The 54,887-nt window shown below is 73.0% G+C and carries 53 protein-coding genes (2 of these 53 cut by a window edge); 30 read left to right on the top strand and 23 right to left on the bottom strand.

The window, feature by feature from the left end; all coding sequences use genetic code 11:
* Window positions 1-1,536: the 3' portion of a phosphocholine-specific phospholipase C gene (locus ACE4Q9_RS30370; RefSeq protein ID WP_397987717.1), read on the top strand. Its footprint begins 489 nt before the window's first position; the window shows 1,536 of its 2,025 coding nt (coding positions 490-2,025); its start codon lies off the left edge, out of view; it ends in the stop codon at window positions 1,534-1,536.
* 118 nt (window positions 1,537-1,654) lie between these two features.
* On the opposite strand, the gene ACE4Q9_RS30375 is transcribed toward ACE4Q9_RS30370, so the two are convergent.
* Window positions 1,655-2,749: a chemotaxis protein gene (locus tag ACE4Q9_RS30375; RefSeq protein WP_397987718.1), complete on the bottom strand. Its 1,095-nt coding sequence runs from the start codon at window positions 2,747-2,749 to the stop codon at window positions 1,655-1,657.
* 414 nt (window positions 2,750-3,163) lie between these two features.
* Between ACE4Q9_RS30375 and asnB the strand changes: the two genes are divergently transcribed.
* Window positions 3,164-5,005 (top strand): asparagine synthase (glutamine-hydrolyzing), encoded by a 1,842-nt coding sequence (gene asnB / locus ACE4Q9_RS30380; protein WP_397987719.1) that lies wholly within the window; start codon window positions 3,164-3,166, stop codon window positions 5,003-5,005.
* 49 nt (window positions 5,006-5,054) lie between these two features.
* On the opposite strand, the gene ACE4Q9_RS30385 is transcribed toward asnB, so the two are convergent.
* Together ACE4Q9_RS30385 and ACE4Q9_RS30390 are read right to left on the bottom strand one after the other, a co-directional pair.
* Window positions 5,055-5,759 carry a DUF4232 domain-containing protein gene (locus tag ACE4Q9_RS30385; RefSeq protein WP_397987720.1) on the bottom strand — a complete coding sequence of 235 codons (705 nt, stop codon included), beginning with the start codon at window positions 5,757-5,759 and terminating at the stop codon, window positions 5,055-5,057.
* A gap of 51 nt (window positions 5,760-5,810) precedes the next feature.
* Window positions 5,811-7,433 (bottom strand): alpha/beta hydrolase, encoded by a 1,623-nt coding sequence (locus ACE4Q9_RS30390; protein WP_397987721.1) that lies wholly within the window; start codon window positions 7,431-7,433, stop codon window positions 5,811-5,813.
* A gap of 297 nt (window positions 7,434-7,730) precedes the next feature.
* Between ACE4Q9_RS30390 and ACE4Q9_RS30395 the strand changes: the two genes are divergently transcribed.
* The 3 genes from ACE4Q9_RS30395 to ACE4Q9_RS30405 all read left to right on the top strand — a co-directional run bounded on the left by ACE4Q9_RS30395 (window position 7,731) and on the right by ACE4Q9_RS30405 (window position 10,298).
* Entirely contained in the window at window positions 7,731-8,378 is a 648-nt protein-coding gene (locus ACE4Q9_RS30395) for a chaplin (protein ID WP_397987722.1), read from the top strand.
* Between the two features lie 223 nt (window positions 8,379-8,601).
* Window positions 8,602-9,456, top strand: a complete 855-nt coding sequence (locus tag ACE4Q9_RS30400) for a GNAT family N-acetyltransferase (RefSeq protein WP_397987723.1) — start codon at window positions 8,602-8,604, stop codon at window positions 9,454-9,456.
* Window positions 9,457-9,506: 50 nt separating this feature from the next.
* A complete protein-coding gene (locus tag ACE4Q9_RS30405; protein ID WP_397987724.1) occupies window positions 9,507-10,298 on the top strand; it encodes a GNAT family N-acetyltransferase in 792 nt (263 codons plus the stop codon).
* Between the two features lie 7 nt (window positions 10,299-10,305).
* On the opposite strand, the gene ACE4Q9_RS30410 is transcribed toward ACE4Q9_RS30405, so the two are convergent.
* Entirely contained in the window at window positions 10,306-10,569 is a 264-nt protein-coding gene (locus ACE4Q9_RS30410) for a GlsB/YeaQ/YmgE family stress response membrane protein (RefSeq protein ID WP_397987725.1), read from the bottom strand.
* A 222-nt stretch (window positions 10,570-10,791) separates the two neighbouring features.
* Between ACE4Q9_RS30410 and ACE4Q9_RS30415 the strand changes: the two genes are divergently transcribed.
* Window positions 10,792-12,261 carry a hydrolase gene (locus ACE4Q9_RS30415; protein WP_397987726.1) on the top strand — a complete coding sequence of 490 codons (1,470 nt, stop codon included), beginning with the start codon at window positions 10,792-10,794 and terminating at the stop codon, window positions 12,259-12,261.
* Between the two features lie 51 nt (window positions 12,262-12,312).
* On the opposite strand, the gene ACE4Q9_RS30420 is transcribed toward ACE4Q9_RS30415, so the two are convergent.
* A complete protein-coding gene (locus ACE4Q9_RS30420) occupies window positions 12,313-15,054 on the bottom strand; it encodes a glycosyl hydrolase 2 galactose-binding domain-containing protein (RefSeq protein ID WP_397987727.1) in 2,742 nt (913 codons plus the stop codon).
* Between the two features lie 176 nt (window positions 15,055-15,230).
* On the opposite strand from ACE4Q9_RS30420, the gene ACE4Q9_RS30425 reads away from it, so the two are divergent.
* On the top strand, window positions 15,231-16,673 hold the full coding sequence (locus tag ACE4Q9_RS30425; protein ID WP_397987728.1) for an APC family permease: 1,443 nt from the start codon (window positions 15,231-15,233) through the stop codon (window positions 16,671-16,673).
* A 78-nt stretch (window positions 16,674-16,751) separates the two neighbouring features.
* Window positions 16,752-17,300: a GNAT family N-acetyltransferase gene (locus tag ACE4Q9_RS30430; protein WP_397987729.1), complete on the top strand. Its 549-nt coding sequence runs from the start codon at window positions 16,752-16,754 to the stop codon at window positions 17,298-17,300.
* 162 nt (window positions 17,301-17,462) lie between these two features.
* Here the strand turns inward: ACE4Q9_RS30430 and ACE4Q9_RS30435 are convergent, their stop codons facing one another.
* Complete coding sequence (locus ACE4Q9_RS30435; RefSeq protein ID WP_397987730.1) at window positions 17,463-17,909, bottom strand: SPW repeat protein; 447 nt, start codon at window positions 17,907-17,909, stop codon at window positions 17,463-17,465.
* A gap of 271 nt (window positions 17,910-18,180) precedes the next feature.
* On the opposite strand from ACE4Q9_RS30435, the gene ACE4Q9_RS30440 reads away from it, so the two are divergent.
* From ACE4Q9_RS30440 to ACE4Q9_RS30450, 3 genes are all read left to right on the top strand, one after another.
* Complete coding sequence (locus ACE4Q9_RS30440) at window positions 18,181-18,558, top strand: BlaI/MecI/CopY family transcriptional regulator (protein ID WP_397987731.1); 378 nt, start codon at window positions 18,181-18,183, stop codon at window positions 18,556-18,558.
* Between the two features lie 16 nt (window positions 18,559-18,574).
* Complete coding sequence (locus ACE4Q9_RS30445; protein ID WP_397987732.1) at window positions 18,575-19,501, top strand: M48 family metalloprotease; 927 nt, start codon at window positions 18,575-18,577, stop codon at window positions 19,499-19,501.
* Between the two features lie 598 nt (window positions 19,502-20,099).
* Complete coding sequence (locus tag ACE4Q9_RS30450) at window positions 20,100-21,170, top strand: adenosine deaminase (protein ID WP_397987733.1); 1,071 nt, start codon at window positions 20,100-20,102, stop codon at window positions 21,168-21,170.
* Here the strand turns inward: ACE4Q9_RS30450 and ACE4Q9_RS30455 are convergent.
* Complete coding sequence (locus ACE4Q9_RS30455) at window positions 21,152-21,667, bottom strand: DinB family protein (RefSeq protein WP_397987734.1); 516 nt, start codon at window positions 21,665-21,667, stop codon at window positions 21,152-21,154. The genes ACE4Q9_RS30450 and ACE4Q9_RS30455 overlap by 19 nt on opposite strands.
* A gap of 55 nt (window positions 21,668-21,722) precedes the next feature.
* Window positions 21,723-22,604: a LysR family transcriptional regulator gene (locus ACE4Q9_RS30460; RefSeq protein ID WP_397987735.1), complete on the bottom strand. Its 882-nt coding sequence runs from the start codon at window positions 22,602-22,604 to the stop codon at window positions 21,723-21,725.
* A gap of 109 nt (window positions 22,605-22,713) precedes the next feature.
* On the opposite strand from ACE4Q9_RS30460, the gene mgrA reads away from it, so the two are divergent.
* Complete coding sequence (gene mgrA / locus ACE4Q9_RS30465) at window positions 22,714-23,706, top strand: L-glyceraldehyde 3-phosphate reductase (RefSeq protein ID WP_397988267.1); 993 nt, start codon at window positions 22,714-22,716, stop codon at window positions 23,704-23,706.
* A 105-nt stretch (window positions 23,707-23,811) separates the two neighbouring features.
* Here the strand turns inward: mgrA and ACE4Q9_RS30470 are convergent, their stop codons facing one another.
* Window positions 23,812-24,195, bottom strand: coding sequence for a nuclear transport factor 2 family protein (locus tag ACE4Q9_RS30470; RefSeq protein ID WP_397987736.1), 384 nt, complete (start codon window positions 24,193-24,195; stop codon window positions 23,812-23,814).
* Between the two features lie 318 nt (window positions 24,196-24,513).
* Between ACE4Q9_RS30470 and ACE4Q9_RS30475 the strand changes: the two genes are divergently transcribed.
* The gene (locus tag ACE4Q9_RS30475) at window positions 24,514-24,924 is read left to right on the top strand and encodes a hypothetical protein (RefSeq protein ID WP_397987737.1); all 411 of its coding nucleotides are present in this window, start codon (window positions 24,514-24,516) and stop codon (window positions 24,922-24,924) included.
* Here the strand turns inward: ACE4Q9_RS30475 and ACE4Q9_RS30480 are convergent.
* Complete coding sequence (locus ACE4Q9_RS30480; protein ID WP_397987738.1) at window positions 24,877-26,178, bottom strand: streptophobe family protein; 1,302 nt, start codon at window positions 26,176-26,178, stop codon at window positions 24,877-24,879. The two genes, ACE4Q9_RS30475 and ACE4Q9_RS30480, sit on opposite strands and share 48 nt — an antisense overlap.
* Window positions 26,179-26,370: 192 nt before the next feature.
* Here ACE4Q9_RS30480 and ACE4Q9_RS30485 point away from each other — a divergent pair, with 192 nt between their 5' ends.
* Window positions 26,371-26,823, top strand: coding sequence for an ATP-binding protein (locus tag ACE4Q9_RS30485; protein ID WP_397987739.1), 453 nt, complete (start codon window positions 26,371-26,373; stop codon window positions 26,821-26,823).
* Window positions 26,824-26,895: 72 nt separating this feature from the next.
* Here ACE4Q9_RS30485 and ACE4Q9_RS30490 read toward each other — a convergent pair whose 3' ends face one another.
* A complete protein-coding gene (locus ACE4Q9_RS30490; protein WP_397988268.1) occupies window positions 26,896-27,783 on the bottom strand; it encodes an RNA polymerase sigma factor SigF in 888 nt (295 codons plus the stop codon).
* 407 nt (window positions 27,784-28,190) lie between these two features.
* On the opposite strand from ACE4Q9_RS30490, the gene ACE4Q9_RS30495 reads away from it, so the two are divergent.
* Window positions 28,191-28,673 carry a VOC family protein gene (locus ACE4Q9_RS30495; RefSeq protein ID WP_397987740.1) on the top strand — a complete coding sequence of 161 codons (483 nt, stop codon included), beginning with the start codon at window positions 28,191-28,193 and terminating at the stop codon, window positions 28,671-28,673.
* A 30-nt stretch (window positions 28,674-28,703) separates the two neighbouring features.
* Here ACE4Q9_RS30495 and ACE4Q9_RS30500 read toward each other — a convergent pair whose 3' ends face one another.
* Together ACE4Q9_RS30500 and ACE4Q9_RS30505 are read right to left on the bottom strand one after the other, a co-directional pair.
* Window positions 28,704-29,603, bottom strand: a complete 900-nt coding sequence (locus ACE4Q9_RS30500; RefSeq protein ID WP_397987741.1) for an aminoglycoside phosphotransferase family protein — start codon at window positions 29,601-29,603, stop codon at window positions 28,704-28,706.
* 35 nt (window positions 29,604-29,638) lie between these two features.
* Window positions 29,639-30,649 carry a zinc-binding alcohol dehydrogenase family protein gene (locus tag ACE4Q9_RS30505; protein WP_397988270.1) on the bottom strand — a complete coding sequence of 337 codons (1,011 nt, stop codon included), beginning with the start codon at window positions 30,647-30,649 and terminating at the stop codon, window positions 29,639-29,641.
* Between the two features lie 141 nt (window positions 30,650-30,790).
* Between ACE4Q9_RS30505 and ACE4Q9_RS30510 the strand changes: the two genes are divergently transcribed.
* The 5 genes from ACE4Q9_RS30510 to ACE4Q9_RS30530 all read left to right on the top strand — a co-directional run bounded on the left by ACE4Q9_RS30510 (window position 30,791) and on the right by ACE4Q9_RS30530 (window position 34,450).
* Complete coding sequence (locus ACE4Q9_RS30510) at window positions 30,791-31,585, top strand: VOC family protein (protein WP_397987742.1); 795 nt, start codon at window positions 30,791-30,793, stop codon at window positions 31,583-31,585.
* 43 nt (window positions 31,586-31,628) lie between these two features.
* Window positions 31,629-32,327 carry a ribonuclease H gene (locus tag ACE4Q9_RS30515; protein ID WP_397987743.1) on the top strand — a complete coding sequence of 233 codons (699 nt, stop codon included), beginning with the start codon at window positions 31,629-31,631 and terminating at the stop codon, window positions 32,325-32,327.
* Window positions 32,328-32,391: 64 nt separating this feature from the next.
* Window positions 32,392-33,375: an aldo/keto reductase gene (locus tag ACE4Q9_RS30520; RefSeq protein ID WP_397987744.1), complete on the top strand. Its 984-nt coding sequence runs from the start codon at window positions 32,392-32,394 to the stop codon at window positions 33,373-33,375.
* Between the two features lie 52 nt (window positions 33,376-33,427).
* Window positions 33,428-33,925 (top strand): DUF6328 family protein, encoded by a 498-nt coding sequence (locus tag ACE4Q9_RS30525; RefSeq protein WP_397987745.1) that lies wholly within the window; start codon window positions 33,428-33,430, stop codon window positions 33,923-33,925.
* A gap of 33 nt (window positions 33,926-33,958) precedes the next feature.
* Complete coding sequence (locus tag ACE4Q9_RS30530) at window positions 33,959-34,450, top strand: GNAT family N-acetyltransferase (RefSeq protein WP_397987746.1); 492 nt, start codon at window positions 33,959-33,961, stop codon at window positions 34,448-34,450.
* A gap of 14 nt (window positions 34,451-34,464) precedes the next feature.
* On the opposite strand, the gene ACE4Q9_RS30535 is transcribed toward ACE4Q9_RS30530, so the two are convergent.
* The 5 genes from ACE4Q9_RS30535 to ACE4Q9_RS30555 all read right to left on the bottom strand — a co-directional run bounded on the left by ACE4Q9_RS30535 (window position 34,465) and on the right by ACE4Q9_RS30555 (window position 38,960).
* A complete protein-coding gene (locus ACE4Q9_RS30535; RefSeq protein WP_397987747.1) occupies window positions 34,465-34,890 on the bottom strand; it encodes an SsgA family sporulation/cell division regulator in 426 nt (141 codons plus the stop codon).
* 69 nt (window positions 34,891-34,959) lie between these two features.
* Window positions 34,960-35,931 (bottom strand): LLM class F420-dependent oxidoreductase, encoded by a 972-nt coding sequence (locus ACE4Q9_RS30540; protein WP_397987748.1) that lies wholly within the window; start codon window positions 35,929-35,931, stop codon window positions 34,960-34,962.
* Between the two features lie 148 nt (window positions 35,932-36,079).
* The gene (locus ACE4Q9_RS30545) at window positions 36,080-37,042 is read right to left on the bottom strand and encodes a pyridoxal-phosphate dependent enzyme (protein WP_397987749.1); all 963 of its coding nucleotides are present in this window, start codon (window positions 37,040-37,042) and stop codon (window positions 36,080-36,082) included.
* Window positions 37,043-37,061: 19 nt separating this feature from the next.
* A complete protein-coding gene (locus tag ACE4Q9_RS30550) occupies window positions 37,062-37,739 on the bottom strand; it encodes an AIM24 family protein (protein WP_397987750.1) in 678 nt (225 codons plus the stop codon).
* A gap of 54 nt (window positions 37,740-37,793) precedes the next feature.
* Complete coding sequence (locus tag ACE4Q9_RS30555; RefSeq protein ID WP_397987751.1) at window positions 37,794-38,960, bottom strand: serine hydrolase domain-containing protein; 1,167 nt, start codon at window positions 38,958-38,960, stop codon at window positions 37,794-37,796.
* 334 nt (window positions 38,961-39,294) lie between these two features.
* Here ACE4Q9_RS30555 and ACE4Q9_RS30560 point away from each other — a divergent pair, with 334 nt between their 5' ends.
* From ACE4Q9_RS30560 to ACE4Q9_RS30570, 3 genes are all read left to right on the top strand, one after another.
* Window positions 39,295-41,055 (top strand): M4 family metallopeptidase, encoded by a 1,761-nt coding sequence (locus ACE4Q9_RS30560; RefSeq protein WP_397987752.1) that lies wholly within the window; start codon window positions 39,295-39,297, stop codon window positions 41,053-41,055.
* 241 nt (window positions 41,056-41,296) lie between these two features.
* Window positions 41,297-42,532 (top strand): SGNH/GDSL hydrolase family protein, encoded by a 1,236-nt coding sequence (locus ACE4Q9_RS30565; RefSeq protein WP_397988271.1) that lies wholly within the window; start codon window positions 41,297-41,299, stop codon window positions 42,530-42,532.
* Window positions 42,533-42,635: 103 nt separating this feature from the next.
* A complete protein-coding gene (locus ACE4Q9_RS30570) occupies window positions 42,636-43,502 on the top strand; it encodes a universal stress protein (RefSeq protein ID WP_397987753.1) in 867 nt (288 codons plus the stop codon).
* Between the two features lie 6 nt (window positions 43,503-43,508).
* Here ACE4Q9_RS30570 and ACE4Q9_RS30575 read toward each other — a convergent pair whose 3' ends face one another.
* Entirely contained in the window at window positions 43,509-44,282 is a 774-nt protein-coding gene (locus ACE4Q9_RS30575; RefSeq protein WP_397987754.1) for an MBL fold metallo-hydrolase, read from the bottom strand.
* Between the two features lie 92 nt (window positions 44,283-44,374).
* The gene (locus ACE4Q9_RS30580) at window positions 44,375-45,004 is read right to left on the bottom strand and encodes an alpha-ketoglutarate-dependent dioxygenase AlkB (protein WP_397987755.1); all 630 of its coding nucleotides are present in this window, start codon (window positions 45,002-45,004) and stop codon (window positions 44,375-44,377) included.
* A 120-nt stretch (window positions 45,005-45,124) separates the two neighbouring features.
* Between ACE4Q9_RS30580 and ACE4Q9_RS30585 the strand changes: the two genes are divergently transcribed.
* Both ACE4Q9_RS30585 and ACE4Q9_RS30590 read left to right on the top strand, forming a co-directional pair.
* The gene (locus ACE4Q9_RS30585) at window positions 45,125-45,751 is read left to right on the top strand and encodes a TetR/AcrR family transcriptional regulator (protein ID WP_397987756.1); all 627 of its coding nucleotides are present in this window, start codon (window positions 45,125-45,127) and stop codon (window positions 45,749-45,751) included.
* A gap of 17 nt (window positions 45,752-45,768) precedes the next feature.
* Window positions 45,769-47,442 carry an FAD-binding dehydrogenase gene (locus tag ACE4Q9_RS30590; protein ID WP_397987757.1) on the top strand — a complete coding sequence of 558 codons (1,674 nt, stop codon included), beginning with the start codon at window positions 45,769-45,771 and terminating at the stop codon, window positions 47,440-47,442.
* Between the two features lie 2 nt (window positions 47,443-47,444).
* On the opposite strand, the gene ACE4Q9_RS30595 is transcribed toward ACE4Q9_RS30590, so the two are convergent.
* Window positions 47,445-47,792, bottom strand: a complete 348-nt coding sequence (locus tag ACE4Q9_RS30595) for a DUF488 domain-containing protein (protein WP_397987758.1) — start codon at window positions 47,790-47,792, stop codon at window positions 47,445-47,447.
* 195 nt (window positions 47,793-47,987) lie between these two features.
* Here ACE4Q9_RS30595 and ACE4Q9_RS30600 point away from each other — a divergent pair, with 195 nt between their 5' ends.
* The 4 genes from ACE4Q9_RS30600 to ACE4Q9_RS30615 are packed head-to-tail and all read left to right on the top strand — an operon-like array spanning window position 47,988 to window position 52,787.
* Complete coding sequence (locus ACE4Q9_RS30600; RefSeq protein ID WP_397987759.1) at window positions 47,988-49,409, top strand: M1 family metallopeptidase; 1,422 nt, start codon at window positions 47,988-47,990, stop codon at window positions 49,407-49,409.
* Between the two features lie 42 nt (window positions 49,410-49,451).
* Window positions 49,452-50,186, top strand: a complete 735-nt coding sequence (locus tag ACE4Q9_RS30605) for a L,D-transpeptidase family protein (RefSeq protein WP_397987760.1) — start codon at window positions 49,452-49,454, stop codon at window positions 50,184-50,186.
* Window positions 50,187-50,226: 40 nt separating this feature from the next.
* Window positions 50,227-50,931 (top strand): response regulator transcription factor, encoded by a 705-nt coding sequence (locus tag ACE4Q9_RS30610; protein ID WP_397987761.1) that lies wholly within the window; start codon window positions 50,227-50,229, stop codon window positions 50,929-50,931.
* Window positions 50,928-52,787: a sensor histidine kinase gene (locus ACE4Q9_RS30615; protein ID WP_397987762.1), complete on the top strand. Its 1,860-nt coding sequence runs from the start codon at window positions 50,928-50,930 to the stop codon at window positions 52,785-52,787. Before ACE4Q9_RS30610 ends, ACE4Q9_RS30615 begins: the two co-directional genes overlap by 4 nt.
* Before the next feature lie 128 nt (window positions 52,788-52,915).
* Here the strand turns inward: ACE4Q9_RS30615 and ACE4Q9_RS30620 are convergent, their stop codons facing one another.
* Both ACE4Q9_RS30620 and ACE4Q9_RS30625 read right to left on the bottom strand, forming a co-directional pair.
* A complete protein-coding gene (locus tag ACE4Q9_RS30620; RefSeq protein WP_397987763.1) occupies window positions 52,916-53,167 on the bottom strand; it encodes a WhiB family transcriptional regulator in 252 nt (83 codons plus the stop codon).
* 160 nt (window positions 53,168-53,327) lie between these two features.
* Entirely contained in the window at window positions 53,328-54,209 is an 882-nt protein-coding gene (locus tag ACE4Q9_RS30625) for a LysR family transcriptional regulator ArgP (RefSeq protein WP_397988272.1), read from the bottom strand.
* A gap of 69 nt (window positions 54,210-54,278) precedes the next feature.
* On the opposite strand from ACE4Q9_RS30625, the gene ACE4Q9_RS30630 reads away from it, so the two are divergent.
* Window positions 54,279-54,887: the 5' portion of a LysE/ArgO family amino acid transporter gene (locus tag ACE4Q9_RS30630; protein WP_397987764.1), read on the top strand. Its footprint extends 12 nt past the window's final position; only the first 609 of its 621 coding nucleotides appear in the window; it begins with the start codon at window positions 54,279-54,281; the stop codon falls past the right edge of the window.

The raw sequence follows: 54,887 nt of genomic DNA on the forward strand, positions 1-54,887 counted from the left end.
GACAACTACACCATCTGCGACGCCTACTTCTGCTCCACGCTCAGCGCCACCGGCCCCAACCGCACCTTCCTGTGGAGCGGCAAGGTCGACTCCTCCAGCAACGACGGCGGCGACGAGTCCGGCCTCACCTGGCAGACCTACGCCGAGGCGCTCCAGGCCGCCGGGGTGAGCTGGAAGGTCTACCAGAACGCCGCCGACAACTACGGCGACAACGCCTGCGCGTACTTCAGCAAGTTCACCAACGCCAAGGCGGGCGACCCGCTGTACGACCGCGGCATGGCCTCGGTGCCGAAGGTGACCGGCTCCACCCCGGACGACATCGCCGCCGCGATCAAGGCCGATGTGCAGGCGGGCACCCTCCCGCAGGTCTCCTGGGTGGTGGCCAACCAGGCGTTCTCCGAGCACCCCTACGCCCCGCCCGGCGACGGCGCCCACTTCGTCAACCTCGTCTACCAGGCCCTCGCCGCCGACGAGGACGTCTTCGACTCCACCGTCATGTTCCTCAACTACGACGAGAACGACGGCTACTTCGACCACGTGCCCCCGCCGTCCCCGCCCTCCGGCACCGCCGACGAGTTCCTGAACGGGGTGCCGATCGGCTTCGGCTTCCGCGTGCCGATGATCGTCATCTCGCCCTGGACGCGCGGCGGTTGGGTGTCCTCGGAGGTCTTCGAGCACACCTCGGTGCTGCGCTTCCTGGAGACCTGGACGGCCGCCCTCGGCACGCCCGCGAAGTGCCCCAACATCAGCGACTGGCGGCGCAAGGTGAGCGGCGACCTCACCGGCGTCTTCGACTTCGCCCACCCCGTCAAGGGCCCTGTCCCGCTGCCTGCGACCAGCGTCATCGGCATCGACAACTGCACCTCGCTGCCCAACCCGGTGCCGACCGACAACGCGCTGCCCGCCCAGGAGCCCGGCACCCGCCCGGCCCGCGCGCTGCCGTACCAGCCGGGCGGCTACCTGGACCGCCTGGAGTTCGACGCCGGCGGCAAGACGCTGGCCTGGTTCGTCATGACCAACCAGGGCGGCCCCGCCTCCCGCGCGGCCCACTTCTCCATCCACCCCAACGCCTACCGGGACACCACGCCCTGGCAGTACACGGTGGACGCGGGCGGCACCGCCACCGACTACTTCAACATCGGCTCGGGCTACGGCGACGGCAAGTACGACCTGTCGATGGTCGGTCCCAACCGCTTCCTGCGCCGCTTCCAGGGTGACGCCACCAAGGCGGGCAAGTCGGCGGAGGTGAGCACCCGTTACGCCGTGGAGCCGGGCAGCGGAAAGCTCGCCATCTACTTCAAGATGACCAACTCCGGCTCGGCTTCGGTGAAGTTCACCATCACCTCCAACCACTACCGCGGTGACGGACCCTGGACGTACACCGTCGCCGCCGGTGCCTCCACGGAGGACTTCTTCAACGCGGTCGCGTACAGCAACGGCTGGTACGACTTCACGATCACCGTGGACTCCGACGCGACCTGGTCGCGCCGGTTCACCGGCCACCTGGAGACGGGCGCCGCCAGCGTCAGCGGCTGACCGCGGCGTACAGGTCCGGGCGCGGCGCGAGTCCGACGGCCACCCGCCCGCCGCTCTCCAGCTCCCGGACCTCCCGCCCCATGTGCCCGGCCCCGCACTCAAGGCCCGCGGGGACGGGTCAGAACCGCAGCACCCCCGCGATCCCGTCCTCCTCGTCCAGCGTGCCGTCGGGTACGAAGCGGACGTCGGCGCCGGTCTCCAGGCACTGCTCCACGATCTCGTCCACGATGTCGTTGCGGGCGTCCAGGTCGCCGGGGTCGGCCGGTATCAGGTGGTCGCCGTCGTCGCGGACGATGGCCTGGAAGCCCTCCTCCACGGCGAGCAGCCGCACCCGGCCCTCGCGGGCGCTCTGCCACAGCTCGTCCAGGCCCGCCGCGAAGGTCTTGCGCCCGCGCGCGGCGGTCAGCTCCTCGATCACGGCGCTGGTGCCCTTCGAGGCCTCCGCCTCCAGCGCCGGCTTGATCGCCTGCCACACCGCCTCGGGTCCGGAGTTCGCGAGCCCGCCGTGCCCCACGTGCACCGCGCGCCGGGAGATGCTGCCGGCCTCGTCCATCAGGGAGAGCGCGGCCTGTTCGCCGGTGACGTACAGCGGGCGGGGGTGGTCGCGCAGGACCGCGGCCATCGCGGTGTCCGCCTCGCGCAGGAACTGGCGGGTGCCCTCGTCGCGGAAGGTGCTCGGCTGGTCGCCGACGCGCATCTGCCGCTCGGCGTCGAAGTTCTCCTTGCTGCGGATCAGCGGGAAGCCCCCGGCGTGCTCCTCCACCACCCGGTCCACCCCGCCGCTCCACAGGGTGACCCGGTCGGCCGAGACGGACAGCACCCAGAAGGGCCGCTCGGCGGCCTGCGCGGCCACCAGGTTGCGGGTGAGGAAGGTGTCCGCGAGCACCACGCGCTCGGGGACGCTACGGGCCAGCGACCAGACCTGGTGCTCGCCCGGCGCGGCGAAGATCACCAGGCCGTCCTCGGCATGGGTGAGGTCCACCTCGGCGAGCGCCCTCTCCAGCTGGGCGTCGACGTCCGCGCGCCGCTCACGGGTCACGGCCGGGTCGGTCTCCAGGCGCTTGCGGGCCTCGGCCAGCACATTGCGCAGCCGGACCGGATCCTGCTCGTTGCCCGCTCCGCGGCGGTGCGTCGGGGTCAGCACGGACACCGCCGGATAGGGCCGCGGACGCCGCAGTTCGGCAAGGGTTGCGGGACTCAGTGCGTGCTCCATGACAGAACCATAGGGCTGATTCACACGTACGGCATTCGGGGTATTCGGGACATGTGTCCGCGTGGCGGGATGTGTCCGCGCGCTCCGGTGGCCGGCCCGCCGGAGCGCTGGGCGCTTCCTCACCGCGGGCCCGGACGGCGCCCGCCGCTTGGGGAACTTTTTGCCCGTGGCCGATTCCCGGTACCTGCGGCGCTCCACTGCCGCGATTCGCGGACCTCGCGCAGGCAAAACGCGGCCGAAATCATCGGGTGGGAGGTTGCGTCCGTGTTACGTCCGCGTTGACCGGTACCGGACGCTGACGGACGCTCGTCATATAGGTGCTCGATACAACTGGTTCGCCGGTCGGCACCGCGGCCCCCGCGAAAGCACAGCTGGACGCGGTACCGGCGGTCGGCCGGAGGCAGGAGGCAGCGCATGTGCGGCATCACCGGATGGGTTTCCTTCGATCGTGACCTGAGCGCCGAGGCCACCACATTGCATGCGATGACCGAGACGATGGCCTGCCGCGGCCCGGACGACCGCGGCACCTGGACCGAGGGACCCGCCGCCCTGGGCCACCGCCGGCTCGCCATCATCGACCTGCCCGGCGGACGCCAGCCGATGACCCTGGAGACCCCCGAGGGCACCGTCGCGCTGGTCTACTCCGGGGAGACCTACAACTTCACCGAGCTGCGCCGCGAACTGACCGACCGCGGCCACCGGTTCACCACCGACTCGGACACCGAGGTGGTCCTGCACGCCTACGTCGAATGGGGCGACGCGCTCGCCGAACGCCTCAACGGGATGTACGCCTTCGCCGTCTGGGACGGCCGCCGCGACAAGCTCGTGATGATCCGAGACCGCATGGGCATCAAGCCCTTCTACTACTACCGCACGCCCGACGGCGTCCTGTTCGGCTCCGAGCCCAAGGCGATCCTCGCCAACCCGCTGGCCCGCCGCCGGGTCACCCTCGACGGCCTGCGCGAACTGCTCGTGATGATCAAGACCCCCGGACACGCCATCTGGGACGGCATGCGCGAGGTGGAGCCCGGCACCGTCGTCACCGTGGACCGCTCCGGCCTGTCCACCCGCGTCTACTGGCGCCTGGAGACCCGCCCGCACGAGGACGACCGCGACACCACCATCGCCACCGTGCGCACCCTGCTGGACGACATCGTGCGCCGCCAGCTCGTCGCCGACGTGCCCCGCTGCACCCTGCTCTCCGGCGGCCTCGACTCCTCCGCCATGACCGCGCTCGCCGCCCGGCAACTCGCCGAGCAGGGCGAGACGGTGCGCTCCTTCTCCGTCGACTTCGTCGGCCAGACCGAGAACTTCGTCGCCGACGAACTGCGCGGCACCCCCGACACCCCCTTCGTGCACGACGTCGCCCGGCTCGCCGGCACCGAGCACCAGGACATCGTGCTCGACGCCCAGTCCCTCGCGGACCCCGCCGTGCGCGAGCGGGTCATCCGGGCCCGCGACCTGCCGGCCGGCTTCGGCGACATGGACGCCTCGCTGCTGCTCCTCTTCCGCGCCATCCGGCAGAAGTCCACGGTGGCCCTGTCCGGCGAGTCCGCCGACGAGGTCTTCGGCGGCTACCTCCAGTTCTTCGACGAGGACGCCCGCCGCGCCGACACCTTCCCCTGGCTGGTGCGCTTCGGCCGCCACTTCGGCGACGACTCCGACGTGCTGCGCACCGACCTGGTCAAGAACCTCGACCTGGACAGGTACATAGCCGACGGCTACCGCACGGCCGTCGCGGACATCGAACGGCTCGCCGGGGAGAGCGACTTCGAGTTCCGCATGCGCCAGATCTGCCACCTGCACCTGACCCGGTTCGTGCGCATCCTGCTCGACCGCAAGGACCGGATGAGCATGGCCACCGGCCTGGAGGTGCGGGTGCCGTTCTGCGACCACCGCCTGGTCGAGTACGTGTTCAACGCCCCCTGGGCCCTGAAGTCCTTCGACGGCCGGGAAAAGAGCCTGCTGCGCGAGGCGGCCAAGGACGTCCTGCCGCAGAGCGTGTACGACAGGGTCAAGAGCCCCTACCCGTCCACCCAGGACCCGCGCTACGCCCGCGCCCTCCAGGAACAGGCCAAGGACCTGCTCGCCCGGCCCTCGCACCGTGTCTTCGACCTGGTGGACCGGGACCGCGTACGGCAGGCCGCCGAACGCGAGGACCCGGTGACCGACCAGGCGGCCCGGCGCGGCCTGGAACGCACCCTGGACCTCGCGCAGTGGCTGGACCTGTACACGCCGGAACTCGTCCTCGGCTGAGAGCGGCCTGGCGAGCCGTTGTCAGCCGTCACCCGTCAGCCATCGGGTGTCAGCCGGGGCTGGGGCTGGCGGGGCTCGCCGGCGCGGGGCTCGTCGGGCTCGGGCTCGTCGGGCTCGGACTCGGGCTCGTCGGCGCCGGGCTCGGCGTCGGCGTCGTCCTGGTCGGGGTCGGGCTGGGAGCCGGTGTCGTCTTCGCCGGGGCCGGCTTCGGGGTGGGCCGGGTCGCCGCGCCGAGCCCCAGGTCCCGGTCCGCGGCCCTCGACGAGGGCTGCCAGGCCGTCGTCACCGGCTCCCACACCGGCACCCGTGCGCCGGTGCCGAGCCGGGCGGGCGTGAAGACGCGGCCCCAGCGGCCCGCCCAGTCGCCGACGGTGACCGACGCGGCCCGGCGGGCCTGCGGATCCGCCGGGCGCACGATGGTGCGCACATCGGCGTGGACGGTCGCGCCCGGCGCGAGCCGCAGCCGGCCCGCGCCGTTCCCGGCCACCGGCAGCGCGGCCCCGTCCAGACCGCCGAAGGTCACCAGCGGCACCCGGTCGATGGCGCAGGCGCGTCCGCTGTGGTTGGTGACGCTGACCCGCACCACCGTGGGCCGGTGCGGCACGGTGGCCGCCCGCAGCGTCAGCTCCCCCTGGACGCAGGGTGCCACCCGCGGCGGGGCCTGGGTGGCGGCCGCTCCCGGCGGCGCGGTCAGCAGCAGGGCCGTCACGGCGGCAGAGGCGGCGGGTACGGCGATGGCGGCGCGCTTGCGCATGATGGTGTCCCTCCGGTCGCGGTCACGGACGCCGGTCGGCGGCCGGTGCCTTCAACGGTCGATGCGGTTCGGGAAGACGCTCCACTCCCTCCCGTCCGCCGGGCAGGAGCTGCCGTAGGCGGGCAGGGAACCGTGGAGCAGGAAGTCGTCCACCGTGCGGTGCACGCACACGGAGGAGCCGTAGCCGGTGTGCCCGTCGCCCTTGTTGTCGAGGACGACCGCGGCCGGACCGAGCCGCTGCGCGGTCCGGACCGCCCACGGGTACGGCGTCGCGGGATCCCCGCGGGTGCCGACCAGCAGCATCCGCGGGGTGTCGACGTCCTTCACGCGGGTGCGGATGAAATCGGTGCCCCTGGGGCGGCCGTAGCACATCAGCACCTGGGTGAGCCGGTAGCGGCCGAAGACGGGGGAGGCCTCGTCGTACGCGGCCCGCAGCCGCTTCAGGTCCGCGGTGATCCGGGCGGCGGAGGGCCGGTCGGGGTCGTCCGCGCAGTTGATCGCCAGCAGGGCGGCCTGGAGGTTGTCGGCCGGCACGTCCTGCGGGTCGACCAGCCCGGCGTGCCCGGTCGCCGGGCGGTCCAGGACCGGGCCGGCACCGCCGCCGGCGAAGCCCATGACGCCTCGGGGATCGCCGTCCCGCGTCAGCGAGCCCAGCGCCCGCTCCAGCGAGGGCCACAGGTCCCGGCTGTAGAGGGCCTGCACGATGGCGGCGACCAGGTCCTGCCCGGAGAACGGGTCCCCGCCGTCCGTCGTGACCGGCCGCCGGTCCAGCGAGCGCACCAGCGAGACCACCGCGTCGCCCGCCGCGCGCCGGTCCCGCCCGAACGGGCAGCCGGCGTCCCTCGTACACCAGTCCAGGAAGTCCTCCAGCGCGGTCTGCTGCCCGCGCGCGCCGTCGATGCCCTGCTCGGCGAGCGACTCGGTCAGGGTGTCCACGCCGTCCAGCGCCATCCGCCCCACGTGGTGCGGGAACTGCGCCGCGTACACCGCGCCGAGCCGCGTCCCGTAGGAGAACCCGAGGTAGTTGAGCTTCCGCTCGCCCAGGGCCTGGCGGATCACGTCCAGATCCCGGGCGGCGTCCACGGTCCCTATGTGCGCCAGTACGTCCCCGGAGTTGCGCGCGCACGCGTCGGCGCTCAGCCGCAACTGCCGCAGCAGCGCCAGCGGATGGCCGAGGTCGGCGTCCGCGCCGGTGACGGCCGCGGCCTGGCCGCTGTCGTCGCCGCAGCTGACGGGGGAGGAACGGCCCACCCCGCGCGGATCGAAGGTGACCACGTCATAGCCGCTGGTCAGTCCGAGGAACTGCGTGCCGTCGTACGCCAGTTCGTTCACGCCCGCGCCGCCGGGGCCGCCGAAGTTCAGCAGCACCGAGTGATGGGAGCCGCCGGTGGCGCGGTAGCGGGCCAGCGCGAGTTCGAGCGTCCCGGTGCCGGGCCGGGCGTAGTCGAGCGGGACCGTCACCTTCCCGCACTGCATCCGCCGCGGCATGCCCGGACCCGCGCAGGTGCCCCAGGTCACCTTCTGCCGGTAGAACCGGGACAGCTCGGGGCTTCCCGCCGCGGCGGGAAGTGAGGCCGCGGGCGCGGGCAGGGCGGGGCCGAGCAGCGCCAGGGCGAGGACTCCGGTACCCGCGCAGCGCCGCACCGCGGACCGCGTGCACAGCTTGGCCAGCATCGATCGCCTCCCGGGGCGCCCGCAGCGGACCGGGACGGCGCCCTTTCGCTCACCATAAGTGGGCCCCGTTCGGCCCGCCTCCGGGCGAGCGGAACGCCACCGGGTGCCGTATGCTCCGCGCCCGATTAGTGATCATTGATCGGCCTTACAAGCGGTTTATCGGCCATGCCGCTCGATGGGGTGAAAGCCCGCTGAGCCATAACTCGGGCGGTTCACCCGCGTTTTACCGGGTGCGGGTGACTGCCCGCGAACTTGTCTGGAAGGCAGGAACCAATGAGACGGGCTACCCGAAACGGCGTGATCGCCGCCGTCGCCGCCTCCGGCGCGATGGCCATGGCGTGGCCGGTGTCCGCCGCGTTCGCGGCCGACGGCGCGAGTGCCGACGGCGTCGCGGCCGGCTCGCCCGGACTGATCTCCGGCAACGGCATCCAGCTGCCGGTGGACGTCCCGGTGAACGTGTGCGGCAACACGGTCGACGTGGTGGGGCTGCTCAACCCGGCCATGGGCAACACGTGCGCGAACGAGACCGGTGGCGGCAAGGCCGGATCGGCCACCTCCGGCGGGGCCGCGGCCCACGGCGCCGCCCACCACTCCGCGGGAGTGATCTCCGGCAACGGGATCCAGCTCCCCGTCGACCTGCCGGTGAACATCAGCGGCAACAGCGTCAATGTGGTGGGGCTGCTCAACCCGGCCATGGGCAACACCTCCGTCAACGGCGGCGGCGAGACCCCGAGCCACCCGGTGGCGCCCACCCCGCAGCCCCCGGCCCCCGCCAAGACCCACCCGGCCGCGCCGCACACCCCGCGGCCCGCGCCGGAACCGGTGGCCGCCTCACTGGCCCACACCGGTACGGACCTGACCGCCCCCGCGGCGGCCGGCAGCGCGGCGCTGCTGCTCACGGGCACCATCCTGTACCGCCGCTTCCGCCCGAGCCGCACCCGCTGAGCCACCCCGTCCCAGGCCTCCACCGGCCACCGGGCCCCCACCGTCCAGCACCCGACCGGACGCCGGCCCGGTGGAGCCTCGCGACGCCCCCCTACGCCGACCGCCCGTCTCCGGTGCCGGTCGGCTGATCACCCCATGGTGCGGAGGCCGTTGATCCGCGAGGATGCTGCGGACAAGGGCCGTCCGGTACGGCGGCCGGCCCCCGACGCGATGGAGCGCACCGATGACTTCTCCCGCCCCCCACGACCTCGTCGTCACCCGCGCCGATCTCGCCGACTGGCCGGTGATCAGCGGGTGGGCGGCGGCGGAGGGCTGGAACCCCGGACTCGCCGACGGGCCCGCGTTCTTCGCCCAGGACCCCGAGGGCTTCTTCCTCGGCCGGATCGACGGGGAACCGGTCTCGGCCGTCTCCGTCGTCAACTACGGCGCCGACTTCGCCTTCCTCGGCTGCTACCTCGTCCGCCCCGACCTGCGCGGCCGCGGCCACGGCCTGACCACCTGGAAGACCGCCCTGGCGCACGCGGGCACCCGCACCATCGGCCTCGACGGAGTCGTCGCCCAGCAGGACAACTACCGCCAGTCCGGCTTCGAACTCGCCTACCGCACGATCCGGTTCACCGGCACCGCCCCCGCGACCGGCACCCCCGAGGGGGTCCGCCCGGCCGGGCCCGCCGACCTCGCCGCGATCACCGCCTACGACAGCGCCTGCCACCCCGCGGACCGCCCCCGCTTCCTCGCCGCGTGGCTCTCCGCGCCGGGCCACCACACCGTCGTACGCCACCACGAAGGACGCCTCACCGGGTACGGCGTGATCCGTCCCGGCCGCGACAGCCTGCGCGTCGGACCGCTGTTCGCGGACACCGCCGACGACGCCCGCGCCCTGTTCGCCGCGCTGGCCACCGAAGCCGCCGGACGCGAACTCGCCATCGACGTACCCGAACCCAACACCACCGGCACCGCCCTCGCCGAGGCCGCCGGACTGGCCTCCTCCTTCGAGACGGCCCGCATGTACACCGGCCCGGTTCGCCCCCATGCCCAGGACCGCGTGTTCGGCGTGACCACCCTCGAACTGGGCTGACCGGGAAATCGCGTTGCCGCGCCCCCTCCGGCGTGATCGGCTGGGCCGCCATGGACGAGAACGAGATCCTCGCGCTGTACGACCGTCTCCTGCGCGAACACGCCCTCCCCGACGGCCCGGGCGCCCGCGTCGTACGCGTCGGGCAGGTGGTGCGGCAACACGCGGACGCCGACGGCTGGAACGGCGTGCTCTGGACCGGCCTCGACGCGGCGGGCACGGACGCGGACGCGGTGATCCAGGAGCAGATCGCCGCCTTCACGACTCACGGCCATGACTTCGAGTGGAAGCTCTACAGCCACGACCGGCCCGCCGACCTCGGCGCCCGGCTCACCGCGGCCGGGTTCCGGGCCGAGCCGGCCGAGACGCTGATGATCGGCGAGATCGACCGGCTCGACCTGGACGCCCGACTCCCCGACGGGGTACGGCTGCTGGAAGTCCTGGACGAGGCGGGCGTCGACCTCTTCACCGAGGTGCACGAGAAGGCGTTCGGCACCGACGGCACCCGGATGCGCCGTCGGCTCCTCGATCAACTAGCCGCCGATCCCGGGGCGTTGGTCGCCGTCGTCGCCATGGCCGGGACGGAGAGCATCAGCGCCGCCCGGATGGAACTGGTGCCCGGCACCCCGTTCGCCGGCCTGTGGGGCGGCGGCACCGCCGAAGCCTGGCGGGGCCGGGGCCTGTACCGCGCCCTCGTCGCCCACCGCGCCCGGATCGCCGCCGCCCGCGGCTGCCGCTACCTCCAGGTCGACGCCTCGCCCATGAGCCGACCCATCCTGGCACGCCTCGGCTTCCTCCCGCTGAGCATCACGACCCCCTACCTCTATGACATCGAGGGGAATTGACGGCACGTCAACGACGTGCCCTCGCCCGATCGAGTGCACTGATCCCCACCGCCGCCAGGGCGATCTGGATGAGCCACTCGATCCAGTCCGGCCCCCTGGTGTGCGCGACCCCGATCCCCGCGGCGATCGCGGAACCGACCAGTGCGGCCACGATGCCGACGACGATGGTCCACAGCACCCCGATATGCTGCCGCCCCGGCACGACCAGCCGGCCCAGCACACCGATGATCAGGCCGATGACGATCGCGCTGATGATGCCCGAAATCTCCATCTCCACCCCTCCATGCGGCGGGAAACCCCTCCTTGGTGAAGGTGCCCGCTGCGCGCGCGGACAGTCCGGGCCGCTTTATTGCCGGGACTTTCTGTTCACCGGCACTTCATGCCATGTACCTTTCAAGCCATCGACGCGTGTAGAACCCTCAAGCGGGTTCTACGCGCGCAGACTTGGCGCCGCAACTCCCTCTCCCCACACCCCACAACGGAGGTTCGCCGGATGCTCGGATCCAGGAGATCCCGACGCAGAGTCACCACCGCACTCGCCGGTCTCGGCCTGCTCCTGACCGGAGCCGCCGTCCAGGTCGGTGCGAGCGCCCCCGCCCGTGCGGCGACCACGCACCGGGTGCTGTTCGACAACGCCCACGCCGAGACGGCCGGCAACGCCGACTGGGTGATCTCCACCAGTCAGCCCGACCCGCTCGGCCAGAACGCCGACCCGCAGTCCGAGACCGACTGGACCGGCGCGCTCTCCTCGTGGGGCGTGGCGCTCCAGAAGACCGGCGACTACAGCCTGAAGACGCTGCCCTCGGGCCAGAGCCTGACGTACGGCGGTTCGTCCGCGCAGGACCTGTCCCACTTCGACACGCTGGTCCTGCCTGAGCCCAACACGCTGTTCACGTCCGCCGAGAAGACGGCGATCATGAACTTCGTGAAGAACGGCGGCGGTCTGTTCATGATCTCCGACCACACCGGCGCCGACCGCAACAACGACGGCAGCGACGCGGTCGAGATCCTCAACGACCTGATGACGAACAACGGCGTGGACAACACCGACCCGTTCGGCTTCTCCATCGACTCGCTCGACATCAGCTCCGGCTACCCGGCCGCGATCAGCGACAGCACCGACCCGGTGCTGAACGGCTCCTTCGGCAAGGTCACCAAGAGCCTGTTCGCCGACGGTACGACCGCCACCCTCAAGCCCGCCGACAACTCCTCGGTCAAGGGCCTGGTCTACCGCAGCGGATACTCGGGCAACACCGGTGCCTTCTTCCTGACCAGCACCTTCGGCGCCGGCCGCGTCGCCTTCTGGGGCGACAGCTCCCCGATCGACGACGGCACCGGCAGCCCCGGCAACACCCTCTACGACGGCTGGAACGACAGTGGCGCCACCAACGCGGCGCTCGCCCTGAACGCCACCGCGTGGCTCGCCGGTGACGGCGGCACCAGCGGCGGCGGTGGCGGTGGCACGGGCGGTGGCGGCGGCACCGGCACCTGCACCGCGGGCCAGCTGCTCGGCAACAACGGCTTCGAGTCGGGCAACACGACCTGGAACGCGTCCAGCAAGGTCATCACCAACGCCACGGGCGAGTCGCCCCACTCGGGCTCGTACTACGCCTGGCTCGACGGCTACGGCACCGCGACCACCGACACGCTCTCCCAGCCGGTGGCCATCCCGGCGGGCTGCACCTCGGCCAAGCTGAGCTTCTACCTGCACATCGACACGGCCGAGACCTCGACCAGCACCGCCTACGACACCCTCAAGGTGCAGGTGCTGAACAGCTCCGGCACGGTGCTGGGCACCCTGGCGACGTACTCGAACCTGAACGCCGCCTCCGGCTACACCCAGCGCAGCTTCGACCTCAGCGGCTACGCGGGGCAGAACGTCACCCTCCAGTTCACCGGAACCGAGGGCGCCAAGTACCAGACCTCGTTCGTCGTGGACGACACCGCGCTCAATGTGAGCTGAGCGCCCGCGCACGCGAGGGGGGTGGGTCCGGCGGGGCCCACCCCCCCCTCGTCATGCCGCCGGTACGGTCCGCTCCGGGGTGTTCCACCCGGAGACGCGCACCCGGGGCGCCGTGCCGTGCAGATCGGCCGTCCGGTAGACGGCGGTCAGCGTCACCGACTCGCCTGGCCACAGCCCGACCTCGTTGTCCGACCAGCGCACCGGCAGCACCGGCGCCCCGCGCCCGTCGACCAGGTGCACGTCCGTCAGCAGCGAGGGCGTCCGTCCGGCCGTGGTGTTGCGCAGGGTCACGGTCGTGGTCGAGGTGCCCCCGGCGGACCGGGTGGTGGCCGTCGCCGCCACCGGGACCCGCGCCATCGAGGCCAGCCCGGTGAGGTCGGCGTAGCCGGTCGTCGGCGTGTACCACCAGGTGGTGCCCTGCCAGTCGAGCGTGTCCTGCTTGCCGGAGAGCCAGTACACGTTCCGGCTCACCTCCCGGCCCTCCGCGTCGGTGAGCACCAGCCGCAGCAGGTACGTCCGGGAGAGTCCGGGGACCTTTTCCGGCAGAGTCAGCGCGGTCGCGTGCGCGCCGTCTCCGGCCACCGAAAGACCGGTCGCCGTGCCGTCGTACCGCAGGGTGCCGTCCGGGTCGAAGAGGGTGGCGCGCGCGGTGAGCCCCCGCCGCGGCGTGTGCCGGTTGTTGACCACCGACACCGAGCGGTCGTCGTAGCCGTACTGGATGTGCAGCGGCTCGTTGGCCTTCTTCGCGCCGAAGTACGCGCCGCCCTGATCGAGGTATCGGTCCGTCAACTGCCAGTGCAGGGAGGTCCAGCCGCTGTTGAACATCCAGTGGATCACCCCGGTGGCGGGCCCGTCGGCGTCCGTCGCGTTGCGGCCGTACGCCTCGAACTGGGCCCGCACGTTCTCGTACTGGGCCAGCTGCGCCTTGTGGACGTAGTCGGCGAGGCCGGTGGGGGGGCCGTACCGGCCGGCGAGCGCGGCGTCGTAGAGCGAGAGGGTGCCGAAGGTGGCGGACGGCGAGCGGTGGTACTGCTTGGCGTCGGGCTCCTGCCAGAGGCTGTCCAGTTCGGCCGGGGTGAGCATCCGGCGCAGGGTGTCCAGGGTGGGGATGCTCGGGCCCGCGCTGGTCTCGGAGTTGAAGCCGGTGGCCCCGCCCTCGCGCTTGGCGTACCAGTAGCCGGGCGGTACCCAGTCGTAGGGGCCGGTCATCTTCATGCCCGAACGGCCCAGCCGGGGTGAGGACTTGTCGGAGGCGGCGGAGACCACCGGGAGGTTCCAGTCGGCGGCCCGCAGCGCGTCCAGGTAGTTCTTCTCGATCGTCGCGTCGGGTGCGAAATCGCTGCCGATCAGGAAGGAGATCACGCTCGGGTGGTCCCGCAGCCGGGCGGCCTCGGCGGCCATGGACGCCTTCGCCACCGGATAGTCGGCCGGGGTCCACTGCTCCCCGTTCTCCGTGCCGTTGACCTGCCCCTCCCACTTGGTGCAGCACTCCCAGCCCGGCAGCGTGAGCACACCGTAGCGGTCGGCGAGGGCGAAGAACTCGTCCGGCTCCAAGTGGCCTTCCAGACGCAAGGTGTTCAGGCCGAGATCGACGGCGTACCGCAGCCGGTCCTCGGCGTAGGCGCGGTCCCAGCGCAGGAACTCGTCCGGCGACCAGCCGCCGCCCTTGATCAGCAGCGGGCGGCCGTTGATCCGGTACTGGCGGGCCCCCGCCGCGTTCAGCGGCGCCCGCACGTCCCGGATGCCGAAGGACTCGTGCGCGGTGTCCGAGGCGGTGCCCGACACGCGCGCGGTCAGATCGAGGCCGTACAGCGGCTGCCCGCCCATCCCGGCCGGCCACCACACCTTCGGCGCGGTCAGGCGCAGTGCGGGTACGCCGGCGGGGGAGAAGGCGACGGTCCGCGTCTCGTGGGCGGCGAGCCGGACCGTCCTGCCGAAGCGCGCCGGGCCGGCGGTGCCGGTGATCTCCGCGGTGACCGGCGCGCCGGAGTCGTTGCGCACCCGTGCCCTGACCGTGAGGTCGGCGGTGGCGAGGGACGGCACGGCCAGCTTCGTGACGACGTGCGCGTCGCGCAGCGCGACCGGGCCGCTCCGGCGCACCAGGACGTCCCGGACGATGCCCATGTTCCGGTCAGGCGGCGGCTGGAGCCAGTCCAGCCAGCCGATGGTCAGGTCTTTGGCCGGGTCGTTGGGCCGGACGCGGAAGGCGACCGTGTTGACGCCGGGCCGCACCAGGGCGGTGACGTCCAACTCGTGGTGGGTGTAGGCGCCGGTCACGTCCCGTGCGACGGCCACCTGACGGCCGTTGAGGTAGACGTCGGCGGCGGAGACGACCCCGCTGAAGTCGAGCAGGGTGCGCCGCGCGGTGTCGGCGACGGTGAAGTCCGAGCGGTACCACCAGGGCACCTCGAAGTCGGCCTTCGGGATCTTCGCCAGGTTGGTGGAGCGGAACGGGTCGTCGTACACCCCGGCGGCGAGCAGCGCGGCCAGCACCGTGGAGCGCGGGCCCGCCGGGTACCAGCCGCGCGTCGCGTAGCCGGGGGAGGAGACGGCCGCCGGGGAGTCGTCCACCTTCGACGTGGACTGGACGGCGAACCCGGCGAGCGGGGTGGCGCTTCCGGCGGCGGAGGACACGCGGGTGATCCGGGTGGGCGCCTTCAGGTCCGCGACCGGCCGCAGCGGCGGTTCGGGGGTGTGCGGGTGGGCCCAGGCGCCGGTGGCGAGGTAGCCCAGCAGGGCGAGGAGTCCGGTGGCCGTGGCGAGCCGATGGCCGGGGGCGGGGCGTGGGAACACAGACGCTCTCCAGGCTCGTAAAGTTAGGAAACTTTACTAACCGGGCTTAAGCTAGGTCGCCGTCCCAGGGCTGTCAACGACCGTGGCCACAGCACCCGCTGAATATCCGTCAACCGCCTTCCCCCCGGCGCGCGGATACCCGTAGGGTCCCCTCCCCGACGCCTCCAGGAGTCCCCATGTCCGGTAGCCCGCCGCCTCCGGGCGGCTTCGTCCGCCGGGTCGGACTGTTCCAGGCCACGGCCATCAACATGAGCCAGATGTGCGGCATCGGACCGTTCGTCACCATCCCGCTGATGGTCGCCGCGTTCGGCGGCCCCCAGGCGGTCGTCGGGTTCGTCGCGGGCGCGGTGCTGGCGCTGTGCGACGGGCTGGTCTGGGCCGAGCTGGGCGCCGCGCTGCCCGGCTCCGGCGGCAGTTACGTCTATCTGCGCGAGGCCTTCCGCCACCGCACCGGCAGCCTGCTGCCGTTCCTGTTCGTGTGGACGGCGATGCTGTTCGTGCCGCTGATCATGTCCACGGGCGTGGTCGGCTTCGTCCAGTACCTCGGCTACCTCGCCCCCGGCCTCGGCGGCCCGGCCGGCGACCTGACCGGCCTCGGCGTCATCGCCCTGGTGGTGCTCCTGCTGTGGCGCGGCATCGAGCACATCGCGCGGATCACGGCCGTGATGTGGACGGTGATGATGGCCTCAGTGGTCCTGGTGATCGCCGCCGCCGCGACGGACTTCAGCCCGCACCTGGCCTTCAGCTACCCGGCGGACGCCTTCGACCTGACCGGCGGGCACTTCTGGACCGGGTTCGCCGCGGGCCTGACCATCGGCGTGTACGACTACCTCGGGTACAACACCACCGCCTACATGGGCGCCGAGATCAAGGACCCCGGCCGCGTCCTGCCGCGCTCCATCGTCTACTCGATCCTCGGCGTCATGGCGATCTACCTGCTGCTCCAGATCGGCACGCTCGGCGTGGTCGACTGGCACCGCATGAGCGACCCGGACGACATCGCGTCCACCTCGGTGGCCTCCGCCGTCCTGGAGCGGACCTGGGGCAGGGGCGCCGCCGACACGGTCACCGTGCTCATCCTGATCACCGCCTTCGCCTCCGTCTTCACCGGCCTGCTGGGCGGTTCGCGGGTGCCGTACGACGCGGCGCGCGACCGGGTCTTCTTCCGGCCGTACGCCAGGCTGCATCCCCGGCACCGCTTCCCGACGCTGGGCCTGGCGACCATGGGCGTGATCACCGCGGCCGGCTTCCTGATCGGCCGGCACACCGATCTGGCGACCCTGATCCAGCTGCTCACCACCGTGATGGTGCTGGTGCAGGCGCTGGCCCAGATCGTGGCCCTGACGGTGCTGCGCGCCCGGCGCCCGGAGCTGCGCCGCCCGTACCGCATGTGGCTCTACCCGCTGCCGTCCCTCGTGGCCTTCACCGGCTGGTGCGTGATCTACGCCTGCGCCGACCACAACTCCCCGCGCCGCCACCCGATCGAATGGTCCCTGGCCTGGCTGGCCCTCGGCTGCGCGGCCTTCCTGCTCTGGGCGCGTCGGGAGAGGGTCTGGCCGTTCGGGGCGAAGGAGAGCGGCGCGGAACGCCCGGCCGGGCGGGACGCCGAGACAGTGTGAGCCTCAAAGGTCTATGATCCGACCAGCGTGACGAGCCTCCCCGGCCCGGACGAGAGTCCGCCGGGGAGGCTTTCGTTCATGACCGACGACATGACCGACAACATGACCGACAGCGTGAACGAGACTCTGACCGCGGACGTCCGGGTCCGCCCCGCGACCAGCGCCGACCGGCCCGCCGTCGAGCGGCTGTGGCTGATGTTCCGTCATGACATGTCCGAGTTCCAGGGCGGCTTGCCCGCGGCCGACGGCACGTTCCGCAGCGAGCGGGTGGAGTCCGCGTTCACCGGCGACGGGTGGGCGCCGTACCTGCTGACCTGCGGTGACCGTCTCGCCGGATTCGCCTTCGTACGGGGGCTCGATGGGCCGGTGCGGGTGCTGAACAGCTTCTTCGTGGTGCGGGGCGCCCGGCGCGCGGGGATCGGGCTGAGGGCCGTACGGGAGGTGCTGCACCGGCATCCGGGGTGCTGGGAGGTCGCCTTTCAGCGGGACAACGCGGGTGGGGCGGCCTTCTGGCGGCGGGTCGCGGAGGAGGTCGCGCCGGGCGAGTGGAGCTGTGCGGAGCGGGCGGTGCCGGGGCGGCCGTCGCTGCCGGCGGACCTGTGGCTGAGCTTCACCGTGCGGGGCTGAGAGGGGTCCCGGTTTTGGCCGGGAGGGCACGGGAGCGTGGGGGAGGGCCGGTTCGCTGGGCGCACCGGCCCTCCGTCCTTCTTCCTTCCGTGTTCTGCTTCCCTTTCTCCTTCTCGACGATCCGCTCCTTCCTCGCGCGTTCTCGTCGTGCTTCCTTCCCCGCTAGGGCCTGGGCGTGCTCTTCGTGGCCTTCGCCGATGTCGCGGCGCAGACGATTCCGAGGAGGAGGGCCAGTGCGCCGATGACGACGTTATTGATGATCACACCGGCGTCCGGGGCGCTGCCCACGATCCACGGAGCGATGATCATCCAGACGCCCAACGCGCACATCGCCCAACTGAGGCCGTACATCCGCTCGGGGGCCCTGGTGAATCCCAGCGCCAGCAGCCCGATCGCGATGCCCATGATCAGGTTGTGGGTCATGAGCGCCGGCTGGCCGGCGGAGTAGTGCACGATCCAGGGCGACGCCGCGCAGTACAGACCGAGCAGGAACACCGGCCCGTCCACGAGCGCGACATCACGACCGCCGAGCATGCGGGCGTAGCGTTCCCGCATTTCGGGGACATCGGGGTGGGTCGATATGTCACCCCTGTGCGACACGTTGGCCATGACTTTCGTCTCCTTCGAATGCGCAGGCCAGACCGCTTGTGGGAGCGGTGTTCGAGGAGCACCGCACTACCCATTTTGCGCTTGTTCGCGGTGTATGTGTAGCGGTGGGGCGGGTTGTCATGTATGGGGTGTCGCAAGGGTTGGTACAACTCTGTGCCGGTCGTGGCCGACGGTTCCTGCGTACGACGGGCATGGCCGGGTCGCGCGGTCGTATGACTACCATCGTGTAGACGGTCCGCACGCGGACGAGGAGGAGGGTGAGGACGTTTCCATGACCGACGGCAAGGACGAGCGCCGGCCGGCCGGTGGACTAGAGGCGAGCGTCATGGCCGCGCTCTGGGCCGCCGACGGGCCCCTGACCCCCGGACAGGTCCAGTCGGGCCTGGGCGCGGACCTGGCGCGCACCACGGTGACGACGATCCTCAGCCGCCTGCACGACAAGGGCGTCGTCGAGCGGCAGCGCAAGGGGCGCGGCTTCGTGTACTTCCCGGTCCAGGAGGTCCAGGACGCCCACGGCCTCACCGCCCGCCGGATGCACAGCGAGCTGGACCGGGACAGCGATCGCGAGACCGTGCTCGCCCGCTTCGTCGCCCAGCTCAACCCGGACGACGAGCGCATCCTGCGGGACCTCCTCGAATCCGACGGCTGATGAGAGCCCCCGTCCGATGACCGCCCTGCTCCTGCTGCCCCTGCTGCTGCCCTGCGCCCTGCCCCCGCTGGCCCGGCGCGCCCTCGCCCTGCTGGCCCCGGCCGCCGCGCTGTGGGCCGTCACGGGCTGCGCGGTGGTCCTCGCCGGCTGCTCGCTCGCCGCGCTCGGCGCCTTCGTGCTGATCGGGCTGCTGCGGCTGCCCCTGTTCGCCGCGTTCGGCGAGTTCATCCACCCGCTGCACACCGCCCCCGCCCTGATCGTGGTGCCGGCCGCCGCCATCTCGGTCGGCGTGCTCGCCGTCTGCTGCTGGACCCTCGTGCGCTCGGTGCTGCGCCAGGGCCGGGCCTTCCGGCTCGCCCGCACGGAGGCCGGGCGCCGGCCCGCCGCCGGTGACCTGTGCGTGGTGGACTCGCCCCGCCCCGACGCCTACGCGCTGCCCGGCCGCCCGCACCGCATCGTCGTCACCACCGCGATGCTGCGCAGCCTGGACGGGCCCGAGCGCGAGGCGCTGTTCGCCCACGAGCGGGCGCACAACGAGGGCGGACACCACTACTTCCTCGCCGCCGCCGAACTCGCCGCGCACTGCCACCCTGCGCTGCGGCCGGTCCGTACGACCGTCCGGCTCGCCGCCGAGCGGGCCGCCGATGAGGCCGCGGCCGTGCGGGTGGGGGACCGGCGGCTGACCGCACGGGCCATCGCCCGCGCCGCCCTCGCCGGGCACGCCACCGCCACCGCGCGGCCCGACTTCGTGGCCGGGGCGGCCACGGGGCCGGTTCCGCAGCGGGTGCAGGCCCTCCTGGACACGCCCGCCAGGGCCCGCGCGGGCCGGGCCGTCGCCGCGCTGCTCATCGCCTGCACCGCCCTGTCCGGCGCGGCCGCCGCGGCCGGGCTGGCGGACTTCCACCACCGGGTGGAGGTGGCTCAGGGCGAGGAAGCGCCCTGAGCCCGCGGCGGCGAGGGGGGTGTTGCCTCGGTCGGAAGCGTCCGGGCACGCGGTGCGCTGAGGCGGCCTCGGGCGAGGGTGTCCGGGGAGGGGAGGCGGTGCCCTGAGGCGGCCTCGGGGCGAGGGTGCCCAGGGGAGGAGGCAGTGCCCTGAGGCGGCCTTGGGGCGCGGACGCGGGCATCCTGACGCGAGCCGCCCTGACATCGGCCCGCCTCGTACGGCACGCCTGCGCGGCCCCAAAGGCTCCCCCCGGACACGTCCCCGGAGGCAACGCGACCGCAGCCCCCGCCCCGATACGACACGCCCCGCCGCCCCGGCACGAAGCCCCGTGCCTCCCGCCGCCCCGCCACGAGGCGCTGTGACGCCCGTCGCCCCGCCACGAAGCGCCGCAGCAACCCGCCTCGTCACCCCGCGCGTCCCCCTGACCGCCCTTCCCCAGACACCCTTCTGACCATCCGCGGACGCACGTAGACAACTCCTCGGCAACGCGCGTAGACAAGGATCCGGTTTTACGTATAACCTCACCGGCTAACTACTCCCGTCGGCACCGTCGGCCGCCTGATCGACCCCGGTACAACCTGCTGAGGAACGCCCTGCCATGACCGCCCCCCGCATCGACACCGACACCCTCCGCCGCCTCCCCAAGGCCGTGCTGCACGACCACCTCGACGGCGGTCTGCGCCCCGCAACCCTCGTGGAGCTGGCCGCCGAGGTCGGGCACCGGCTGCCCACCACGGACCCGGACGAGCTGGCCGCCTGGTACGTCGAGGCCGCCAACTCCGGTGACCTGGTGCGCTACATCGCCACCTTCGAGCACACCCTCGCCGTGATGCAGACCCGCGAGGGCCTGCTGCGCACCGCCGAGGAGTACGTCCTGGACCTGGCCGCCGACGGTGTGGTCTACGGCGAGGTGCGCTACGCCCCCGAGCTGAACACCCGCGGCGGGCTGAGCCTTGCCGAGGTCGTGGAGGCGGTGCAGGAGGGGCTGGCCGCCGGCATGGCGAAGGCCGCCGCCGCGGGCACCCCGGTGCGTGTCGGCACCCTGCTGTGCGGCATGCGGATGTTCGACCGCGTCGCCGAGGCCGCCGACCTCGCCGTGGCCTACCGGGACGCCGGGGTCGTCGGCTTCGACATCGCCGGCGCCGAGGACGGTTTTCCGCCCGCCGACCACCTCGCCGCCTTCGAGCACCTGCGCCGTGAGAGCGTGCCCTTCACCATCCACGCCGGCGAGGCGTACGGGCTCCCCAGCATCCACCAGGCCGTCCAGGTGTGCGGCGCCCAGCGCATCGGGCACGGCGTGCGGCTGACCGAGGACATCGTGGACGGCAAGCTCGGCCGGCTCGCCTCCTGGGTGCGCGACCGCCGTATCGCCCTGGAGATGTGCCCCACCTCCAACCTCCAGACCGGCTGCGCCACCTCGATCGCCGAGCACCCGATCACCGCGATGAAGGACCTCGGCTTCCGGGTCACCCTGAACACCGACAACCGTCTGGTGTCGGGCACCACGATGACCCGTGAGATGGCGCTGCTGGTCGAGGAGGCCGGCTGGGGCGTCGAGGACCTGCGGACGGTCACGGTGAACGCGGTCAAGAGCGCGTTCATCCCGTTCGACGAGCGCAAGGCCCTCATCGAGGACGTGATCCTGCCCGGCTACTCCGCCGCGCTCTGAACCAGCCCCTTGAGGTAGGCGGCCTGTCCGATGTGCTGGAGATCGTCGGACAGGACGCTCACCAGGCGCACGCCCAGCGTGACCGGCGGGTCCCAGCGCTCGTCCACCACGCCTTCGAGGTCCTTGGCGGCCAGTGAGCGCAGCGCGCCCAGCGTCTGCTCGTGCGCCGCGTCGTAGTACCCGGTCAGCAGGTCGGCGCTCGCCACCCGCACCTTGGCGACCTTGGCCGGGGTGTGCCCGTAGCCGGTGTCGCCGCGCGGCAGATCGAGGCCGAACCGCTTCTCCCAGCCGTCGGAGAGCCACACCTGGTCGAGGCCGAAGGCGTCGGCGATGTGGTCGTCCTGCACCCGCGTGAGATGCCAGACCAGCCAGGCGATGGTGTTGGCACCGGGCGCCGGACGGTGGTGCAGCTCGTCCGGTCCGAGGCCGTCGAGGGTGTCGTGGACTTCTTCCTGGATGCGGCCGTAGCCGTCGATGAGGATGTCCTTGGCATGCATACCGTCCACCATCACAGACGCACGGCCCGCACGCGCCCGGAATCGGACAGACGTCTCAGCCCCCGGCTTCCAGCAGGGCGACGAGCGCGCGGGCCGCGGGGCTGGTGGACCGCTCCGGCGGCAGCAGCGCCACCGTCTCGTACTCGGCCTCGCCCGTGCCCTTGAGCGGGAGCGCGGTGAGCGTGGGCCGCTTGTGCCGGAAGTGCCGGGGTACGACCGCGATGCCCAGGTTCTCGTCCACCAGGTCCAGCAGCGTGTGGACGTCGTTGACCTCCAGCGCGACCGTGCGCCGTACCCCCGCCGCGGCGAAGGCGGCGTCGGTGGCGCGGCGCGGCCCCCAGTCCGGGTGGAAGTCCACGAAGACCTCACCGGCGAGGTCGTCCGGGGCCAGCAGCGCCCCGGCCGCGGCGAGCCGGTGCCGGGGATGACACAGCACGGTCATCGGCTCGCTGGTCAGCGACACCGAGCGCGACTGGTCGCCGTCCGCCCGCGTGCGGTACGCGAACGCCAGGTCCAGGCGCCCCGCCGCCACGTCCTCCGCGAGCGCGCCCGAGCCCGCCTGGCGCAGCCGGATCTCCACGTCCGGGTGCGCGCCCCGGAACCCCGCCAGCAGCCGGGCCACATGCACCCCGGCGATGCACTGCTCGGTGCCCAGCGCCAGCGTGCCGCGCAGCACGCCCTGCACCGCCGCCACCGCCTCGTGCGCGGCGCGCACCTGCGCGAGGATCCGCTCGGCCTCCACCAGCAGCGCCCGCCCCGCCTCCGTCAGCGTCACCCGGCGCGTGGTGCGCACGAACAGCGGCGCCCGCAGCTCCCGCTCCAGCGCCCGGATGGACGCGGACAGGCCCGACTGGGACACCATCAGCCGCTCGGCGGCCCGCGTGAAGTGCTGGTCCTCGGCGACCGCCACGAAGTGCTGGAGATGACGCAGTTCCATGATTGAGCAGCCTAGTCGCTCAATCCGATCCGATTCTCCCGTTGGACCGCAGGGCGCCACCGGAGGAATCCTGGACCGGGAAGATCCGTGCCGACCCCCTGGAGTCGTGTTGTACACCGCATCCCCCGACCGCTACGCCGAGATGCCCTACCGGCGCACCGGACGCAGCGGCCTCAAACTCCCCGCGCTGTCGCTCGGTCTGTGGCACAACTTCGGCCCCGACCGTCCGGTGGAGACCCAGCGTGCCATCCTGCGCCGCGCCCTCGACCTCGGTGTCACCCACTTCGACCTGGCCAACAACTACGGCCCGCCGCCCGGCGCCGCCGAGTCCGCGCTCGGCGCCGCCCTCGCCGCCGACCTCGCGCCCTACCGCGACGAGCTGGTCATCTCCACCAAGGCCGGCCACCTCATGTGGCCCGGTCCGTACGGCGAATGGGGCTCGCGCAAGTACCTGCTCGCCTCCCTGGACCAGAGCCTGAAGCGGATGGGCCTGGAGTACGTCGACATCTTCTACTCGCACCGCCCCGACCCGGACACTCCGCTGGAGGAGACGATGGGCGCCCTGCACACGGCGGTCCAGCAGGGCAAGGCGCTCTACGTCGGCGTCTCCAACTACTCCGCCGAACAGACCAGGCAGGCCGCGCGCATCCTCGCCGACCTCGGCACCCCGCTCCTCATCCACCAGCCGCGCTACTCGATGCTCGACCGGCGCCCCGAGGACGAGGGCCTGCTCGACGCCCTGGACGAACTGAGGGTCGGCTCCATCGTCTACTCCCCGCTGGAGCAGGGCCTGCTCACCGGCCGCTACCTCGACGGCATCCCCGAGGGCTCCCGCGCCGCCGGCGACAGCCCGTTCCTGGGGCCCGACGCGCTCACCGAGGACCTGGTCGGACGGCTGCGCGCGCTCCAGGAGATCGCCGTCTCCCGCGGCCAGAGCCTCGCCCAGCTGGCCCTCGCCTGGGTGCTGCGCGGCGGCCGGGTCACCTCCGCCCTGGTCGGCGCCAGCAGCGCCCGGCAGCTGGAGGACAGCGTCGGCGCCCTGCGCAACCTCGACTTCGACGCGGAGGAACTGAAGCGGATCGACGCGATCGTACGGTCGTAACGCCGCACCCCCCGCCCCAGGCCCCCTCCGCGCACCCCCGCGCCGGCCCCCGCACGCGGCCCGGCTCCCGCCCCACACCGGGGCAGGAAGCCGGGCCGCGTGCCGTCACGCACCCTCGGGCGCCCGGTCCAGGAACCCCATGACCTGCCGGATACGGCCCTCGCCGTCCAGCGTGACCACGTCGAACCCGGCGACCGGCGCCGAGCCGTCGGCCTCGTTCACCAGCTCCCAGCCGAAGCGCGCCACGTCGTGGTGCCCGTCCACCGTGCCCAGCGGGCGGAAGACGAAGCCGGGGAACTGCTCGTGCACCGCGGTGATCACGGCCGCCAGGGCGTCGTGCCCGCGGACGTCGGCGAGCGGGTCGGTGTAGGAGCCGTCCGGGGTCCAGGCGGCGGCGACCGCCTTGCGCAGCGCCTCCGGCTCGGTGGCGTTCCAGGCCTCGAAGTAACGCGCGGCGGCGGTCTCGTAGCGTTCGGTGTTCACGGACATGGCGGATCAGCCTCCATCGGAGTCGTCTGTGCTGGTCGTCGGCCGGATCGGGGGTCTCGCCGACCCGGTGGAACCACCATGCCCGAGGGGTGCCGGGCGGGTCGATTACCTCCGGGGTCATGCCCGCACCACCCCGCAGAACCCCACTATTTCCATGGAAAAGGGTGGGGAATATGCCAGCAGAGTGGCCGGAAAGTCGTGGTGACAGCGTTTCGGCCGTGGCGATACTCGAACAGCGAGGGGCACTTCACCGCAGGGAGCCGCACGGAGAGCGAGGTCCGCCCGGCACAGCCGGACGAGGCGACGGGGGAGTGATACGTGCACGACGAATTCCTGTGCCATGTCACGGCATACGGGGTGTGCGACGGCCGCCGCATCGGCGTACCGCTCGGCACCTACCGCGCGCCGACCCTGGCACTGGCCCTGTGGTGGCTGCGCGACCGCGCGTCCTGGATCGCCGAGCGGCTCGACCCCACCCCGGAGGCCGCCCCCTTCCCGGCGGGGGCGCTGGTGCCGGTCGCGGAGACGGTGGCCGACGTGCCCGCCCTGCTGCGCGCCTGGTGCGCCGACGGCGTCCGGCAGGAGCGCATCGCCGAGGAACTGGCCCAGGGGCGGCTGGTGCGGATCGCCGCGCACGACGACACCACCGAGTACGAACTGCTCGCCGAGTCCGTCGACGCGCTACGGATGCAGCGCACCCTTCCCGCGCTCGTGCTGCCCATCGGATGACCGCCGCCTGCGGCGCACCGGCAGCGCGAGCAGATGGCCGAGGAACCCGGCGACCAGCCCCCACAGCGCGCCCAGGCCCACCGCCTGCCAGGTCCGCGGCCGCAGCAGCAGTTCCCCGGACAGCCCGCCGCCCAGATCACCGATGCCGAGCAGGGACAGCCCGTAGTGCGCGGAGATCCGGCACAGCAGGCAGATCGCGAGCACGGTGAGGGCGAGCGCGACGCCGAGGCGTACGACGTCCAGCCACAGCGGGGTCCGGGGCGGTGAGCGCAGGGCCGCCCGGACGGCGACCGCGAGCAGCAGCACCCCGGCCGCCACCGGCAGCCACGCCATCCGGCCGTCGTACTGCGTCAGCGTGCGCAGATCGACCTCGGAGACGTCGGGGGTGCGCAGCAGGACGTCCAGGACGTGCGGGACCGGCAGCCCGAACGGGCCGTCCACCCGGCCGTTCCAGGTCGCGCCGAGACCGACGGTCAGCGCCGGCCAGACCAGGTTGGGCAGCCCGAGCAGGATCAGCGCGAAGGTCGCAGGCGCGTCCCCCCGGCCGGCCGCCGTGCCGAGCGCGACCACCAGCCCCACGACGACCGCGGCCAGCAGCAGCTCCACCATCGCGCGGGCGGCGGGACGCGCCCCCTCCCGCCACCGTGGCAGCCGCCCCGGCAGCGGCACCCGGCGCGCCACCAGCAGCGCCACCACCAGCACCCCGACCAGCCACAGCAGCCCGAACAGCACGGTCGGCGGCACGTCCGCGGCGAACCCGACCCGCGGCTCCGCCTCGAACAGCGAGGTCAGATCGCTCAGCGTGCCGCTGCCCACGTCCACGGCGAACGTCTCGCGGGCGGCGAACGCCAGCCCGGTCAGCACGAGTAGCCACAGCACGGCGATCCGCGCGGCCCAGCCGGCCAGCGCCCCGGCCGAGGCGAGGTTCCGGTGGCGCAGCGGACGCAGGAAGCCCACGCCGACCACCAGGGCCCCCGCCAGCGCCACGGACAGGGGGAGTACGGTGATCCCGGCCTCGGTCCTGGCCAGGGCGCCCGCGTCGCCGGCGAGCCGGACGCTGCCGCCGACCGCCGTGACCACGGTGGCGGCCAGCACTCGCGGGAACGCGCCGTCCGGCAGACCCGCCGCACCCGCCGCCCACAGCCCGGCCGCGGCCACCAGCACCATCACCGCGAGCCCGGTCAGCACCACGGCCAGCGCCTGCGGCCAGCCGTGCCGGGCGGCGGGCCGCGCGGAGACGGTCAGGGGGCTCACGTCTGCCACGCTAAGCAGCGGCGGGGCGGGCCGCCCGCCGGGAGGGCCGTCCGCGCCGCACCCGGCCGGGAGCGTGACGCTCGCCACTGTGCGCGGCGGGCGAACGCCTGGACTGCGGGACGCGGCTCGGGGTAGGAGGACTGGTGCGCATACGGCCGACAGACCGGGCCACCGGCCCGCGAGGAAGACAGCATGACCGAGTATCTGGACGGGGCAGTGATACCGACCGGCTTTGACGTACCCGTCGAGCCGCTGAGACGCGCGGCGCATTTCACCGGTGAACCCGGTTGCATCGCCGAGGCGCGGGCCTTCGCGGCACAGTTCCTGGAGCAGTTGCGCACCGAGTGGTGCGCGGCGATCGACCGCGCCGCGGACGGCGAGCTGCTCCTGCTGGTGAGCGAGCTGGTGACCAACGCCGACCGGCACAGCGACGGCCCCTACATCCTGGAGCTGGAGGGCACGGACGCCTCCGTCACGGTGTCCGTCTGCGACAGCAGTACGGCCCTGCCCCAGATCTTCCCGAAGAACCCGCGGCGCATCGGGCGGCACGGCCTGGAGATCGTGCACGCCCTCGCCACCGAGGTCACCGTCGAGCGGGTCCCGGTCGGCAAGCGCGTGGTCGCCCGCTTCGCATTGCGGCGCTGAGCGCCCGGACCGTCTTCGGTGCCGGGCGCTCAGCGTGCGGAGAAACCCTCGTACGCCGGCTCGCCTCCTGGCTCAGGCGCAGCCCAGCTCGCCCAGCATCCCCTGCCGCAGCCGGGCGATGATCCGCTTGATCAGCCGTGACACATGCATCTGGGAGCAGCCGAGCCGTTCCCCGATCTCCGCCTGCGTGGCCTCCTCCACGAACCGCAGATGGATGATCTGCCGGTCCCGCTCGCTCAGCTCCGCCATCAGCGGCGCCAGCGCGTGGAAGTCCTCCACCAGACGCAGCCCCTCCTCCTCCACGCCGATGAAGTCGGCGAGCACCGCCTCGCCGTCCTCGGGGCCGTCGCCGGTGAGGGCGGCGTCCAGCGAGGAGGAGTTGTAGCCGTTGGCGGCGAGCTGGCCCTCCAGCACCTGCTCCTCGGAGAGGTTCATCAAGGTGGCCAGCTCGGCGACGGTCGGCTCGCGGTCGAGGCGGCTGGACAGCTCCTCGCGCGCCTTGGCCAGCTCCACCCGCAGCTCCTGGAGCCGCCGCGGGACGTGCACCGCCCACGTGGTGTCGCGGAAGAACCGCTTGATCTCCCCGACGATGTACGGCAGCGCGAAGGAGGTGAACTCCACCTCGCGCGACAGTTCGAACCGGTCGATGGCCTTGATCAGCCCGATCATGCCGGTCTGGACGATGTCCTCCATGTCGTCGCCGCGGCCCCGGAACCGGCCGGCCGCGAACCGCACGAGCGACATGTTCATCTCGATGAGGGTGTTGCGCGCGTACTGGTACTCATGGGTCCCCTCCTCCAGCTCGGTGAGCCGGCGGAAGAACTGGCGGGACAGCTGGCGCGCGTCCCTCGGGGCCACGGACGTGGGGTCTGCGATGCCGGGCAGTGTCCCCGTGTCCGCCTCGTCCTGCCCGGTCCTCTCGATGACAGCTGTCTGCGCCCGCGTCCCGGCGGTGTCCATTACCTCTCCCACGAAAGTCACGTTTCGGCGTCTGCCCATGTCGGCCGCTGTTTCTGGTCCCTGCACTGTTGTGTTCTCCGCGTGTACCCCGGATCCGGCGCTTCATTCACGCCGGTCGGATCGTTCACGGCGCGGGTACCCCCGGTGACTCCGCGCATGCTCGCTCCGTACGGAACTGGCGCGAAACCGCTGGTCCCCGCCACCCTCGCGCACCTCCGCCGGCCCCTGCGGGGATCTTGCCGTTCCCTCCGTGGCTCCGGCGAAATTGCGCGCCCGGCCCCGCCCGGCGGGCCCCGTTCCCCCACCGCCGTAAAGTGACCGCCGTGGCCGGATTCCGCCCCGCCGATGAATTCTGGGCCGCCCGCCGGTCTGCACCCCGACCGGATGTCCCCACCAAGGAGGTGCTCATGACCACCGACGGTTTCACCACGTGTCTCTGGTTCGACGGCCAGGCGGAGGAGGCCGCGCGGTACTACGTGTCGGTCTTCGAGAACTCCCGCGTCGACCGCGTCACCCGGCACACCGCGGCCGGACCCGGACCGGAGGGCTCCGTGCTGGCCGTGGAGTTCACGGCCAACGGCCAGCGGTTCGTGGCGCTCAACGGTGGACCCCAGTTCACCTTCGACGAGGCGATCTCCTTCCAGATCATCTGCTCCGACCAGCGGGAGATCGACCACTACTGGAACCGGCTCACCGAGAACGGCGGCGCGGGTGGCCCCTGCGGCTGGCTCAAGGACCGGTACGGCGTCTCCTGGCAGGTCGTCTACGACCGGCTGCTCACCCTGATGAGCGACCCGGACCCGGAGAAGGCGGCCCGTACGGCCCGCGCCATGATGAGCATGGGCAAACTGGACGCCGCCGCCCTGGAGGAGGCCCACGCGGGGGAGTGACGCGACGGCCGCCCCGAGCGCGCCGCCGGCTCACCCGGTCTCGGCCAGGATCTGGGCGATCACATGCCGGGAGTTCTCCGCCAGGGCCGGGTTGGTGTCCCAGTAGTACGGGAGCTGGATCAGAGCGACCGACAGCGCCCAGCCCCGCCCCCGCGCCCACTCGGCGTCGTCCGCGCCGGCCGCCGCCCGGAAGGTGTCACGGGCGCGGGCGGGCAGCAGGTTCCACGCCGGCATGAGGTCCACGGCCGGATCGCCCGCCCCCGCACAGCCGAAGTCGATGACCGCGCCGAGCCGGCCGCCGTCGACCAGCACATTGCCGGGGGACAGATCGCCGTGCGCCCACCGCGGCGGACCGGCGTGCGCCGGGGCCGCCAGCGCCCGCTCCCACAGCTCCGTGACCGCCTCCGCGTCGATCCGGTCGCCCAGCTCGGCCACGGCGGCGCGGGTGGGCGCGTTCCGCTCCCGCAGCGGGCCGCCCCGGTAACCGGTCGGCGCGGCCCCCGCGTCGATCCGCCGCAGCGCCCGCACGAATCGCCCCAACTCCTCGGCCAGGCGCAGGGGTTCGGACAGGGTACCCACCACCGGGTTGCTGCCCGCCAGCCAGCGGTAGACGGACCAGGGCCAGGGAAAGTCCTCGTCCGGCTCGCCCGCGCCCACCGGTTCCGGCACCGCCACCGGCAGCAGCGGCCCCAGCCGGGGCAGCCAGCGCAGCTCGTGCGCCAGGTCCGGGACCGCGCCGGGGTGCCTCGGGAGCCGGACCACCAGCTCGGTGCCGAGCCGGAACATGGCGTTCTCGGTGCCCGAGGACACGAGGCGGCGTACCGGCAGCCCGGACCACTCGGGGAAGCGGCGGGCCAGCAGACGCCGGACGAGCGGGGCGTCGAGGTCGAGTTCGTCCGGGTGCATCCGCCGCGTGTTCACGGCACTCATCCGAGCGCCTCGACGCCCTCGCTGTCGAGGGGATTTCAGTGCCCGGCGGAAGGGATCAGCACCGCCGCGCCGTCGAAGCGGCCCGCCTTCAGGTCGCGCAGGGCGTCGGGGGCGCGGTCCAGTGGATAGGGGTGGGTGGTGGCCCTGACGCCGTAGCGCGCCGCCAGGGTGAGGAACTCCCGCCCGTCCGTACGGGTGTTGGCGGTGACGCTGCGCAGCTCCTTCTCGTAGAACAGGTCCGTCTCGTAGCGCAGCGGCGGCACGTCGCTGAGGTGGATGCCCGCCACCGCCAGCACCCCGCCCCGGTCCAGGGCGCGCAGCGCCACCCGCACCAGATCGCCGACCGGGGCGAACAGGATCGCCGAGTCCAGCGGCTCGGGCGGCGGCTCGTCCACGTCCCGAGCGGAGGCCGCGCCCAGCCGGAGGGCGAGCCGGCGCGAGACCTCGTCCCGCGTGACCACATGCACGGTGGCGCCCTCGGCGAGCGCGACCTGCGCGCACAGATGGGCGCTGCCCCCGAAGCCGTACAGGCCCAGGCGGCCGCCGCGCGGCAGCGCGCAGCGGCGCAGCGCGCGGAAGCCGATGATCCCGGCGCACAGCAGCGGCGCCGCCGACACGTCGTCCAGCGCCTCGGGCAGCCGGTAGGCGAAGGCGGCCGGCACGGTGGTGTACTCGGCGTAGCCGCCGTCCGCGTCCCAGCCGGTGTACTGCGAGCGCGGACACAGGTTCTCGGCGCCCCGCGCGCAGTAGGCGCACACCCCGTCGGTGCGGCGCAGCCAGGCCACGCCCACCCGGTCGCCCGGCGCGAAGCCGAAGACCTGGGAGCCGAGCCCCGCCACCTCGCCGACGACCTCGTGTCCGGGCGTCACCCCGGCCCGGCGCACCGGCAGCTCGCCCTCGGCGACATGCAGATCGGTCCGGCACACCCCGCACGCCCGCACCCGCACCAGCAGCTCGTCCGGTCCCGGTGCGGGCACCGGCCGCTCCACCGGTTTCAGCGGCTCGCCCTCGACCGGTCCCGGCGTCACCACCGACCACGCCCGCATCGTCGCCATCGCCCGTGCCCTTCCGCACCGCCGGACCCTCCTCCCCAGTGTCCGGCAGCGCCCCGCTCGGCGCGCGGCCCCGCCGGGGGCTGGCTAGCGTGGGCGGACAGGGGTCCCGACGACATCAGGAGGGCTGCGGGCATGGCCGTACAACCCGAGGGCACGCCCTGCTGGGCCGATGCGATGTTCACCGACCTGGAGGGCGCCAAGAAGTTCTACGGCGACGTCCTCGGCTGGACCTTCGGCGACTCCCCGGCGGAGTTCGGCCGCTACACCCAGGCGACGGTGGACGGCAAGGCCGTCGCCGCCGTCGTCCCGCCCATGCCCGGCCAGGAGGGTCAGTCGCGGTGGTGCCTGTACTTCGCCTCGCCGGACGCCGCCGCCACGGCCGAGAAGGTACGGCGGCACGGCGGTGACGTCCTGCTGGAGCCGATGCGGGTCGGCGACTTCGGCACCATGTGCCTGGCCCGCGAGCCCAGCGGGGCCGTGTTCGGGGTGTGGCAGGCGGGCACCCACGAGGGCTTCGGGGACATCGCCGTACCAGGCGCCTACTGCTGGGCCGAGGTGTTCACCCGCGAGCCCGAGAAGGTGGACGCGTTCTTCCGCGCGGTCTTCCCGTACCGGATCAAGGACCTCGTGGACGACGCGGTGGACTTCCGCATGTTCGCCGTCGGCGAGGAGACCGTGCTCGGGCGGATGCGGATGACCGAGGACTTCCCGCCCGAGGTGCCCTCGTACATCAACGTCTACTTCACCGTCGCCGACTGCGACGAGGCCGTCGCCCGAGCGACCCGGCTCGGCGGCATCGTCCGCTTCGGGCCGATGAGCAGCCCCTTCGGCCGGTTCGCGACGCTCAGCGATCCGCAGGGTGCCGACTTCTCGGTGATCGACATCACCACCACCGAGGGGGAGCCGCCGCGGATCGAGGACGCCTGAGCGGGGTCGCACCGGGCGGTCGGGGCAGCCGCGCCGTCATGGGATGATCGTGCGCATGCGTGAACGAGTGGTGGCCGCGTGCGACGGGGCTTCGAAGGGAAACCCCGGACCGGCCGGATGGGCATGGGTGGTCTCGGACGACGACGAGCGGACGCCCGCTCGCTGGGAGGCGGGCCCGCTCGGCCGGGCCACCAACAACGTCGCCGAACTCACCGCCCTGGAGCGGCTGTTGAGCTCCGTCGATCCCGCCGCCGAGCTGGAGATCCGGATGGACTCCCAGTACGCGATGAAGGCCGTCACCACCTGGCTGCCCGGCTGGAAGCGCAACGGCTGGAAGACGTCCGGGGGCAAGCCGGTCGCCAACCAGGATCTGGTGATCAGCATCGACGCGCTCCTGGAGGGCCGCTCGGTGGAGTTCCGCTACGTCCCGGCCCACCAGGTCGACGGCGACCCGCTCAACGACTTCGCCGACCGCGCCGCCAGCCAGGCCGCCATCGCCCAGGAGGCGGCGGGCAGCGCGCTGGGCTCGCCGGTGCCGCCGCCCTCGCCCGACACGCCCAAGTCCGGCGCCCCGCGCAAGAAGACGGCCCGCCGCACCGGGAGCGTCTCGTCTTCCTCGCGCACCATCAAGGCGAAGTTCGCCGGGCGCTGCCTGTGCGGCCGCTCCTACGCGGCGGGCGAGTCCATCGCCAAGAACGCCCAGGGCTGGGGCCACCCGGAGTGCCGTACCGCCGAGGCCTGAGCGGGCGCCGCCCCGAGCGGCCCGCCCTCCCGCGCGACCGGGCGCCGGGTGACAGACTGTCGCCATGGACGAACGTGTAATCGACAGGTCGGGTCAGTGGGCGTCGGTGGTCGGACTGGGCACCTGGCAGCTGGGCGCGGACTGGGGCGACGTGGCGGACAAGGACGCGCTGGCCGTCCTGGAGGCCGCCGCCGAGTCCGGGGTCACCTTCTTCGACACCGCCGACGTCTACGGCGACGGGCGCAGCGAGCAGACCATCGCCGCCTTCCTGAGCGGCCGCCCCGACCTGCATGTGCTGGTGGCCACCAAGATGGGCCGCCGCGTCGACCAGCTCCCCGAGAACTACGTCCTCGACAACTTCCGCGCCTGGAACGACCGTTCGCGGCGCAACCTCGGCATCGACCGGATCGACCTGGTGCAGCTGCACTGCCCGCCCACCGCCGTCTACTCCACCGACGCGGTGTACGACGCGCTGGACACCCTGGTCGAGGAGGAGCGCATCGCCGCGTACGGCGTGAGCGTGGAGACCTGCGCCGAGGCGCTGACCGCGATCGCCCGGCCGAACGTGGCCAGCGTGCAGATCATCCTGAACCCGTTCCGGATGAAGCCGCTGCGCGAGGTGCTGCCCGCCGCCCGCGCGGCCGGGGTCGGCATCATCGCCAGGGTGCCGCTCGCCTCCGGCCTGCTGTCCGGCAAGTACACCAAGGACACCGTCTTCGCCGCGAACGACCACCGCACCTTCAACCGGCACGGCGAGGCCTTCGACCAGGGCGAGACCTTCTCCGGCGTCGACTACGCCACGGGCGTGGAGGCGGCCGCCGAGTTCGCGGCGCTCGCCCCCGAGGGCTACACCCCGGCCCAGCTGGCGCTGCGCTGGATCATCGAGCAGGAGGGCGTCACCACCGTCATCCCCGGCGCCCGCAACCCCGAGCAGGCCCGCGCCAACGCGGCCGCCGCGAAGCTGCCGCCACTGCCCCCGGAGACGTTCACCGCGATCCGGGACCTGTACCAGCGGCGGGTCGCGGAGCAGGTCGAGCACCGCTGGTAGGCGCGCCACCGCCCGCCGTTTGAAGGAACGGCCGGGCGGTTACCTGCTTCCCATGACCGGGGAAGGACAGCGCAGCGGGCGCGACGAGACCGAGGAGGAGCGGGCGGACCGGATGTGGGGTGAACTCATCCAGGAGGTCCGCGTCGCCCAGACGGGCGTGCAGATCCTGTTCGGCTTCCTGCTGACCGTCGTCTTCCAGCCCAAGTACGCCCGGCTGCCCGACATCGACCAGCACATCTACATCGTCACCGTGGTGCTCGGCGCCTGCGCCACCGGCGCCCTCATCGGCCCGGTCTCCCTGCACCGCCTGGTCTCCGGCCGCCGGGTCAAACCCCGGGCGGTACGGATCGCCGCCCGCCTGACCTTCGTCGGCCTCGTGCTGCTGCTGGCCACCATGACCTCGGCCCTGCTGCTCATCCTCCGGGTGGCCACGCGGGACAGCTATGTGCCCTGGCTGGTCGCGGGCGTCGTCGCCTGGTACCTGGTGTGCTGGTACGGCCTGCCGCTGTGGGCCCGGCGCCGGCACACCACGGGCGCGGAAAACCGGTAACGGCCCGGCGAGCGGGGCGCGTAGGGTCCCGCCATGCCCGAGCTGCGACCGCTGTGCCCCGACCACGCCCCCGCGCTGCTCGCCTTCGAGCGGGAGAACCGGGCGTACTTCGCCCGCACCGTCCCCGACCGGGGCGACGCCTACTTCGCCCGGTTCGGGGAGCGGCTGCGCGCCCTGCTCGCCGAACAGGAGGCGGGCGTCTGCCGCTTCCACGTCGTGACCGGCCCGGACGGGGCGATCCTCGGCCGGATCAACCTCGTGGACCTGACGGACGGCGGCGCCGGTCTCGGCTACCGGATCGCCGAGCGCGCCGCGGGCCGGGGGCTGGCGACCTGGGCGGTACGGGAGCTGTGCGCGCGGGCCGCCGACGCATACGGGCTGACCTTCCTGACGGCCGCGACCACGCTGGACAACACCGCCTCGCGGACCGTGCTGGCGCGCACCGGGTTCACCGCGACCGGCGAGACCCGGCTGTCCGGCCGACCGGGCCTCACGTACCGCCGCTCGCTGACCCACGCCCTCTGACCTACGGCCGGCCTTCATCCCAGGGCGAGGATGTCCGCCAACAGCTCGTCCACCGGAGCCCGTTCGCTGCCCGGCGGCACGATCTCGCGGGTCTCGAGCAGGAACGCGGCGACGGCGGGCGCCCAGGCGTACACCACCGCGCGCTGCCGCCCGCCGTCCGGGCGCGCGTCCCCGAGGAACTCCATGCGCAGCTCGTGCCACACCCCGGTGCCGGCGGGCCGCAGCCGTACGTCGCCGACGCCGACCGGCCTGGTCAGACCCTCGGCGAGCATCTCGCGGTCGAGGCGCCACTGGGCCAGCACCCGGCCGTCGTGCGCGAAGACGGCCGTGACCGCGAACGGGTCGGCGGCGTCGTAACCGAGGTGGACGAGGACCGGGAAGCGCCCGGTGCCGGGGGTGTGGAGCTGCACCACCAGGGTCTGGTGCACGAAGGCGTTCACGCGAGGACCTCCCAGGACGATCGGCGTAGAACCCTCAGGTACCCCCGTTCGCCCTGGTCGAGCACTCGATCAGCCGAACGCCTCCCGCAGCGCGGGCAGCAGGGTCTTCGCCGACCAGTCCAGGAAGTCCGGCTGGGTGTCCCCGCCGATCTGCACCAGCGCGACTTCCTCGAACCCGGCCTCGGCGTACGGCCGTACGGCCTCGATGAAGTCCTCGGGGTTGTCGCCGCACGGGATGGAGGCGGCCACGTCGTCGGGGGTGACGAACTGCGTCGCGGAGTCGAAGGAGTCCGGGTGGGGCAGCTCGGCGTTCACCTTCCAGCCGAGCCCGAACCAGCGGAACTGGGCGTGGGCGCGCTTGACGGCGGTGTCCCGGTCGGGGTCGTAGCTCACCGGCAGCTGGCCGACGCGGGGCTTGCCGCGGCCGCCGTGCCGGTCGAAGGCCGCCAGCAGGTCGGGCTTCGGCTCGGTCGCGATCACCAGGTCGCCGAGCTGCCCCGCGAGCCGGCAGGACTGCTCGCCGGAGACCGCGATGCCGATCGGCGGGGCCTGCTCCGGGACGTCCCACAGCCGGGCCGACTCCACCTGGTAGTGCCGGCCGTGATGGGTGACGTGCTTGCCCTCGAACAGCGCGCGGATGATCTGTACGGCTTCCTCCAGCATCTCGTGGCGCACGTCGACCGGGGGCCAGCCGCCGCCCACCACATGCTCGTTCAGGTTCTCGCCCGCGCCGAGCCCGAGCCGGAACCTGCCCTCGGACAGCAGCTGCACGGTCGCTGCCTTCTGCGCCACGACGGCCGGGTGGTAGCGCCGGATGGGGCAGGTCACGTACGTCATCAGCGGAATCCGGGAGGTGGCCTGCGCGGCGGCGCCCAGCACGGTCCACGCGTAGGGTGCGTGCCCCTGCGTCCGCAGCCACGGGAAGTAGTGATCCGAGATCACCGAGAAGTCGAACCCCACCTCCTCGGCTCCGACCACATGCTCCACGAGCTCCCGCGGGCCGGCCTGCTCGGTCATCATCGTGTATCCGATTCGCACCATGCCCCCCGAGTCCCCGGACCGACGGCCATGAAAACGGGGGCGGGCCTCGCGGGACGACGGGCCCGGGACCGGCGCGCTTGCCATAGCACCGCCGCAGACCGGCATGCCCACCGGCTCGCGGCGCGTCCTCCGCCGACCGACGCCCCGGCTACCCCAGCCCGAAACGCTCCGTCCAGGCGGTCAGCTCGGGCAGGGTCGTGTTGCCGCCGCAGACCACGAGGCCCAGGTGGGCGTCGGGGCCGACGCGGGAGATGACCTCCCGTGCGGCCGGGAGCAGGCAGCCCGCGGCCGGTTCGGTCCAGAGTTTGGCGTGGGTGGCCAGGTCGAGGCTGCCGCGGACGGCCTCCCGGTCCGGGACCACCAGGACGTCCTCGACCAGCTTGACCGCATGGTCGTAGGTCAGCCGGCACACCGTGGGCGCGCTCAGCGTCGTGACCAGGGAGGACAGCGGGACCGGCACCGGGCCGCCCGCCCGCAGCGCGGCCGACATCGCCTCCGCGCCCGCCGTCTCCACGCCCCACACCCGCACTCCGGGCCGCCGCGCCCGCAGCGCCGCCGCGATGCCCGCGATCAGCCCGCCCCCGCCGATGCTGACGACGACGTCCGTCAGCTCCCCGGCGGCGTCCTCGGCCAGTTCGAGGCCGACCGTGCCCTGCCCGGCGATCACGACCGGATCGTCGAAGGGGTGGACCAGCGTCAGCCCCTCGTCCGCGAGCCGCATCCCCAGCTCGAAGGCGCTGTCCATGCCGTCGGTCAGCCGCAGCGACGCCCCGGCCTCCTCGGCGAGCGCGAGCGACCGCGCGGGCGCGGTGCGGGGCATCACCACGGTCGCCTTCACCTCGAGGGCCGCCGCCATCACCGCGAGCGCGATCCCGTGGTTGCCGCCACTGACCGCGACCACGCCCGCCGCCCGCTCCGCCTCGGTCAGCGACAGCAGCTTCGCCGCCGCCCCGCGCGCCTTGAACGAGCCGGTGCGCTGGAGCAGTTCGAGCTTGGCGGTGACCGGCACGCCGAGCAGCGCGCCGAGCCCCGGACTCGCCACCGTCGGCGTCCGCACCACGTGCGGGGCGATCAGTTCGGCCGCGGCTTCGATCTCGGAGATGCCGATCAAGGTGTGCCACCCTTCCCGTTCAGTGCTGCTGCGGCTTGTGCTGGGTCAGCTCGCTCGGGCGTACGACGACCACGCCCTCGCCCCGGAGCATCAGCTGTACCGCCTCCCCGGAGCCGCCGCGCAGCATCGACCCTATCGACTGCGAGCGGTGCAGCGAGGTCTCCAGCGCCTCCGTCCAGCCGACCACCGCGTCCGTGTCGACGTACACCGGCTGCTCCGCCGAGACCGGGATGACCAGCGGATTGCCCTCGCAGACCAGCCCGAGCCGGCCGCTACCCGCGAACACGGTGTTGAACAGGCCGCCCGCGGTGATCCCCGAGCCCTTCACCGTCCGGATCTCGTACGACAGCGACGGGTCGAAGCACAGCACGTGCCGGCCGCCCACCGTGAACCGGTCGCCGGGCTCCAGCTCCACCACGAAGCAGTTCTGCGCCTCGTGCGCGAGCCACACCTCGCCCCGCCCGCGCACCGCCATCAGCGGCAGCCCCTCGCCGGTCACCGCGCGCTTGAGCATGCCCCCGACGCCCTGCCCCTTGCGCTCGAAACGCAGGTCACCGCGGTGGGCGACCATCGCGCCCTGCCGGGCGTACATCTCGCCGTCCACCGTGTACCTGAGGCACTTGGCGTTCTCGACGGACATACCGGGTTCGACGGCCGCCCGCACCAGGTGCCGGCTGGAAAAGAGATCACCCTTCATACGGGCATCCTGACCCGGCGGCACACCTTCTGCCAAGATCGGGACGCTCGGCGCCTACTCCTTGCCCGCCCCCTCGGGCCACCTCTTGCCCTGCTTCCCGCAGAACGCCGAATCCAGCGCACCCCCAAGCGTGTTGAGCACCTTGCCGTTGTTCGACGTGGTGGCGACGGCCGTCATGCTCCGGCCGCCGTCCTTGGTCGCGAACGCGTACGTGTAGTAGCCCTGCACCGTACCCGTGTGCCCGTACACCGAGATCCCGCAGGACAGATCGCGGCGGCGCAGCCCGAGCCCGTATGCGGTGGTGGCGTTGACCCGGTTCATCTTCTCCATCTCGGCGAGCCGCGCCGCGGACATCAGCTTCCCGCCGAGCAGCGCGCTGTAGAAGGTGTTCAGGTCCCGCGCGCTGGAGATGATCGCTCCCGCGCTCTGCGCCCACGACACCGTCTGCTCGGTGGCGTCCACCAGCGGATCGCCCGCCTTGTCGGGGGTGAGGTAGCCGTGCGCGTGGGCGCCGGGGATCGCGGTGTCGGGGTGCACGTAGAACGTGTCCCGGAGCTTCAGCGGCCCGAAGATGCGGTTCTGGTACTCGGTCCGCACCGAGTGCCCGGTGATCTTCTCGATGAGCATGCCGGCGACCACGAAGTTGGTGTTCGAGTACGAGTACGCCGCGCCGGGCGCGTTGGTGCGCGGGTGCTTCAGGGACAGCGCCACCAACTCGCGGTAGGTGAACACCTTGTCGCGGACCGCCTCGAAGCCGGCGACGCTGTCGGCGAACATGTCGTTCGTGAAGTCGTACAGCCCGCTGCGATGGCCGAGCACCTGGCGCACCGTGATCCGGTCGTCCGGCAGCAGCCCCGGCAGGTAGCGGTTCACCGGCGCGTCCAGCTCCAGCCGGTGCTCGTCCACGAGTTGCAGCAGGACGACCGCCGAGTAGGACTTGGTGACGCTGCCGACGCGGAACCGGTCGCCCGCGTCCATGGCCCGCCGGGTGCCGCGGTCGGCGTACCCGTAGGTCGTCCGGTACACCGTGCCGTGGTCGTCGATCCGGGCCAGCGCGCCCGGCGCGCCCTGGGCCACCGCCGACCGCAGCACCGCGGTCAGACCCGCCGTGTCGGGCGCCGCGAGCCCGTCCGCCGCGGCCGACTTCACCACCGGGACCGCGAGCAGCGACAGCGCGACCGCTCCGAGGACCGCGCTCCTGCTCACCGTGGCTGACACCATCCGATACCCACTCCCATCCGTACGACTGCCGATGCGACATCGGTCACATTCAGGCCTGGGAACCTAGGGGATCGGGGCCACGTCTCCACAGCCGACACACAGTTGGTCATTTCCCGATCACTCTCTGGCGCTCATTTGCAAAGGATTGCCATAGAAGATCGCGAAATAGATCATTCCTGGTTTACGTGCTCATGACTGATCCGTAAGGGTGAGCCTTCGGGGCCCGACCAGCCCCGTGGCGCCGAAGCGCGCCACGTCACAGGGCGGTTGACGGTTCGCGCCGCCCTTCACAGAAGGAACCCTGATCAGATTGCGTACACCGCACATACGCTCAGTGGCGGTCGCCGTCGCGGTGGCGACGGCCGCCACGGGCCTGGCCGGCACGGCCTTCGCGGGCCCCACGACGGGGGAGGCGCGCTCCGTCGCGTCCGTCAGCGACACCGCCGCCGTGGTGACCGCGGCCCGCGCCGCGGCCTTCGCGCACGCGTCCGCGACCGGCGTCACCACGGGTGACGAACTCCAGGCCCAGGACGTCATGCTGGACCCCGAGGGCGCCCGGCACGTCCGCTTCGAGCGCAGCCACAACGGCCTGCCGGTGCTCGGCGGCGACCTCGTGGTCCACCTCGACCACAAGCTCGCCTACACGGGCGTGACCCGTGCCGCCGACCAGACCGTCAAGCCGGCCGCCGCCGCCAAGGCCAAGCTGACCGCCGGTCAGGCCGCCGCCAAGGCCGCGCAGGCGGCCAAGGGCGAGGCGGGCACCGCCCAGCTCGTCGTGGACGCCCGCGACGGCGCCTCCGCGCTCGCCTACCAGGTCACCGTGACCGACCAGGACGGCACCAGCACCGTCGTGGTCGACGCCGTCACCGGCGAGGTGCGCAGCAACACGCCCGACAGCGACCAGTTCCTGTCGCCGAAGCTCATCAAGAGCCTCCAGCAGCAGGGCGTGACGGCCACCCCGAGCACGGGAGCCGCCCGCGCCGCCGCCCTCGGCCGCGCCGACGCCCCCACCGGCGTCACGTCGGCCTACCCGTCCGCCGCGAAGGGCACCGGCAAGACCCTCTACGACGGCAGCGTCGGTCTCACCACCACGCAGACCTCGCGCGGCCACTACCAGCTCGCCGACCCGAGCCGGTACGGCACCGAGGTGCGCGACGCCAAGGGCAAGTACACGGAGAGCTTCGGCGCCGGCGCCAAGTTCACCGCCACCACCAACGTATGGGGCAACGGCACGACCGCCAACCGGGCCAGCGCCGCCGCCGACGCCCAGTACGGCATCACCGAGACGCTGGACTTCTACAAGAAGACGTTCGGCCGCAAGGGCATCGCCGGCAACAGCAAGGCCGCCCACGGCCTGGTGCACTGGGGCAGCAAGGTCGCCAACGCCTTCTGGGACCCGACCTGCAACTGCATGCTCTACGGCGACGGTGACGGGCGGACCTTCAAGAAGCCGCTGGTCGTCCTCGACGTCACCGGTCACGAGCTGACCCACGGCGTGGTGGACGCGACCGCCAAGCTGGAGCCGACCTACGTCGACTCCCACGGCAACCAGTTCGGCGAGCCGGGCGCGCTCAACGAGTCGCTGGCGGACATCTTCGGCTCCAACGTCGAGTTCTACGCCAACAACAAGCAGGACAAGCCCGACTACCTGATCGGCGAGAAGCTGGGCCTGTCGCAGAAGTTCCTGCGCCGCCTGGACCACCCCTCGCTGGACAAGCTCGAAGGCACCATCGACTACTGGTCGCCGGCCGCCTACGACACCGAGGTGCACGCCGGTTCCGGTGTGTCCTCGCACGCCTACTACCTCCTCGCGGAGGGCAGCGGCAAGAAGACGATCAACGGCGTGGCGTACGACTCGCCGACGTACGACAAGTCCACGGTGAAGGGCATCGGCCGCACCAAGGCCACCGCCATCTTCTACCGTGCGCTGACCCGCTACATGGTCTCCACGACCGACTTCCACGACGCGCGCGTCGCGACGCTCCAGGCCGCCAAGGACCTGTACGGCGCGAACAGCACCGAGTACAAGACGGTGAACCAGGCGTGGGCGGCGGTCAATGTGACCGCCGCGAACACGCCGGCCGCCAGGCACTGACGGCCCCGCGTACGACCGGATGCCCCGCCCCCGCGCGGGGCATCCGCATGTCCGGGCCCGTGCGGGGCAACCGGACCGTCCGGCGCCGCCGGCGCCGAGGACGAGGACGAGCGGACGAGGAGGACCCCGGATGACCACCCGCCGAGGTGCGGAGCCGTCCCCGCGGCGGGACCATGACGTGCGTGGGATACGCGGGTACGGCCGCGGACATCCGGCCGGGTTCCGATGGGCCGGGCGCCTCGTGAACGGCCGGACCGGGCGCGGGCTGTGCCTCGCCGCCGCCCTGCTGACGGCCGCCGCCTGCCAAGCCGGACCCGCCAGCCGGTCGGTGAGCCTGTCCGGCGCCCACGGCCGGCCCTCCGGGGTGCTCACCTGGGCGGCGAGCGCCGAACGCCTGGGCACGGGCGTACCCGGCGCGCAGTACCGGATGATCGTGCACACCAGCGTCGGCGGCAGCGCACCGCGGATCCGCTTCACCAACGCCTTCGGCGACCACCCGCTGACCCTCGACCACGTGTACGCGGGCCTCCGCGCCCGCGGCGCCGCCCTGCGCCCCGGCGGCAACCACGCCGTCACCTTCGGCGGCGCCCACCGCGCCACGGTCCCCGCCGGCTCCGTCGCCTGGAGCGACCCGCTGCCCGGCCGGGTGCCCGCCGGCAGCGACCTCGCGGTGAGCCTGCGCACCCCCGGCGCCGCGGGACCGGCCAGCGGCCACCAGCTGGCCCTCCAGACCTCGTACACGGGGCTGGGCGGCGACCTCACCGCCGGGGACGGCGGTACCCGCTGGACGGGGACCACCGGCTCCTGGTGGTACCTCGACGCCGTCGCCGTACGCCCCGACCGCCCGGCCACCGGTGCCGTGGCCGCGCTCGGCGACTCCCTCACCGACGGCCGGCACTCCACCCCCGACCGCAACCGCCGCTGGCCCGACTACCTGGCCCGGCGCCTGCACACGGCCCGCGGCGCCCTCCAGGGCGTGGCCGACGAGGGCATATCGGGCGACAAGCTGCTCACCGACGGCACCGGGGACGGCGCCGGGCAGAGCATCGGACACCGCCTGGACCGGGACGTGCTGTCCCAGCCCGGTGTGCGCACCGTCGTCCTCTTCGCGGGCGTCAACGACCTCAAGGACCACACCGGCGTCACCGCGGCCCGACTGATCGCGGGATACCGGCAGTTGGCGCACCGGGCGCACGCGGCGCACCTGTGCGTGACAGCCGCCACCATCACCCCGTTCAAGGGCTGGCCGGAGTGGGACCGCGGGGCCGACGCCGTGCGCCGCGAGGTCAACGACTACCTGCGCACGCGCGGGGACTTCGACGCCGTCGCCGACTTCGACCGGGCCCTGCGCGACCCCCGCGACCCCGCTCGCCTGCAACCCCGGTACGACGGCGGCGACCATCTGCACCCGGACGACCGGGGGATGCGCGCCCTCGCCGACGCCGTCGACCTGAAGCGGCTCGACTGCGCGCGCTGACTCCCGCCGGGTCCGCTCCGAGGGCCGGGGTCCGGATGGGGCACGCGGTGCCCGATAGTGGGCAGCAGCGGCACGAACGGTCGGCACCACGAGGAGGCCACGGATGGCACGGGCGATCACGGCAGGTCTCGACGGCACGGAGGAGTCCCTGGCCGCGCTGGACTGGGCGGCCAGGGAGGCCGTGCGCCGGGGGCTGCCCCTGCGGGTCCTGCACGCCTGGCACCACGCCGAGAGGCTCGCCGGGGTCGACCGGGACACTCAGCGCGGGTGGGCCGAGCAGGGCGTCGCGCAGGCGGTGCGCCAGGTCGCCGGGCGGCATCCGCGGCTCACGGTGAGCGTCGACGTGGTCGAGGAGGACGCCGTGGCGGCGCTGGGCCGCGCGGCCCGCGACGCGGAGCTGCTGGTCCTGGGCTCGCGCGGGCACGGGCCGGTCGTCGGCTTCCTGCTCGGCTCGGTGGGACAGCATGTCATCGCGGAGGCCACCCGGCCCGTGGTGCTGGTGCGCGCCGGCGACCGCGCCGCCCTGGAGGCCGCCGGACGCGAGGTGGTGGTCGGCCAGCAGGGCGACGCCGGGGACAGCGCCGCCGCGCTGCGCTTCGCCTTCGAGGCGGCCGCGGCCCGCGGCGCCACCGTGCGTGCCGTGCGGGCCTGGACCCTGCCCCCGGTCTTCGCCTACAGCCCCGGCTCGCTCAGGCTGCTGGACGAGGCCGGGGGCCTGGAGCCGTACGAGAAGCAGGCGCTGGCCGACGCGCTACGGCCCTGGCGCGAGCGGTTCCCCGCGGTGCCGGTGGCGGAGCAGGTGGAGATGGGCAGCGCCGGGCAGGTACTGCTGTCGCTCGCCGGCCGCGCCCAGCTGATGGTCGTCGGCCGCCGGGCCCACCGCACCGCCGTCGGCGCCCGCATCGGCTCGGTCGCGCACGGGGTGCTGCACCACGCGGACTGCCCGGTGGCGGTGGTCCCGCACGACTGATCGGCGTCAACTCCGCGCGGGCTTACGGTACTTACGGCCTGCCCGGTCCCGGGCCTGTTCGGCGGCGGCGCGCACCGCGCCCCGGTGGACCGGGCCGTGGCCGGGCAGCAGGGTGTCGCCGTCCAGACCGGCGATCACGTCCAGGGAGGCCAGCACCTCGCCGCGCTCGTGGTGGAAGAAGCAGGGCAGCAGCTGCGGCCCCTTGACGCGCGACACGGCGTGCCCGCTGACCAGGGCGTCGCCGGAGATCACGATGCCGGCCTCGGGCAGGTGGTAGACGCAGTGCCCGTCGGTGTGGCCGGGGGTGTGCACGGGCACCGGGCGGCCCGGCAGGTCGAGCACGCCCGCGGTGGGGAACGGCTCGGGCGCGGTCACCGGGTGCTGTTCCATGCCGCCGACCTTGATGACGTGCGCGGCCCAGGGCAGCATGCCCGGCCGCCAGGCGTTGCGGACGACGTCGCCGAGAGTGGCCTGGTGCAGGAACTCCCGCCGGGCGTGCGGGACTTCGGCCGGGTGCAGGTAGACCGGCGTGCCGTGCGTGGCGCGCAGGTACTCGGCGGAGCCCAGGTGGTCGTTGTGCGCGTGGGTGATCAGCACGGCGGAGACCGCCTCGGGCGAACCGCCCACCGCCGCGAGGGACTCCAGGATCCCCGGCCGGTCGCCGGGATACCCGGTGTCGATCAGGGTGAGGTCGCTCCCGTCCTTCAGGATCACCCAGTTGACGTTGTTGCCGTGCACCAGGTAGGTGCCGTCGGCGACTTGGTGTACCTCTGCCCGCATGGTCTCTCCGCGCCCGAGTGTCAGTGATCGTCGGGAGGACAGCCAATCAGATCGTTCACCGGAAGGCGCAAGGGGGTGGCGGCGTCCGGGCGTCAGCGCACGCCGTGCGGCCGGAACTGGACGCTGATCCGCGGTCCAGCCGCCCGCGCCGTCTTGGGCACGCAGTGCTCCCAGGTGCGCTGGCAGGAGCCGCCCATCACGATCAGATCGCCGTGCCCGAGCGGCCGCCGTACCGTTTCGCCACCCCCGCCGGCCGGGCGCAGCAGCAGATCGCGGGGCTCGCCCACGGAGAGGATCGCGACCATGGTGTCCTGCCGGGCGCCCCTGCCGATCCGGTCGCCGTGCCAGGCCACGCTGTCCCGGCCGTCGCGGTAATAGCACAGCCCGGCGGTGGCGAACGGCTCGCCCAGCTCCTCGGCGTAGTGCCGGGACAGGGCGGTGCGGGCCTCGTCCAGGACCGGGTGGGGGAGGGGGTCCGCGGCGCCGTAGAAGGCGAGCAGGCGGGGTACGGCGACCACGCTGTCGTACATCTTGCGGTGCTCGGCGCGCCAGGGGACCTCCGCCGCGAGCCGTTCGAACAGGGCGTCGGCGCCGGTCAGCCAGCCCGGCAGGACGTCGATCCAGGCACCGGCGCCGAGCACGGTGCGGCGCAGACCGCCGAGGGGGCCCAGGCGCAGCTCGTCGGTCTGGTCGAACAGGGAGCCCTGGAGGTGCGTGGCCATGGGGCCAGCGTACTCCTTATTCGAAAATGCGTTCCCATACGATCACCGGCCGAGGTGGCCACGGGCCTTTCGATACATCGATGTATCGGATACATTCGCGTATCGAACGGAGGTGCCGTCATGCGGGAGACCGCCAAACGCGTCACCCGGCGCCGGGTGGAGACCCGCGCCCGGCTGCTGGACGCCGCGTTCCGGGTGTTCGCGGCCAAGGGGTTCGGGCGGGTCTCCATCGAGGAGGTCTGCGAGGCCGCCGGGTACAGCCGGGGCGCCTTCTACTCCAACTTCGCCACGCTGGACGAGCTGTTCTTCGCCCTCTACCAGGAGCGCGCCGACCTCATCGCCGCCCAGGTCGCGGACGCCCTCGCCGAGGACGGCCCCGAGCTGGACGTACCGGCCGCCGTGGACCGCGTCACCGAGGTGCTGCTGCTCGACGTGGACTGGCTGCTGGTGAAGACCGACTTCCTGGTGCACGCGGCCCGTGACCCGCGGGTCGCCCGCGTCCTGCTCGGCCATCGCGCCCGGCTCCGGGAGGCCGTCGCCGACCGCCTCTTCCGGGCCCGCGGCCACACCGCGCTGCCCGCCGTGCTCGGCGACACGGCCGGCGCCGCGCACGCCGTCGTCGCGGCGTACGACGGCGTCACCACCCAGCTCCTGCTGGACAAGGACGTCGGACACGCCCGTCGCTGGCTCAAGCAGTTGCTCACCGCGCTGCTCACGGACGGCACCGCCGCCACCTCCACCCACTGAGGAAGGACCCCCACGCCATGGACGCGGACGTCATCGTCGTCGGAGCGGGCCTCGCCGGCCTGGTCGCCGCCCACGAACTCACCCGCCAGGGACGCCGGGTGGCCCTCGTCGACCAGGAGAACGCCGCCAACCTCGGCGGCCAGGCGTACTGGTCCTTCGGCGGCCTCTTCCTCGTGGACTCGCCCGAACAGCGCCGCATCGGCATCAAGGACTCCCTCGACCTGGCCTGGAGCGACTGGCGCGGCAGCGCGCGGTTCGACCGGACCGAGGACGAGGACTCCTGGGCGGTGCGCTGGGCCCGTGCCTACGTGGAGTTCGCGGCCGGCGAGAAGCGGTCCTGGCTCCAGGGACACGGCATCGAACTGCTGCCCACCGTCGGCTGGGCCGAGCGCGGCGACCTCAGGGCCGACGGGCACGGCAACTCCGTGCCCCGCTTCCACATCGCCTGGGGCACCGGCACCGGAGTGGTCGAGCCCTTCGTCCGCTACGCCCGGCAGGCCGCCCGCGACGGACTGCTCACCTTCCACCACCGCCACCGGGTGGACGAACTGGTCATCGAGGACGGCACCGCCCGCGGCGTGCGCGGCACCCTGCTCGCCGCCGACGACTCCCCGCGCGGCGTCGCCTCCAGCCGCGAGCGCGCCGGCGACTTCGAACTCACCGCCCAGGCCGTCGTCCTCACCACCGGCGGCATCGGCGCCGACCACGACATCGTGCGCCGCTACTGGCCCACGCGGCTCGGCACACCCCCCGCCCGGATGGTCACCGGCGTCCCCGCCCATGTGGACGGCCGGATGCTCGACATCAGCGCGGCGGCCGGCGTACGCCTGGTCAACCGGGACCGGATGTGGCACTACACCGAGGGACTCCAGAACTGGGACCCCATCTGGCCCGGCCACGGCATCCGCATCCTGCCCGGCCCCTCCGCCATCTGGCTGGACGCCCTCGGCCGCCGGCTGCCCGACCCCTGCCTGCCCGGCTACGACACCCTGGGCACGCTTAAGTACCTGCGCACCACCGAGGACATCGCGGGCTACGACCACTCCTGGTTCATCCTCACCCGGAAGATCATCGAGAAGGAGTTCGCGCTCTCCGGCTCCGAGCAGAACCCCGACATCACGGCCAGGGACCGCAAGGCGGTGGTGCGCGCCCGCGTCCTCGGCAAGGGCGCGCCCGCACCGGTCCGGGCATTCCTCGACAAGGGCGCCGACTTCGTCACCGCGGACAGCCTGGAGCGGCTGGTCGAGAAGATGAACGGCCTCGCCGGGCAGCCGCTGCTGGACCCGGCCGGGGTGCGCCGCCAGATCGAGGCCCGCGACCTCCAGATCGCCAACCCCTACAGCAAGGACTCCCAGATCCAGGGCATCCGCAACGCCCGCCGCTATCTCGGTGACCGGCTCGGCCGGGTGGCCGCGCCGCACCGCCTGCTGGACCCGGCCGCGGGCCCGCTGATCGGCGTACGGATGCATGTCCTGACCCGCAAGACGCTCGGCGGCATCCAGACCGACCTCGACTCGCGCGCCCTCGACGCCGGCGGGGCGCCGATCGAGGGGCTGTACGCGGCCGGTGAGGTGGCCGGGTTCGGCGGCGGCGGGGTGCACGGCTACAACTCCCTGGAGGGCACCTTCCTCGGCGGCTGCCTCTTCTCGGGCCGCGCCGCGGGCCGGCACGCGGCCCGGCACACCGGCTGACCTCAGCCGCCGAGCAGCTCCACAAGCACCTGGGCGTGGCTGCGCTCCGGGGTCTTCGCCGCCGTCAGCAGCGTCACCGGGCCCTCGCGGACCGACTCCCGCAGGCCGTCGAGCAGCTCGGCGGCCTCGGGGGCGGCCAGCTCCGCCTCGTACCGGGCGCGGAACTCGTCGTACGACCCGCCGCCGTGGAACCAGGTGCGCAGATCCGCCGAGGGGGTGAGCCCCTTGGGCCACTCGTCCACGTGCGCCGCCTCCTTGGCCACACCGCGCGGCCACAGCCGGTCGACCAGCACCCGCAGCCCGTCGCCGGACTCGGGCGGTTCGTAGATCCGGCGCACCCGCACGCTCACGATCGGGCCCTCCCTTCGCGACAGCGGCCACTTTCCGCGAGCGTACTGCGGGCAGGGGCACGACGCCGGTCGGCGGACCGGCCCGCCCGCCCTCGGCCGGCCGGAACGACAAGAGGGGAAAGAGGGGAGACCCGAGGACACCGGCGCCTCTACGCTGTGGGCCAGTCGATCGGCAGCCACCTCCGAGGAGCGCACGTGACGTCACCCCGCAGACAGCCCGCACGCCGTCGTACCACGGTCCTCGGCCGCAGGGCGGTGTTCGCCACCGTGCCCGTCGCCGTGGCGGCGCTCGTCGGTGCCGCCGGACCGGCCGGCGCGGGCACCACCGGCGCGGCCGGCGCGGGCGACCCGTACTTCCCGCTCAGCGGCAACGGCGGCTACCACGTTCGCCATTACGGCCTCACGCTGAGCTACCGGAGCGGCGGCCGGCTGGACGGCACCGCGGTCCTCACCGCCCGCGCCACCCAGCCGCTCAGCCGCTTCGACCTCGACCTCTCGGGGCTGACGGTCGACGGCGTCACGGTCGACCGCGCCGCCGCGGGCGTCAAGCGCTCCGGGCAGGAACTCGTCGTCACCCCCCGCCACGCCCTGCGCACCGGCCAGGACTTCAAGGTCACCGTCGCCTACCACGGCACCCCCAAGCCCGTCACCGACCCCGACGGCTCGGCGGACGGCTGGATCCCCACCGACGACGGCGCGTTCGTCGCGGGTGAGCCGCAGGGCGCGATGACGTGGTTCCCGGCCAACGCCCACCCCAAGGACAAGTCGTCGTACGACTTCACGATCACCGTGCCCCAGGGGCGCACCGCCGTCGCCAACGGCACCCTGCTCGGACAGCGCACCGCCAAGGGCCGGACCACCTTCCGCTGGCGCGAGACCCAGCCCATGGCCGCCTACCTCGCCACCGCCACCATCGGCACCTTCCAGGTCACGCGGTACACCACCCGCGACGGCATCCGGGTCTACAACGCCGTCGATCCCCGCGAGGCCAAGGCCGCGGCCCCGGTGCTCAAAAAACTCCCCTCGGTCCTGGAGTGGGAGAGCAAGCTGTTCGGGCCCTACCCGTTCAGGTCCGCAGGCGCCATCGTGGACCACGCGGACGTCGGCTACGCCCTGGAGACGCAGACCCGCCCGCTCTACGACTCCGCGCCCGACATCGACACCCTCGTGCACGAGAGCGCCCACCAGTGGTTCGGCGACTCGGTGTCGCTGACCTCCTGGAAGGACATCTGGCTCAACGAGGGCTTCGCCACCTACGCGGAGTGGCTCTACGAGGAGCAGCACGGAGGCGCCAGCGCCCAGCAGACCTTCGACGGGCTCTACGCCCGGCCGGCGGGCAACGGCCTGTGGGCCTACCCGCCCGGCGACCCGGGCAGCGGCGCGAACATCTTCGGCACCCCGGTCTACGACCGCGGCGCCATGGCCCTGCACGAGCTGCGCAAGGCGGTCGGCGACCGGACGTTCTTCGCGATCCTGCGCGCCTGGGCCGCCGGACACCGCGACGGACACGGCACCACCGCCCAGTTCGTCCGGCTCGCCGAGCAGAAGTCCGGCAAGCCGCTGGACTCCCTGTTCCACACCTGGCTGTTCACGAAGGGCAAGCCCAAGAAGGCCTGAATTCTTACCAATTTCATATAACCGTCCGCCAAGCTCGACAGCATGATCAACCGCAGAACCGCTCTCTCCCTCCTCGCCTCCCCGCTGCTGCTCACCGGCTGCGGCGCGAGCGGCGGGGAGGCCGGGCGCCGGACGCGGCCCACCCGGCCCGCGCCCGCGTCCGGCACCACCTCGCAGGCCGAACAGGCCGCGCGGGGCATACCCGGACTCGGGCCCACCCGGTCCGCGGCGATACCGGAGCAGTGCACCCAGGTCGTCGTCGCCACCGGGCGCGGTCCCAACTCCCCCCAGTGCACGGTCGTCCTGCACCAGCGCACCGCCGACGGCTGGCAGGCGGGACCGAGCTGGCCCGCGCACAACGCGCTGCGCGGCTGGAGCGCCCACCACATGCTGGGCGACCTGCGCTCCCCGCTCGGCGTGTACACCCTCTCCGACGCCGGGGGCCTGCTGCCCGACCCCGGCAGCAAGCTGCCGTACCACCAGTCCGCCGGATTCCACTCGCCCGGCACCGGCTTCGAGGGCGAGCCCCTGGACGGCTGCTTCGACTACGTCATCGCCATCGACTACAACCGCAAGCCCGGCACCTCCCCGCTGGACTGGACCCGCCCCCTCGGCGCCAGTCGCGGCGGTGGAGTCTGGCTGCACGTCGACCACGGCGGCCCCACCCACGGCTGCGTCAGCGTCTCCAAGGCGCACATGAAGGACCTGCTGCGCACCCTCGACCCGGCCCGGCACCCGGTGGTCGCCATGGGTTACGCCGACTGGCTCGCGGCCTGACCCGGCCTGATCCGAGCCAGAGGCTCTAGGATCCGCACCCGTGTGCGCACATGTGCTGGTCGCCGAGGACGACGAGAAACAGGCCGAACTGATCCGCCGCTCCCTGCTGGCCGAGGGACACACCGCGACGGTGGTGCACGACGGCGCGGCGGCGCTCGCCACCGCCCGCCGGCTGCGGCCCGATCTCCTCGTCCTCGACCTGATGCTGCCGGTCCTGGACGGCTTCGGCGTCTGCCGCGAACTGCGCGGCGAAGGCGGTGAACTGGACGTCCCCGTCGTGATGCTCACCGCCCGCTCCGGCGAGGACGATCTGCTGCTCGGCCTCGAACTGGGCGCCGACGACTACCTCACCAAGCCGTACAGCCCGCGCGAGCTGATGGCCCGCATCCGGACGGTGCTGCGCCGCAGCGGGCGGGGCGCCGGCGCCCGCGGCGACGACCCGGTGGTGCGGGCCGCCGGGCTCAGCGTCGATCCCGGCCGGCACGAAGTACGCTGCGACGGCGTGCCGGTGGACGTCACCCCGGCCGAGTTCCAGATCCTGCTGGCGATGGCGGCCGAGCCGGAGCGCGTGTTCACCCGGCGCCAACTCCTGCACCGCACCCGCGGATTCGACCGGTCCTCCACCGAACGGGCGGTCGATGTCCACATCATGAACCTGCGCCGCAAGATAGAGGCCGACTCCCGGCGTCCGGTACGGCTGCTCACCGTGTTCGGCGTCGGCTACAAGCTCAGCGGCCGGCTGTGAGACCCCGCACGCGGCAGGGCACCCGGCGCCGGATCCCGCTGCGCAAGCGGCTCCTGGTCCGGCTGCTGTCCGTCTCCGCCCTGATCGCCGTCTGCTCGGTGGCGGCCACCGCCTGGCTCGCGGTGACCACCACCACCAGCGTCCTCAAGGAGGAACAGGGCCAGGACCTGGCCGCCGACAACAGCATCCTCGCCCGGCTCAGCGGATACGCGGCCACCCACCCCGACTGGTCCGGCGTCCAGCGCTCGGTGCGGGAACTGGCCGCGCGGACCGGCCGCCGGATCGCCCTCACCACCCCCGACCGGACCCTCGTCGCGGACTCCGCGCCGCGCGGCACCCCGCTGCCGCCCCGGCCCGCCGCGAGCGTCGACCCGCTGCGCACCGACACCTACAGCGAGAGCGGCGCCCAGCTCGGCGGCATCGACCCGCGCGCCGTCGGCCCCTACCGGCTGCCCGCGAAGGAACGCGCCGGACTGGAGGTGCTGGCCGCCCGCAGCAAGCGGTGCTACGCCCGCTACGGCCTCCAGATCACCGTGCGGCACATCCCCGGCGGACGCCCCGTGCTCACCGGCTCCGACCCGTCCGGCTACGGACTGCCGGCATGCGAGGACGCCCGGCTGCGCGCGGCCACGCCCACCGAGACCCGCGCTCTGGACACGCTGTCCGGGCTCGCCCGCCCCTGTCTGCGGCAGGCGGGCCTCGACGTCGGCGACGGCCCCCTCTTCCTCGCCGTCGATCCGGGCAGCAAGGACCACTTCGGCGGCGGCCCCCTGCTCCCCAAGCTCGCGGGCCAGGACAAGGACGCGAGCGCGCGCTCGGCCCAGAACTGTGTACTCAGCGCCCGCCGCGCCCAACTGGAGCCCTATGTCGCCCCGGCCGCCGACCTGTTCCTCGGCATCGGCGACCAGAGCCCCGCCCGCTTCGACATCTCCCCGGCGAACAAGTCCGAGGTGGTCTCCGCTGCCGGACTGGTCCTCGCCGTCACCGTCGCGGCCGGCGCCGCCGTCGCCATCCGGCTGGTACGGCCGCTGCGCGCGCTGACCGAGGCCGCCCAGGCGCCGCCCGAGCAGCATGTCAGGGTGCCGGTGACCACGCGCGACGAGACCGGCATCCTCGCCGAGGCGTTCAACGAACTCACCGAGCGCCGCGAGCGCCTGGAGGCCCAGCGCAAGGCCGTGGTCAGCGACATCGCGCACGAACTGCGCAGCCCGCTCACCAACATCCGCGGCTGGCTGGAGGTGATGCGCGACGGCGTCGTCGAGCCTGATCCGGGCCTGCTGGACTCCCTGCACGAGGAGGCGCTCGTCCTCCAGCGGATCATCGACGACCTCCAGGACCTCGCTGCCGCCGACGCGGGCACCCTGCGCCTGCACCGTGAACCGCTGTCCGCCGCCGAGCTGTTCGGGCAGGTCGCCGCCGCCCACCGGGTGGCCGCCGGGGTCGCGCTGGTGACCGAGGCCGGCCCCGCGGTCTGGCTGGACGCCGACCCGGTGCGGATGCGGCAGGTGCTCGGCAACCTCGTCTCCAACGCGCTGCGGCACACCCCGGCCGGCGGCACCGTCACCCTCGAAGCCCGCCGGGACGACGCCGACGCCGTGCTCACCGTCGCCGACACCGGCTCCGGCATCGCCGCCGAGGATCTGCCGCATGTCTTCGAACGTTTCTGGCGCGCCGAGAAGTCCCGCAGCCGCCGCACGGGAGGCAGCGGTCTCGGCCTCCCGATCGTCCGTCAGCTGCTCGCCGCGCACGGCGGCACGGCGCGGGTCACGAGCGAGCCCGGCGCGGGCGCGGTGTTCACCCTGCGGCTGCCCGCGACGGAGGCGCCGGGGGAGGAGCCGTGGGCGGGGGAGCCTTAGAGGGGAGAGCTGACCGGTGGTCGGTCGTCCGGCACCCAGCACCGACGAGCTGACCGGCGTCCCGCTGCCGGGCCTGTCCGCCGGCCCCCCGGACGCTGCGGCGCGGTGGCCGCTGAACCCGCGCCGGTTCAGCCCGAGCGTGGGTGGGAGCGGGCCCGGCGGCTCAGCTTGCGGCGCTCCAGTTCGGTGGTGCCGCCCCAGACGCCTATGGCTTGTCCGGTGTCCAACGCCCAGTCGAGGCACTGCTCTCGGACCGGGCAGCGGGCACAGACCACCTTGGCCCGTTCGGCCTGCACCTGGGCGGGACCGGTGGTGCCGATGGGGAAGAAGAGATCGGGGTCCTCGTAACGGCAGGCGGCGTGTTCGCGCCAGTTCTCCATGGGAAGTCTCCCGGTCGGATCGGAGTCGTCCGCGTCGGGGCGGACGGTGTCTCGGAAGCGGGTGACCGGTCGGCGCGGCATGAAACGGCGCGCGCCGACAAGAAGGGGGAATCCGGCCGTGACGCAACGGAGTTCGGCCACTCTTCGGCCGCCCCGGACCTCAGCCGCGCAGCGTCTTCGCCGCCGTCGCCGTCACCGCCTCGGCCAGCGCGGCCAGCGCGGGGGAGTCGAGCTTCCACTGCTGCCAGTACAGAGTGACGTCCATCCACTCGCCGGGCGCCAGCAGGCTCAGCCGGCCGTCGGCCAGCAGGGGCCGGGCCTGCACCTCCGGGACCATGCCCCAGCCGAGGCCCGCGGCCACGGCGTCGAGGAAGCCCTCCGAGGTGGGCACGTAATGGCGCAGCCCGGCGGCCGACACACCGCCCAGCCGGCGGACATAGCCGTCCTGGAAGTCGTCCTTGCGGTCGAAGACCACCACGGGCGCCGCGGCGAGGACGTCGAGCAGCGGGCGCCCGGCGACCCGGGTGCGGGCGAACTCCGGCTCCGCGACCGGGAGATAGCGCATCCGGCCGAGGGGACGGGCCGTGCAGCCGGGCACCGGCTCGGGCGAGGAGGTCACCGCCGCCATCACCCGGCCCTCGCGCAGCAGCACCGCCGTATGGCCCTCGTCCTCGCGGTGCAGCTCGAAGCAGAGCCCCGGCACCCGGCTCAGCGCGGGCAGGAACCAGGTCGCCAGCGAGTCCGCGTTCACCGCGACCGACACGCGGGTGGGCTCACCGGCGCTGCCGAGCCCCAGCTCGCCCCACGCGTCCCGCTCCAGCCGGGCGAGCTGCCGGGCGTAGCGCACCAGCACCGCGCCCGACTCCGTGGGCCGGACCGGCTTGGTGCGCTGGAGCAGCACCCGCCCGGTGCGCTGTTCGAGCGCCTTGACCCGCTGGCTGACCGCCGACGGCGTCACATGCAGGGCGGCGGCCGCCGCGTCGAAGGTGCCCTCGTCCACCACCGCGAGCAGTGTCCGCACCTGGTCCAGGGGAAGGTCCATCACAAGCGCTAATGATACGTAAGAATCTTTAGCTGTACTTGAGAGCTCACATCTCCTTAGCTTCGGTCCATGAACCACACCGCCCTGACCGCCACGGCCGCCGGCTTCGGCACCGGCCTGTCCCTGATCGTCGCCATCGGCGCCCAGAACGCCTTCGTCCTGCGCCAGGGGGTGCGCCGGGACGCCGTACTCGCCGTGGTCGGCATCTGCGCCCTGTCCGACGCGGCACTCATCGCGCTCGGCGTGGGCGGCGTCGGCGCGATCGTCGTGGCCTGGCCGGGCGCGGTCAGGGCGGTCGGCGTCGTCGGCGGCCTCTTCCTGCTCTGCTACGGCGCGCTGGCCGCCCGCCGGGTCGTGCGGCCCGCCGGGACCGGGCTGAGCGCGCAGGGCGAGGCGGCCGGGTCCCGGCGCCGCGCGGTGCTCACCTGCCTCGCGATGACCTGGCTCAATCCGCACGTCTACCTGGACACCGTGTTCCTGCTGGGCTCGCTCGCCGCCGACCAGGGCTCGCTGCGCTGGACGTTCGGGCTCGGGGCCGCGCTCGCCAGCCTGTGCTGGTTCACCGCGCTCGGCTTCGGCGCCCGCCTGCTCGGCCGCTTTCTGGCCCGGCCCGGCGCCTGGCGGGCCCTGGACGGCCTGGTCGCTCTCACCATGCTCGTGCTGGGCGTCTCGCTGCTC

Source organism: Streptomyces sp. AM6-12 (assembly GCF_044327085.1).
GTDB lineage: Bacteria > Actinomycetota > Actinomycetes > Streptomycetales > Streptomycetaceae > Streptomyces.

What these genes read in the sequence shown, in the direction of transcription:
- ACE4Q9_RS30625 (WP_397988272.1), bottom strand. Translation starts at nt 54,209, where the DNA reads ATGGACCTTCCCCTGGACCAGGTGCGGACACTGCTCGCGGTGGTGGAC.
- ACE4Q9_RS30525 (WP_397987745.1), top strand. Translation starts at nt 33,428, where the DNA reads ATGACCGGGGAAGGACAGCGCAGCGGGCGCGACGAGACCGAGGAGGAG.
- ACE4Q9_RS30500 (WP_397987741.1), bottom strand. Translation starts at nt 29,603, where the DNA reads ATGAGTGCCGTGAACACGCGGCGGATGCACCCGGACGAACTCGACCTC.
- ACE4Q9_RS30620 (WP_397987763.1), bottom strand. Translation starts at nt 53,167, where the DNA reads ATGGAGAACTGGCGCGAACACGCCGCCTGCCGTTACGAGGACCCCGAT.
- ACE4Q9_RS30495 (WP_397987740.1), top strand. Translation starts at nt 28,191, where the DNA reads ATGACCACCGACGGTTTCACCACGTGTCTCTGGTTCGACGGCCAGGCG.
- ACE4Q9_RS30510 (WP_397987742.1), top strand. Translation starts at nt 30,791, where the DNA reads ATGGCCGTACAACCCGAGGGCACGCCCTGCTGGGCCGATGCGATGTTC.
- ACE4Q9_RS30530 (WP_397987746.1), top strand. Translation starts at nt 33,959, where the DNA reads ATGCCCGAGCTGCGACCGCTGTGCCCCGACCACGCCCCCGCGCTGCTC.
- ACE4Q9_RS30415 (WP_397987726.1), top strand. Translation starts at nt 10,792, where the DNA reads ATGCTCGGATCCAGGAGATCCCGACGCAGAGTCACCACCGCACTCGCC.
- ACE4Q9_RS30590 (WP_397987757.1), top strand. Translation starts at nt 45,769, where the DNA reads ATGGACGCGGACGTCATCGTCGTCGGAGCGGGCCTCGCCGGCCTGGTC.
- ACE4Q9_RS30550 (WP_397987750.1), bottom strand. Translation starts at nt 37,739, where the DNA reads ATGAAGGGTGATCTCTTTTCCAGCCGGCACCTGGTGCGGGCGGCCGTC.
- ACE4Q9_RS30385 (WP_397987720.1), bottom strand. Translation starts at nt 5,759, where the DNA reads ATGCGCAAGCGCGCCGCCATCGCCGTACCCGCCGCCTCTGCCGCCGTG.
- ACE4Q9_RS30575 (WP_397987754.1), bottom strand. Translation starts at nt 44,282, where the DNA reads ATGCGGGCAGAGGTACACCAAGTCGCCGACGGCACCTACCTGGTGCAC.
- ACE4Q9_RS30485 (WP_397987739.1), top strand. Translation starts at nt 26,371, where the DNA reads ATGACCGAGTATCTGGACGGGGCAGTGATACCGACCGGCTTTGACGTA.
- ACE4Q9_RS30555 (WP_397987751.1), bottom strand. Translation starts at nt 38,960, where the DNA reads ATGGTGTCAGCCACGGTGAGCAGGAGCGCGGTCCTCGGAGCGGTCGCG.
- ACE4Q9_RS30390 (WP_397987721.1), bottom strand. Translation starts at nt 7,433, where the DNA reads ATGCTGGCCAAGCTGTGCACGCGGTCCGCGGTGCGGCGCTGCGCGGGT.
- ACE4Q9_RS30450 (WP_397987733.1), top strand. Translation starts at nt 20,100, where the DNA reads ATGACCGCCCCCCGCATCGACACCGACACCCTCCGCCGCCTCCCCAAG.
- ACE4Q9_RS30440 (WP_397987731.1), top strand. Translation starts at nt 18,181, where the DNA reads ATGACCGACGGCAAGGACGAGCGCCGGCCGGCCGGTGGACTAGAGGCG.
- ACE4Q9_RS30375 (WP_397987718.1), bottom strand. Translation starts at nt 2,749, where the DNA reads ATGGAGCACGCACTGAGTCCCGCAACCCTTGCCGAACTGCGGCGTCCG.
- ACE4Q9_RS30490 (WP_397988268.1), bottom strand. Translation starts at nt 27,783, where the DNA reads ATGGACACCGCCGGGACGCGGGCGCAGACAGCTGTCATCGAGAGGACC.
- asnB (WP_397987719.1), top strand. Translation starts at nt 3,164, where the DNA reads ATGTGCGGCATCACCGGATGGGTTTCCTTCGATCGTGACCTGAGCGCC.
- ACE4Q9_RS30405 (WP_397987724.1), top strand. Translation starts at nt 9,507, where the DNA reads ATGGACGAGAACGAGATCCTCGCGCTGTACGACCGTCTCCTGCGCGAA.
- ACE4Q9_RS30605 (WP_397987760.1), top strand. Translation starts at nt 49,452, where the DNA reads ATGATCAACCGCAGAACCGCTCTCTCCCTCCTCGCCTCCCCGCTGCTG.
- ACE4Q9_RS30585 (WP_397987756.1), top strand. Translation starts at nt 45,125, where the DNA reads ATGCGGGAGACCGCCAAACGCGTCACCCGGCGCCGGGTGGAGACCCGC.
- ACE4Q9_RS30540 (WP_397987748.1), bottom strand. Translation starts at nt 35,931, where the DNA reads ATGGTGCGAATCGGATACACGATGATGACCGAGCAGGCCGGCCCGCGG.
- ACE4Q9_RS30515 (WP_397987743.1), top strand. Translation starts at nt 31,629, where the DNA reads ATGATCGTGCGCATGCGTGAACGAGTGGTGGCCGCGTGCGACGGGGCT.
- ACE4Q9_RS30435 (WP_397987730.1), bottom strand. Translation starts at nt 17,909, where the DNA reads ATGGCCAACGTGTCGCACAGGGGTGACATATCGACCCACCCCGATGTC.
- ACE4Q9_RS30570 (WP_397987753.1), top strand. Translation starts at nt 42,636, where the DNA reads ATGGCACGGGCGATCACGGCAGGTCTCGACGGCACGGAGGAGTCCCTG.
- ACE4Q9_RS30470 (WP_397987736.1), bottom strand. Translation starts at nt 24,195, where the DNA reads ATGTCCGTGAACACCGAACGCTACGAGACCGCCGCCGCGCGTTACTTC.
- ACE4Q9_RS30455 (WP_397987734.1), bottom strand. Translation starts at nt 21,667, where the DNA reads ATGCATGCCAAGGACATCCTCATCGACGGCTACGGCCGCATCCAGGAA.
- ACE4Q9_RS30520 (WP_397987744.1), top strand. Translation starts at nt 32,392, where the DNA reads ATGGACGAACGTGTAATCGACAGGTCGGGTCAGTGGGCGTCGGTGGTC.
- ACE4Q9_RS30580 (WP_397987755.1), bottom strand. Translation starts at nt 45,004, where the DNA reads ATGGCCACGCACCTCCAGGGCTCCCTGTTCGACCAGACCGACGAGCTG.
- ACE4Q9_RS30430 (WP_397987729.1), top strand. Translation starts at nt 16,752, where the DNA reads ATGACCGACGACATGACCGACAACATGACCGACAGCGTGAACGAGACT.
- ACE4Q9_RS30410 (WP_397987725.1), bottom strand. Translation starts at nt 10,569, where the DNA reads ATGGAGATTTCGGGCATCATCAGCGCGATCGTCATCGGCCTGATCATC.
- ACE4Q9_RS30460 (WP_397987735.1), bottom strand. Translation starts at nt 22,604, where the DNA reads ATGGAACTGCGTCATCTCCAGCACTTCGTGGCGGTCGCCGAGGACCAG.
- ACE4Q9_RS30505 (WP_397988270.1), bottom strand. Translation starts at nt 30,649, where the DNA reads ATGCGGGCGTGGTCGGTGGTGACGCCGGGACCGGTCGAGGGCGAGCCG.
- ACE4Q9_RS30425 (WP_397987728.1), top strand. Translation starts at nt 15,231, where the DNA reads ATGTCCGGTAGCCCGCCGCCTCCGGGCGGCTTCGTCCGCCGGGTCGGA.
- ACE4Q9_RS30400 (WP_397987723.1), top strand. Translation starts at nt 8,602, where the DNA reads ATGACTTCTCCCGCCCCCCACGACCTCGTCGTCACCCGCGCCGATCTC.
- ACE4Q9_RS30445 (WP_397987732.1), top strand. Translation starts at nt 18,575, where the DNA reads ATGACCGCCCTGCTCCTGCTGCCCCTGCTGCTGCCCTGCGCCCTGCCC.